This is a genomic window from Psychroserpens sp., assembly GCF_045105015.1.
Taxonomy (GTDB): domain Bacteria; phylum Bacteroidota; class Bacteroidia; order Flavobacteriales; family Flavobacteriaceae; genus Psychroserpens.
In genome coordinates, this window is sequence record NZ_JBGCCX010000033.1 from 1 (window position 1) to 52,345 (window position 52,345).

General features: G+C 31.5%; 52 protein-coding genes. 16 read left to right on the top strand and 36 right to left on the bottom strand.

Annotation, left to right across the window (positions count from 1 at the left end; all coding sequences use genetic code 11):
- On the bottom strand, positions 1-992 hold a 992-nt coding region (locus AB8B90_RS02540; RefSeq protein WP_405333331.1), incomplete at its 3' end, for a DUF5117 domain-containing protein.
- Between the two features lie 103 nt (positions 993-1,095).
- On the opposite strand from AB8B90_RS02540, the gene prfB reads away from it, so the two are divergent.
- The 4 genes from prfB (at position 1,096) to AB8B90_RS02560 (ending at position 5,579) form a co-directional block, all read left to right on the top strand.
- A protein-coding gene (gene prfB, locus AB8B90_RS02545; RefSeq protein WP_405333333.1) for a peptide chain release factor 2 occupies positions 1,096-2,206 on the top strand; the annotation gives its coding sequence in 2 pieces (ribosomal slippage) (positions 1,096-1,158 and positions 1,160-2,206; 1,110 coding nt in all).
- A 2-nt stretch (positions 2,207-2,208) separates the two neighbouring features.
- Positions 2,209-2,550: an arsenate reductase (glutaredoxin) gene (gene arsC, locus AB8B90_RS02550; protein WP_405333335.1), complete on the top strand. Its 342-nt coding sequence runs from the start codon at positions 2,209-2,211 to the stop codon at positions 2,548-2,550.
- Between the two features lie 13 nt (positions 2,551-2,563).
- Positions 2,564-2,989 (top strand): hypothetical protein, encoded by a 426-nt coding sequence (locus AB8B90_RS02555; protein ID WP_405333336.1) that lies wholly within the window; start codon positions 2,564-2,566, stop codon positions 2,987-2,989.
- A 115-nt stretch (positions 2,990-3,104) separates the two neighbouring features.
- On the top strand, positions 3,105-5,579 hold the full coding sequence (locus AB8B90_RS02560; protein ID WP_405333338.1) for an outer membrane beta-barrel protein: 2,475 nt from the start codon (positions 3,105-3,107) through the stop codon (positions 5,577-5,579).
- Positions 5,580-5,658: 79 nt separating this feature from the next.
- On the opposite strand, the gene AB8B90_RS02565 is transcribed toward AB8B90_RS02560, so the two are convergent.
- Together AB8B90_RS02565 and AB8B90_RS02570 are read right to left on the bottom strand one after the other, a co-directional pair.
- Complete coding sequence (locus AB8B90_RS02565) at positions 5,659-5,835, bottom strand: hypothetical protein (protein WP_405333340.1); 177 nt, start codon at positions 5,833-5,835, stop codon at positions 5,659-5,661.
- 90 nt (positions 5,836-5,925) lie between these two features.
- Positions 5,926-6,528, bottom strand: a complete 603-nt coding sequence (locus AB8B90_RS02570; protein WP_405333342.1) for a YrbL family protein — start codon at positions 6,526-6,528, stop codon at positions 5,926-5,928.
- A gap of 154 nt (positions 6,529-6,682) precedes the next feature.
- Here AB8B90_RS02570 and fumC point away from each other — a divergent pair, with 154 nt between their 5' ends.
- The 3 genes from fumC to hutI all read left to right on the top strand — a co-directional run bounded on the left by fumC (position 6,683) and on the right by hutI (position 10,862).
- Positions 6,683-8,080, top strand: a complete 1,398-nt coding sequence (fumC, locus tag AB8B90_RS02575; protein ID WP_405333344.1) for a class II fumarate hydratase — start codon at positions 6,683-6,685, stop codon at positions 8,078-8,080.
- Positions 8,081-8,117: 37 nt separating this feature from the next.
- Positions 8,118-9,545 carry a T9SS type A sorting domain-containing protein gene (locus AB8B90_RS02580; RefSeq protein WP_405333346.1) on the top strand — a complete coding sequence of 476 codons (1,428 nt, stop codon included), beginning with the start codon at positions 8,118-8,120 and terminating at the stop codon, positions 9,543-9,545.
- Positions 9,546-9,626: 81 nt separating this feature from the next.
- Complete coding sequence (hutI, locus tag AB8B90_RS02585) at positions 9,627-10,862, top strand: imidazolonepropionase (RefSeq protein WP_405333348.1); 1,236 nt, start codon at positions 9,627-9,629, stop codon at positions 10,860-10,862.
- 74 nt (positions 10,863-10,936) lie between these two features.
- Here the strand turns inward: hutI and AB8B90_RS02590 are convergent, their stop codons facing one another.
- Positions 10,937-11,818, bottom strand: a complete 882-nt coding sequence (locus AB8B90_RS02590; RefSeq protein ID WP_405333350.1) for a chromosome partitioning protein ParA — start codon at positions 11,816-11,818, stop codon at positions 10,937-10,939.
- A 109-nt stretch (positions 11,819-11,927) separates the two neighbouring features.
- On the opposite strand from AB8B90_RS02590, the gene AB8B90_RS02595 reads away from it, so the two are divergent.
- Both AB8B90_RS02595 and AB8B90_RS02600 read left to right on the top strand, forming a co-directional pair.
- Entirely contained in the window at positions 11,928-12,950 is a 1,023-nt protein-coding gene (locus AB8B90_RS02595; RefSeq protein WP_405333352.1) for a formimidoylglutamase, read from the top strand.
- On the top strand, positions 12,937-13,413 hold the full coding sequence (locus tag AB8B90_RS02600; protein WP_405333354.1) for a GNAT family N-acetyltransferase: 477 nt from the start codon (positions 12,937-12,939) through the stop codon (positions 13,411-13,413). Before AB8B90_RS02595 ends, AB8B90_RS02600 begins: the two co-directional genes overlap by 14 nt.
- Here AB8B90_RS02600 and AB8B90_RS02605 read toward each other — a convergent pair.
- From AB8B90_RS02605 to AB8B90_RS02640, 8 genes are all read right to left on the bottom strand, one after another.
- Positions 13,390-14,640, bottom strand: a complete 1,251-nt coding sequence (locus AB8B90_RS02605; RefSeq protein ID WP_405333356.1) for a T9SS type A sorting domain-containing protein — start codon at positions 14,638-14,640, stop codon at positions 13,390-13,392. The two genes, AB8B90_RS02600 and AB8B90_RS02605, sit on opposite strands and share 24 nt — an antisense overlap.
- 214 nt (positions 14,641-14,854) lie before the next feature.
- Entirely contained in the window at positions 14,855-16,555 is a 1,701-nt protein-coding gene (locus AB8B90_RS02610; RefSeq protein ID WP_405333357.1) for a hypothetical protein, read from the bottom strand.
- Positions 16,556-16,598: 43 nt separating this feature from the next.
- Entirely contained in the window at positions 16,599-17,135 is a 537-nt protein-coding gene (locus AB8B90_RS02615) for a hypothetical protein (RefSeq protein ID WP_405333359.1), read from the bottom strand.
- Between the two features lie 48 nt (positions 17,136-17,183).
- Complete coding sequence (locus AB8B90_RS02620; protein ID WP_405333361.1) at positions 17,184-18,419, bottom strand: DUF6638 family protein; 1,236 nt, start codon at positions 18,417-18,419, stop codon at positions 17,184-17,186.
- An 8-nt stretch (positions 18,420-18,427) separates the two neighbouring features.
- Positions 18,428-20,389, bottom strand: coding sequence for an AAA family ATPase (locus tag AB8B90_RS02625; RefSeq protein WP_405333363.1), 1,962 nt, complete (start codon positions 20,387-20,389; stop codon positions 18,428-18,430).
- 4 nt (positions 20,390-20,393) lie between these two features.
- A complete protein-coding gene (locus AB8B90_RS02630) occupies positions 20,394-21,437 on the bottom strand; it encodes a hypothetical protein (protein ID WP_405333365.1) in 1,044 nt (347 codons plus the stop codon).
- A gap of 21 nt (positions 21,438-21,458) precedes the next feature.
- A complete protein-coding gene (locus AB8B90_RS02635) occupies positions 21,459-21,641 on the bottom strand; it encodes a hypothetical protein (RefSeq protein WP_405333367.1) in 183 nt (60 codons plus the stop codon).
- Between the two features lie 121 nt (positions 21,642-21,762).
- Positions 21,763-23,106, bottom strand: a complete 1,344-nt coding sequence (locus AB8B90_RS02640; protein ID WP_405333369.1) for a microtubule-binding protein — start codon at positions 23,104-23,106, stop codon at positions 21,763-21,765.
- 412 nt (positions 23,107-23,518) lie between these two features.
- Here AB8B90_RS02640 and AB8B90_RS02645 point away from each other — a divergent pair, with 412 nt between their 5' ends.
- Positions 23,519-23,740 (top strand): hypothetical protein, encoded by a 222-nt coding sequence (locus AB8B90_RS02645; protein ID WP_405333371.1) that lies wholly within the window; start codon positions 23,519-23,521, stop codon positions 23,738-23,740.
- 79 nt (positions 23,741-23,819) lie between these two features.
- On the opposite strand, the gene ettA is transcribed toward AB8B90_RS02645, so the two are convergent.
- The 7 genes from ettA to AB8B90_RS02680 all read right to left on the bottom strand — a co-directional run bounded on the left by ettA (position 23,820) and on the right by AB8B90_RS02680 (position 28,835).
- The gene (gene ettA, locus AB8B90_RS02650; protein WP_405333373.1) at positions 23,820-25,511 is read right to left on the bottom strand and encodes an energy-dependent translational throttle protein EttA; all 1,692 of its coding nucleotides are present in this window, start codon (positions 25,509-25,511) and stop codon (positions 23,820-23,822) included.
- Positions 25,511-25,693 carry a CAL67264 family membrane protein gene (locus AB8B90_RS02655; protein WP_148370196.1) on the bottom strand — a complete coding sequence of 61 codons (183 nt, stop codon included), beginning with the start codon at positions 25,691-25,693 and terminating at the stop codon, positions 25,511-25,513. The genes ettA and AB8B90_RS02655 overlap by 1 nt, the downstream gene beginning before the upstream one ends.
- A gap of 106 nt (positions 25,694-25,799) precedes the next feature.
- Positions 25,800-26,516 carry a pirin family protein gene (locus tag AB8B90_RS02660; protein ID WP_405333375.1) on the bottom strand — a complete coding sequence of 239 codons (717 nt, stop codon included), beginning with the start codon at positions 26,514-26,516 and terminating at the stop codon, positions 25,800-25,802.
- Positions 26,517-26,534: 18 nt separating this feature from the next.
- On the bottom strand, positions 26,535-27,434 hold the full coding sequence (locus tag AB8B90_RS02665) for a pirin family protein (protein ID WP_405333377.1): 900 nt from the start codon (positions 27,432-27,434) through the stop codon (positions 26,535-26,537).
- A 61-nt stretch (positions 27,435-27,495) separates the two neighbouring features.
- Positions 27,496-27,933, bottom strand: coding sequence for a MarR family winged helix-turn-helix transcriptional regulator (locus AB8B90_RS02670; RefSeq protein ID WP_405333379.1), 438 nt, complete (start codon positions 27,931-27,933; stop codon positions 27,496-27,498).
- Positions 27,934-27,942: 9 nt separating this feature from the next.
- Positions 27,943-28,473 (bottom strand): NADPH-dependent FMN reductase, encoded by a 531-nt coding sequence (locus tag AB8B90_RS02675; RefSeq protein WP_405333381.1) that lies wholly within the window; start codon positions 28,471-28,473, stop codon positions 27,943-27,945.
- Between the two features lie 2 nt (positions 28,474-28,475).
- Positions 28,476-28,835, bottom strand: a complete 360-nt coding sequence (locus AB8B90_RS02680) for a DoxX family protein (protein WP_405333383.1) — start codon at positions 28,833-28,835, stop codon at positions 28,476-28,478.
- 152 nt (positions 28,836-28,987) lie between these two features.
- Here AB8B90_RS02680 and AB8B90_RS02685 point away from each other — a divergent pair, with 152 nt between their 5' ends.
- Complete coding sequence (locus tag AB8B90_RS02685; RefSeq protein ID WP_405333385.1) at positions 28,988-30,616, top strand: acyl-CoA carboxylase subunit beta; 1,629 nt, start codon at positions 28,988-28,990, stop codon at positions 30,614-30,616.
- A 1-nt stretch (position 30,617) separates the two neighbouring features.
- Here the strand turns inward: AB8B90_RS02685 and AB8B90_RS02690 are convergent, their stop codons facing one another.
- Entirely contained in the window at positions 30,618-31,220 is a 603-nt protein-coding gene (locus AB8B90_RS02690) for a hypothetical protein (protein WP_405333387.1), read from the bottom strand.
- Between the two features lie 78 nt (positions 31,221-31,298).
- Entirely contained in the window at positions 31,299-32,375 is a 1,077-nt protein-coding gene (locus tag AB8B90_RS02695) for an AMP-binding protein (protein WP_405333389.1), read from the bottom strand.
- 92 nt (positions 32,376-32,467) lie between these two features.
- Between AB8B90_RS02695 and AB8B90_RS02700 the strand changes: the two genes are divergently transcribed.
- Positions 32,468-34,351, top strand: coding sequence for a DUF3857 domain-containing protein (locus tag AB8B90_RS02700; RefSeq protein ID WP_405333391.1), 1,884 nt, complete (start codon positions 32,468-32,470; stop codon positions 34,349-34,351).
- Complete coding sequence (locus AB8B90_RS02705) at positions 34,351-36,285, top strand: hypothetical protein (RefSeq protein ID WP_405333393.1); 1,935 nt, start codon at positions 34,351-34,353, stop codon at positions 36,283-36,285. The genes AB8B90_RS02700 and AB8B90_RS02705 overlap by 1 nt, the downstream gene beginning before the upstream one ends.
- 91 nt (positions 36,286-36,376) lie before the next feature.
- On the opposite strand, the gene AB8B90_RS02710 is transcribed toward AB8B90_RS02705, so the two are convergent.
- From AB8B90_RS02710 to AB8B90_RS02720, 3 genes are read right to left on the bottom strand one after another with little or no spacing between them, the layout of a single operon-like run.
- A complete protein-coding gene (locus AB8B90_RS02710) occupies positions 36,377-37,543 on the bottom strand; it encodes a type II CAAX prenyl endopeptidase Rce1 family protein (protein WP_405333395.1) in 1,167 nt (388 codons plus the stop codon).
- A gap of 17 nt (positions 37,544-37,560) precedes the next feature.
- Complete coding sequence (locus tag AB8B90_RS02715) at positions 37,561-38,601, bottom strand: o-succinylbenzoate synthase (RefSeq protein WP_405333397.1); 1,041 nt, start codon at positions 38,599-38,601, stop codon at positions 37,561-37,563.
- 14 nt (positions 38,602-38,615) lie between these two features.
- Complete coding sequence (locus tag AB8B90_RS02720) at positions 38,616-39,305, bottom strand: DUF2490 domain-containing protein (protein ID WP_405333399.1); 690 nt, start codon at positions 39,303-39,305, stop codon at positions 38,616-38,618.
- Between the two features lie 71 nt (positions 39,306-39,376).
- On the opposite strand from AB8B90_RS02720, the gene AB8B90_RS02725 reads away from it, so the two are divergent.
- Positions 39,377-40,267, top strand: coding sequence for a sterol desaturase family protein (locus AB8B90_RS02725; protein ID WP_405333401.1), 891 nt, complete (start codon positions 39,377-39,379; stop codon positions 40,265-40,267).
- A gap of 101 nt (positions 40,268-40,368) precedes the next feature.
- Here the strand turns inward: AB8B90_RS02725 and AB8B90_RS02730 are convergent, their stop codons facing one another.
- From AB8B90_RS02730 to AB8B90_RS02785, 12 genes are all read right to left on the bottom strand, one after another.
- On the bottom strand, positions 40,369-41,823 hold the full coding sequence (locus tag AB8B90_RS02730) for a hypothetical protein (RefSeq protein WP_405333403.1): 1,455 nt from the start codon (positions 41,821-41,823) through the stop codon (positions 40,369-40,371).
- Between the two features lie 18 nt (positions 41,824-41,841).
- Positions 41,842-42,471 (bottom strand): O-methyltransferase, encoded by a 630-nt coding sequence (locus AB8B90_RS02735; RefSeq protein ID WP_405333404.1) that lies wholly within the window; start codon positions 42,469-42,471, stop codon positions 41,842-41,844.
- 11 nt (positions 42,472-42,482) lie between these two features.
- A complete protein-coding gene (locus AB8B90_RS02740; protein ID WP_405333406.1) occupies positions 42,483-43,010 on the bottom strand; it encodes a cytochrome b in 528 nt (175 codons plus the stop codon).
- 96 nt (positions 43,011-43,106) lie between these two features.
- Positions 43,107-43,982 (bottom strand): AraC family transcriptional regulator, encoded by an 876-nt coding sequence (locus AB8B90_RS02745; protein ID WP_405333408.1) that lies wholly within the window; start codon positions 43,980-43,982, stop codon positions 43,107-43,109.
- A 24-nt stretch (positions 43,983-44,006) separates the two neighbouring features.
- The gene (locus tag AB8B90_RS02750; protein ID WP_405333410.1) at positions 44,007-44,684 is read right to left on the bottom strand and encodes a metal-dependent hydrolase; all 678 of its coding nucleotides are present in this window, start codon (positions 44,682-44,684) and stop codon (positions 44,007-44,009) included.
- Between the two features lie 193 nt (positions 44,685-44,877).
- On the bottom strand, positions 44,878-45,783 hold the full coding sequence (gene menA / locus AB8B90_RS02755) for a 1,4-dihydroxy-2-naphthoate octaprenyltransferase (protein WP_405333411.1): 906 nt from the start codon (positions 45,781-45,783) through the stop codon (positions 44,878-44,880).
- 15 nt (positions 45,784-45,798) lie between these two features.
- Positions 45,799-46,638: a 1,4-dihydroxy-2-naphthoyl-CoA synthase gene (locus tag AB8B90_RS02760; protein WP_405333413.1), complete on the bottom strand. Its 840-nt coding sequence runs from the start codon at positions 46,636-46,638 to the stop codon at positions 45,799-45,801.
- A 42-nt stretch (positions 46,639-46,680) separates the two neighbouring features.
- The gene (locus AB8B90_RS02765; RefSeq protein WP_405333415.1) at positions 46,681-47,511 is read right to left on the bottom strand and encodes a S1 RNA-binding domain-containing protein; all 831 of its coding nucleotides are present in this window, start codon (positions 47,509-47,511) and stop codon (positions 46,681-46,683) included.
- Positions 47,512-47,603: 92 nt separating this feature from the next.
- Positions 47,604-47,942 carry a DUF2853 family protein gene (locus tag AB8B90_RS02770; RefSeq protein WP_405333417.1) on the bottom strand — a complete coding sequence of 113 codons (339 nt, stop codon included), beginning with the start codon at positions 47,940-47,942 and terminating at the stop codon, positions 47,604-47,606.
- 90 nt (positions 47,943-48,032) lie between these two features.
- Entirely contained in the window at positions 48,033-49,793 is a 1,761-nt protein-coding gene (gene menD / locus AB8B90_RS02775) for a 2-succinyl-5-enolpyruvyl-6-hydroxy-3-cyclohexene-1-carboxylic-acid synthase (RefSeq protein ID WP_405333419.1), read from the bottom strand.
- A 28-nt stretch (positions 49,794-49,821) separates the two neighbouring features.
- Positions 49,822-50,937: a chorismate-binding protein gene (locus tag AB8B90_RS02780; RefSeq protein WP_405333421.1), complete on the bottom strand. Its 1,116-nt coding sequence runs from the start codon at positions 50,935-50,937 to the stop codon at positions 49,822-49,824.
- A 2-nt stretch (positions 50,938-50,939) separates the two neighbouring features.
- Positions 50,940-51,365 (bottom strand): PaaI family thioesterase, encoded by a 426-nt coding sequence (locus AB8B90_RS02785; RefSeq protein ID WP_405333423.1) that lies wholly within the window; start codon positions 51,363-51,365, stop codon positions 50,940-50,942.
- 40 nt (positions 51,366-51,405) lie between these two features.
- On the opposite strand from AB8B90_RS02785, the gene AB8B90_RS02790 reads away from it, so the two are divergent.
- Both AB8B90_RS02790 and AB8B90_RS02795 read left to right on the top strand, forming a co-directional pair.
- Positions 51,406-52,041, top strand: a complete 636-nt coding sequence (locus AB8B90_RS02790; protein WP_405333425.1) for an alpha/beta hydrolase — start codon at positions 51,406-51,408, stop codon at positions 52,039-52,041.
- A 5-nt stretch (positions 52,042-52,046) separates the two neighbouring features.
- A partial coding sequence (locus AB8B90_RS02795; RefSeq protein ID WP_405333426.1) for a GNAT family N-acetyltransferase occupies positions 52,047-52,345 on the top strand: 299 nt, incomplete at its 3' end.

Sequence of the window (52,345 nt, forward strand, 5' to 3'; positions counted from 1 at the left end):
CAATCCATAGGATCTGCATCAGCTGGAAGCATTTCTACTTGAAACGCATTTTTAAATCCGATAGCCTCATACGCTTCATTCCACCAACGAGCGCCATCGAGTAATGCAGAACGCACAGGCTCTGGAGTCCCTGGATCTAAATAATATATAATAGGCGCTTTAGCTTCACTTATTTTGGCCTTCGGGTTTTTCTTTTCTAAACGATGACGAATTATATAACGTTTTCTAATTGGTTCTTGAATTGGAGTTGCATAATCCATAAACGACATCGAAATTGCGCCACTCCTAACATCAAATTCTCTCATTTTATAACCATCATCTGGTAATTCAATGAAACTATGATGTTGAATCACACTAACAAGAGATGCGGTTGGAGAAACTGTTTTAATTAATTTTCCTGTTGGAGTCCCTTTGAAGGTCAACAGGGCTTCAAACTCTACATTTTTAGGAAATGCTTTGGTTTTCTCTAATGACATTGCACTTTTACTGAGATCCAATTTATAATTTCCTTCTTTCGCTCTTTTAATTGTTGTGGCAACTCCATGAGCATCTTCCATCAAAAATGGAGTAAAATCAACAATGTAAATTCCATTAGCTTTTTCTTCAATTTCAAAACCGAATAAAACTGATTTCGCAAAAGCTTGCTCAATACTCTTTTTTTCGAGTTCATTATCCGTTATTGCACGATAATTTTGATTAGGCTGAACCAGTAATAACTTATTACCAGCCTTTTCAAATTTCACAATACGTTCCCTTCCTAATTGACCTCGATCCAAACCGATATCATTACTACCAACTCCAGTAGCTAGAGAGTTCACGTATAAAAATTCCTTGTTTAAGTCTTTAACTTCTAAGTAGATTTTATCGGTTGCTTCTTCATAAGAAAAATTAAAAAACCCATTGTAGGTTTTCAAATCCTTGTCATTAAAATTTTGAGAAAATGACTGCACAAAACAAAAGCAGAAAAATGAAGCAATTATATGTAATTTCATAAGAACAATTTAGCATATAAAATTACATAAATTAATACTAAAAAAGTAAATTAAATCTTTCGCTAATGAGACTTTCGTTTTACATTTGTTAAAAATTATTTATATGATAACTTCAGATCAAATTAAAGATCTCACTTCTCGCCTTGACAAACTAAGGCACTATCTTTGACATAGATGCTAAACTGATAGAAATATCTAACGAGGAAGAACAAACTTTTGACCCAAATTTCTGGAACGATTCCAAGCAAGCAGAATTGGTGATGAAATCCATTCGTGAGAAAAAAAGTTGGGTTGACGACTACAATTCTGGCAAAACACTCATAGAAGACTTAGAAGTTATTTATGAATTCTACAAAGAAGGAGAAGCTACTACAGACAATGTAGAAATGCGATATCATAAAGCTATTTCCGTTATCGAAAAATTAGAGTTTAAAAACATGCTGTCGGATGAAGGTGATAGTTTGAGTGCTGTACTTCAAATTACTGCTGGTGCTGGAGGAACAGAATCTTGTGATTGGGCAAGTATGCTCATGCGCATGTATTTAATGTATGCCGAAAAAAATGGTTTTAAGGTTAAAGAGCTCAACTTTCAAGAAGGTGATGTTGCAGGAATCAAAACAGTTACTTTAGAAATAGAAGGTGATTATGCGTTTGGCTGGCTTAAAGGGGAAAATGGAGTACATCGTCTCGTGCGAATTTCTCCATTTGACAGCAACGCAAAACGACATACGAGTTTTGCTTCAGTATATGTATACCCTTTAGTTGATGACAGTATAGAAATTGAGATTAATCCATCTGACTTAGAGATTACAACTGCACGTTCTAGTGGTGCTGGTGGCCAAAATGTAAATAAAGTTGAGACGAAGGTTCAACTGCTACATAAACCATCTGGTATCCAAATTCAATGTTCTGAAACACGTTCACAACATGACAATCGCTCGAGAGCTTTACAAATGTTGAAATCGCAATTGTATGAAATTGAGCTCCAAAAACAAATGTCGCAGCGTGATGATATAGAAGCTGGAAAAATGAAAATCGAATGGGGAAGTCAAATTCGAAACTATGTAATGCATCCTTATAAATTGGTCAAGGATGTAAGGTCAGGTCATGAGTCAGGAAATGTTGATGCTGTTATGGATGGCGATTTAGAACCGTTTTTGAAAGCGTACCTAATGATGATGGGGCAGAGAGAAGAAAATCCAAACGAATTATAACTATGATAACAATATATCACAACCCACGTTGCAGAAAATCTAGAGAAGGTTTAGAAATACTTGAAAATTCTGGCAAGGAATTTGAGATAGTAAAATATCTTGATGAACCAATTTCCGAAAATACTCTAAATAAAATTATTGATCTTTTAGAAATTTCGCCAATAGCATTGATAAGGAAAAATGAAGCCATCTGGAAATCGGATTACAAAGGAAAAGAGTTAACAAATGATGCCATTGTTAAAGCAATGCTCAAGCATCCAAAACTTATTGAACGACCAATTGTTATCAACAAAGATAAAGCAGTGATAGGCAGACCTTCTGCCCTAATTTCTAAAATTATTTAAATAGGAGAAATACATGAAAACCAAATTATTCTTTAGCTTCTTTTTATTAGTAACGACTATTCATTTTAGTTTTTCTCAAACTGAAGCTGAAATACGCTATGCTCAAGAAAGCTATAAAGAAAAAGCTGAGGAAGTAAAAACACAGCTAATTAGTGATATTTGTAGTGAATTAAAACTAGATGCCTTCGAAAATCAAATTGTCAGTCAATCCATTCGTTCATATTTTGATGAAGTGCAACGGGTATATATTTCCAATCACACAAATTTGGAAAAACGAGAATTGTTAGAGCTCGTAGACAAAAATCATTTTAATGATTTAAAAACAATTTTAAAACCAGAAGAAATCACCTTTATATTGAATCAAATAAAAGGAGATTGGAAAAAGAATCAAAAAAAGCTAAAGAAAAAAAGAAAGAAAAAAAAGAGAGAAAAAAATTAATTTTAGTGTCATAACCTTAACGAAGCTTTAGCTATCGTTTAACATAAGATTAACCGAGTGTTGGTGCACGTAACTTTACCTTTGCACATTGAATTATTAAAACTAACACCAAACAATGACACCAAAACTACCTTTAACACTAATACTTCTCATTTTTACGTCATTCTTATTCGCTCAAAAAGAAATTACCGTTACAGGAAAAGTCATAGATGCGGAAGAAAATTTCCCTTTAGAATACGCAACCATTTCCTTTATAAATGCTTCGGAAAATACGATTGTAACTGGAGGTGTGACAGATTTGGATGGAAAATTTAAAATTAGAATTCCGGCTGGAACGTATGACGTAAAAATCGAATATCTATCCTACAAAACAAAAATCTATACAAATAAGGTTTTGGACAAAAAAATGGATCTTGGTGTTGTGAGCTTATCTCTTGATGTGGAAGCTTTAGATGCTATAGAAATCATAGCAGAGCGCACGACTGCGCAGATAAAGCTCGATAAAAAAATCTACACTATTGGAAAGGATATGACTGTTAGTGGCGGAACTGTGAGTGATGTTTTGGACAATGTTCCTTCTGTTTCTGTAGATGTTGAAGGTAATGTTGCTTTAAGAGGAAATGATGATGTTCGGATTTTAATTAATGGAAAACCCTCAGGATTAGTAGGATTAAATTCAACGGAAGCTTTGCGCCAATTACCTGCTGAAGCTATAGAACGTGTTGAAGTCATTACATCTCCTTCGGCAAGATATGATGCGGAAGGTACAGCTGGTATATTAAATATAATTCTTAGAAGAAGTAAACTTCAAGGATTAAACGGAGCCATTACAGTAAATACAGGTTTTCCATTACAAGCAGGAATTTCAGGAAATATAAATTACAGAACAGGAGATTTTAATTTTTTTAATACCACAAGTTACAATTACAGAGAAGTGCCTGGTAATGCTAAAACAGATTCAGAATTTCTTCCATCTCTAGACCGACTCGAAGAAACTAGAACCTTTGACCGTGAACGGAAAGGTTTGAATACCAATTTTGGTGTTGAATGGTATATCACAGATAAGGCATCATTGACAACCTCTATTCAGTTTAGAGATAGTAATAATAGTCAAGAGAGTAATAATGATATTTTTGAATTTGATAATGCAATGAATGAAACCACATTCAGAAATCGACTCGATGCAGAAACTGAAGATGATAGAACGATTCAATATACCGTGAACTATGACAAGCAATTTGGGGACGACACAAACCATAGATTGACTTTCAATTTTCAATATGAACAAAGTAATGAAGTAGAAAATTCACTTATTGAACAAAACGATGATCCAAGAGAAGATGTGACTACTGATGAAAGTCAAGATCGTGTTTTTATGCAAAGTGATTATGTCTTACCAATTGGAGAAGTAAGTCAGTTAGAACTTGGTTATCAAGGGAAATTTTTAACCTTAGATACAGATTATACCGTTTTACTAAAGAACTTAGACTCGGGATTTTTTGAATTAAATACAGGTTTAACTAACAATCTCATTTATAGAGAATATGTTAATGCTGTTTATTCTCAATTTGGAAGTAAAATTGGTAAGAAATTCAGTTATCTCTTGGGATTAAGAATGGAAAATTCTCGTATCACAATTGATCAGGAAACGAGTGGTCAGTTCAACAGAAAAACTTACACAAATTTCTTTCCAACGATTAATTTAGCCTTTGAACTTAGTGATGACGAAAACATTACACTTGGCTTCAACAGAAGAATTAGAAGACCACGATCGCGTTTTATAAATCCATTTCCCTCACGAAGTTCTCCTACAAGATTATTTCAAGGAAATCCAGATTTAGATCCTAGTTTCTCAAATACAGTCGATTTAGGATACTACAGACGTTTTAATAAAAAACTAACATTGAATTCTTCAATTTATTACCAAAGAACCACTGATAATTTTAATTTTATTACGTTTGACACTAATGACTTTTTTGATTTTGATGGTAATGTGATTGTTAATGTAAACGATCCAAATTTTGAAGAATTACAAGCATCTGAGGATGTAAATCTAACTCCTATTTTAAGGCTTTCGCCTGTAAATTTAGCCACTAATGATCGTTACGGGTTTGAGTTTACACTTACTTACAGACCAACAAAAAAATGGAATATCAACGGTAACTTTAATATATTCCAAAATATAACTGAGGGAGAATTCCAAGGTACTGATTTTGGTGCAGAAAACTTAAGTTGGTTTGTTAGATTAAATAATAAGTATACCCTTCCTGGCAAAATTGATTGGCAAACAAGAATGAATTACAGAGGTCCACGAGAAGATGCACAAAATAAAACAAATGGAATTTTTTCAATGGATTTAGCCTTCAGTAAAGATCTGTTTAAAGATAAAGCCTCTATAGCAGTTAATGTTAGAGATGTGTTCAACTCGAGAAAGAGAATAACAGAAACTATGGCACCTACATTTAATTCTGATAGTGAATTTCAATGGAGAGTGCGAACAGTTAACTTATCATTTACTTACCGATTTAACCAAAAGAAAAAGCGTGAGCGTTCTGGAAGCGGTGGAGACGATTTTGATTTCGAAGGTTAAAACCTTTTTTAAATAAATTGACACAAAAAAAGGAAACCAAAAATTGGTTTCCTTTTTTTATTTTATGTAGAAGCTACGTCTAACTATTTAGACGCTTCGCCTTTTTCTCTTCTTTAATTTCTTTTAAACGCTCCATTAACGAACCTCCTATCCAATAAGGAACGACAAATGTGATTAAGAAAATCATTAACCAAAACCCTATTGTTAAAATGGTTAAAAATGCTAAAAATCCTAAATATTGGTCAAATTCAAACATGTGGTTTTTTTTTTGTTGCTACAAAGATATAATAATCAGATTTGTTTTACAATAGTTTATTTGGGTTTTATTAACAGGATATTAAAAGAATTATTCTTGTAAACTTTTTAAGAATGCTCTTTGTATATCAATATCATGTAAATCATGCTTTACTAAACGTCGTTCTATTTTCTTTTTTGCAAAATAACTTGACCATTCTACAATAGGAATAAAGTCTCTGTGTCCTACTCCATCGACCATAATCATTTGTATAGTCCCATCTTTAAGTATCTTACAGCAAATATTTTTCGATCTAATGTCATTGGCAATTATCCTGTGCTTTATCATTAATCGTTTTAAGCGATTAAACGCATATCGTAACATATCGTCAGTTACTTTTGGATCTGAATTTAAAAGGTAATATTCCATTGTTTTAGAAATCTTGCCCGTAGTTTCATCAGTTATAAAATCATAAACAAAACCATCTCCTAGATTTGTATTTACTTGTCCGTAATACCTTGTGAAGAAAGGATATTCAAATTTCTTCCAATTTTTTTTACTTATTTTTTTAAAATAATTAATTTCATATAATAATCGAGATGTACTTAATTCTTGCTTGCTAATTTTAATACATAAATTTTCATCTTCAGGATGAAGATAACATTTTTGGTAAACGCCTTCTGCAATAAAATGTTCGTCTTTGATTTCAATCATTAAATTTCAAATTATTTAACTATAGATTATAGATTCCAATTAACATATTGACGAAGTTAGTTTTTTAAATATAAATGAAAAATTAAAGTGATAATTATTAAACAATTACTATCAAAATCCTAACTTTGTATTTCTAAAAATCAGACACAAAATTATGGATTTCAGAATAGAAAAAGACACGATGGGTAATGTTAATGTACCTGCAGATAAACTTTGGGGAGCGCAAACAGAACGTTCTAGAAATAACTTCAAAATTGGTGCAGCTGCATCAATGCCATTAGAAATTGTTTATGGTTTTGCCTATCTAAAAAAAGCTGCTGCATTTACTAACGCTGAATTAGGTGTTTTAGACGACAGTAAACGAGATTTAATCGGACAAGTTTGTGATGAGATTTTAGAAGGCAAACACGATGATCAGTTTCCACTAGTTATTTGGCAAACTGGTTCTGGTACGCAAAGCAATATGAATGTTAATGAAGTTGTTGCTAACAGAGCACATCAAATAGCAGGAAAAGTTATTGGTGAAGGTGAAAAAACAATTCAACCTAATGATGATGTAAATAAATCTCAATCATCAAATGATACGTTTCCAACTGGTATGCACATTGCAATTTACAAGAAAGTCGTTGAGACCACAATTTCTGGAGTTATAAAATTAAGGAATACATTACATGAAAAATCTGTAGCTTTCAAAGATGTTGTGAAAATTGGAAGAACACACCTCATGGATGCTACTCCGTTAACGCTCGGACAAGAATTTTCAGGTTACGTTTCTCAATTAGACCATGGATTAAACGCTTTAGAGAATACACTTCCGCATTTATCAGAATTAGCTCTTGGTGGAACAGCAGTTGGAACTGGACTTAATACACCTAATGGTTATAGCGAACTAGTTGCTGAATACATTGCAAAATTCACTGGATTACCTTTTATCACTGCTGATAATAAATTTGAAGCACTAGCTGCTCACGATGCCCTTGTAGAAACTCATGGTGCGTTAAAGCAAATTGCAGTATCACTTAATAAAATTGCAAACGATATTAGAATGATGGCTTCTGGACCTAGAAGTGGAATTGGAGAAATCATAATTCCTGCTAATGAACCTGGTAGTTCAATCATGCCTGGTAAAGTAAACCCGACACAATGTGAAGCATTAACTATGGTATGTGCACAAGTAATGGGTAATGATGTAGCTGTTACAGTTGGTGGCACTCAAGGTCATTATGAATTGAATGTATTTAAACCAATGATGGCTGCTAATGTGTTGCACTCAGCTCAATTAATTGGTGATGCTTGTGTTAGTTTTGAAGCCCATTGTGCGGCGGGAATTGAACCAAATCATAGTGTTATTAAAGAATTATTAAACAATTCATTGATGCTGGTTACTGCCTTAAATACTAAAATAGGATATTATAAAGCTGCTGAAATAGCAAATACAGCTCATAAAAATGGAACTACACTAAAAGAAGAAGCTATTAATCTTGGTTATGTAACAGCTGAAGATTATGATGCTTGGGTAAAACCTGAGGATATGGTAGGCTCTCTTAAATAAATTTCCTATATTAAACTGATAATCAATAACACTTCATATGAAAACAACTTTACTTAATTTATTTATTTTCTTATTATTCTCTTCTTCAGCAATTGCTCAAACAACTTTTGCTCCACTAGAAGAAATTGACCCGAATACTGGAAATGAACCTTTTGAAATTGAATCTGGTGATCTAGATGGAGATGGAAACATTGATTTAGTTATGGCAACATTTGATTTTGGTGGATCAATTGATTACATCAAATGGTATAAAAATGATGGTTCTGGCAATTTCACTATACAACCAACAATATCTTCATCTGTTACCTATATAGATGGTTTAGACGTTGCAGATATCGATGGACAATTTGGAGATGATATTATTATTTCGTCCCAAAATCAAAACAAAGTAGTTTGTTTTTTAAGTGATGGTGCTGGTGGTTTTGGTCCAGAAATATCAATTGACAATATGCTTTTTGCACCTGGACAAGTTAAATCTGGTGATATAAACTTAGATGGAAACATGGATGTTATTGTTGCATCTTTTTCAGAATTTAAAACAGTCTGGTATGAAGGTGATGGTACTGGTAGTTTTGCTTCTGAACAAGTTATACAAATTGATGGTGGAGGCATTGATACTTCTTATTATGTTGATGTAGCTGATTATGATGGAGATACTGACTTAGATGTATTGGTTGGGATTTATAAATTTCCAGCTCCTCAGAGGCTTGAGATTTACTATAATCAATATATCGAAAGTGGATCTACAGCAGTTAGTTGGATAAAAGATACTCAAACAGTTGATAATACGCTTTCAAGAATAAATGATATTGGATTTGCTGATGTGAATAATGACGGACAATTAGATGTGATTTCTGTTGATCTTAGTTCTGGTGATGTGACCTGGTATAACAAAATAAAAAATGGTACTTCTACTCCTACTGTAATTTCTGATGCATCAATTATTTCAACTCCTGCTGTAGCTAGAGTTATGGATATTGATGGTGACGCTTTAAATGATGTAATTGTAACAGATTTTGGTATTGCAGACGATGCTATCATTTGGTTTAAAGGAAATAGTAATGCTAGTCCTGATGCAACTCCAACTACAATTGTAGATAATAGTAAGCAGATGCATGACATTACTTTTGGAGATTTTGATACTGATACTGATACTGACATTGCTTTTGTTAGTAATAATACTGATACTGTTGATTGGTTAGAAAATAATCTAATAACTCTAGGAGTTGAAAACTTTACTGTAGAAGGCTTAAAAATTTATCCTAATCCTGCAGAAAACATATTAAATATTAAAACAGATAGAAATGAGATTTTAAATCTTACCATTTTAGATGTTGTAGGTAAAGAAGTAATTCAAACATCTTTAGAATCAACAACTAGAATTGATGTTTCGAAACTTGAAGCTGGTATCTATTTAATAAAATTCGATGGCTTTGAAACCACACATAAATTTATCAAGAATTAATAATTATCATTTATAAAACGTAAAGCGTTAGCATTTTGCCAGCGCTTTTTTTTATATTTTTAAGCGTAATTTATACTTCACATGTCAATTTTAATCACCAACATAAAAGAGTTAGTTCAAGTAAGAGACTCTAATGTTACTATTGTAAAAGGTAGTGACATGAAACAATTACCAACACTCAAAAACGCGTATCTTTTTATAGATCATGACACCATTGTTGAATTTGGAAAAATGGAAGATCTATCTGGAATTCATGCCGACGAAACTATTGATGCCACTGGAAAAACAGTGTTGCCAACATGGTGTGATTCACACACACATATAGTTTATGCAGGAGATAGAACACAAGAATTTGTAGATAGAATTAACGGATTATCATACGAAGACATTGCTAATCGTGGAGGTGGAATTTTGAATTCTGCAGAAAAACTACAAAACAGCTCTGAAGATGAATTATATCTGCAAGCTTCAAACAGGCTAAAAAAAGTAATTAAACTGGGTACTGGAGCTATTGAAATTAAATCTGGATATGGTTTAACTGTTGAAGCTGAATTAAAAATGCTTAGAGTTATTAAACGGTTAAAACAAGATTTTCCAATTAAAGTAAAACCTACATTATTAGCTGCTCATGCAATTCCAAAAGTTTATAAAGATAATAAGAAGGGATTTATTGACCTTGTTGTTAACGAAATGATTCCAGCTGTTTCAAAGGAACAGTTAGCCGATTATATCGATGTGTTTTGTGAAAAAGGGTATTTCGATTTAGAGGATACTAAACGTGTACTCGAGGCTGGAATTCAAAATGGATTAACACCAAAAATTCATGTCAACCAATTTAATGCATTTGGTGGAGTTGCTTTGGGTGTTGAACATAAAGCTTTGTCTGTAGATCATCTTGAAGAGTTAGTACCAGAGGACATAAAAGCTCTAAAAAACTCAAAAACGATTCCAGTTGCATTACCTGCTTGTTCCTACTTTCTAAGTATTCCATATACACCTGCGAGACAACTTATAGATGCTGGATTACCTTTAGCACTAGCAACTGACTATAATCCAGGTTCTACACCAAGTGGGAATATGAATTTTGTTGTATCTGCAGCATGTATTAAAATGAAAATGACACCAGAAGAAGCTATTAATGCAGCTACTATAAATGGTGCTTATGCTATGGATATTTCTAATATGTATGGAAGTATATGCAGAGGAAAAAAAGCAAATATTATTATCACAAAAGAGATTCCAAGCTATCATTATTTAGCATATGCTTTCGGTGATAATCACATAGAGACTGTGATTATTAATGGTCAGATATATTAAATTCCATTCACATTAAATAAAAAAATCCGAAAACTTTATAAGTTTTCGGATTTTGATTTAAATAGACATTGAATTTATCTTAAAGAGAACTCAGAGGTGGAAACTAATTCGTTTTGGTTGAAGACATTTACAACGTAACGTCCTTCTACAAAATCATCATTCGGTGAAACAAATTCACAAATATCTAAGTTTTTATTTTCGTAATTAAACTTGCTAATTAAACTATAGTTTAAAATAGTATCATCAAATTGAATCTGTTCATTAGCTCCTAAAACATTGTTTTTAGGATCTAAGACCTGAACATATAATTCCTTATCTCCTGCTCCAACCAATGCGTTTTTGGCTACAGTATAACACACTCTAATTTTGTCACTTCGTCGTGCTCTTTCAGTTGGAATCAATTTTCCTGAGTTTCTTTCAATAACTCCAAAACCTTTTAAGCCAACTGTTTGTAAAACTGCTGCATTCTCTACAACCTCAGATAATTGAGTGTTCTGAACTAATAATGAATCGGTAAATACAGTTCTCTCCTGTAATTGCAAATTAGTACTATCTAAAGATGTCGCTAACATTGCATTTTCAACTTTTAATTTATCATTTTCAGTCAATAAAACATCCATCTCTCTTTGCAATACCATAAATTTCTTCTTGTATCTCCACAAACTATTTACGCTGTTTTGTGAAATCTTTAAAGAATCCATCAGACCTTGAATACGTTCTCTAGCATCAATGAGATTTTGATTTGAGATTTCATTTTCTCCAATTGCAATGTCATATTGTTTTGCCATTGAACTCAAGTCAGTCATTACTTGCTCTTTTTCTCTCGTCAATGTCGCTTCATTTTCTTTTTTCTCATTATACAATTTAGACGTGTAAAATGCTGTTGCTAAAAACAGAGCGAGTAATATGCCCAAAGCAATTTTTAACCCAATACCTTTACTGTTAGAATCTTCCATGTTATGCTTGTATTTTTTGTTATTTAAAAACGTTAATTCTTTTAATTATTTGCTAAGCTGAAAATAAAAATCTGTACTTTTAATACGTCAAAATTAATCAATTTTGTTGATGGAACACTTAAAACCTTTTACAACTTCAGAATTATCTAAGCTTCTGAATAAACGTCCTAAAGAATCCAAATTTGGAGAACATGTCAAGTTGCTTCCAAACTTTGATAATATATACGGACAATTGTTAAAAATGGATGTCACCTATGTTATTTTTGGGATAAAAGAAGATGTAGGTGTGTTTGCAAATTATGGGAAAACAGGTACTTATGAAGCTTGGGATGCTACAATTAAAGTTTTGTTAAACATCCAGAGTAATTCATTTACTCAGGCTAATAAGGCTTCTATTTTAGGATATTTAGACTTTGAAAAATATCAAAATAAACTAGAAAAACTTGATCAGAATAAGAAAAAAGATATCCAAAAAGCGCGAAAAATAGTATCTAAAATTGATGAAAGTGTTTCATTTTTAGTATCACAAATTGTCAGTGCTGGAAAGATTCCTATCATAATTGGTGGTGGACATAACAATGCTTATGGGAATATTAAAGGAACCTCACTGGGATTAAAAAAACCAATTAACGCCATTAACTTTGATGCTCATCACGATTTTAGAGCTGAAGAAGGGCGACATAGCGGAAATGGATTTAGTTATGCATATGCTGAAGGATTTTTGAAAAATTATTTCATTTTTGGATTACATGAAAATTATATTTCTGAAGCTATTTTAAATACTATAGATAAACTTAAAACCATACAATACAATACTTATGAATCAATTGTAGTTCGTAAAGAATTAAAGCTTAAATCTCAAATAGAACGAGCTCTGGGTCATGTTTCAAATTCAAATTTTGGATTAGAGATAGATTGCGATGCGATTTTAAATACGCCAAGTAGTGCAATGTCACCAAGTGGTTTTACACTTAGTCAAGCTAGACAATTTGTTCATCATTTCGGCTCTCACATTAATGTTAGTTATTTGCATATTTGTGAAGCAGCTCCTACTCCAGAATCTTCAACTAATATTGGGAAATTGATTACTTATCTTATTACTGATTTTATTAGAGCTCATGAAAACCATTGAGATTATTCCTTTTGATAACTCATATGCCAATGATTTTTATGAGTTGAATGTAGAATGGTTAAAAACTTATTTTTATGTAGAACCGATTGATGAGGAGATTTTAAGTAAACCTAATCAATATATTATCAATAAAGGTGGTCATATCTTTTTTGCCAAACTTGAAGGGGTAATTGTAGGTACTGTTGCGTTAATGCCCATTGAAGGAAATCTTTTTGAGCTCACAAAAATGGCTGTTACCCCAAAGTATAGAGGTTTAAAAATAGGGCAACAATTAATGCAACATTGCATTGATTTTGCTAAATCAATCGAGCTACCTAAACTGATATTATACTCAAATAGACGACTAGAAAACGCAATCTACATTTACAGAAAATATGGATTTATAGAAATTCCTGTTGAGCCAAATTCAGTCTATGCACGAAGTGATATAAAGATGGAATTAAAATTTCAAAATTTTCTTTAAAACAGTTTTATTATCAAATTCTAAAATTAAAGTATAAACACCAGCAGAATAATTAGATAAATCGATACTATCATTTCTAAAGTCCGTTTGACTTTGCAACACTTGACCTATATTATTAATAAGTCTAATAGATAAACTTCTGTTTAAATTAGTATTAATATTTAATAAGCCAGTAGTTGGATTAGGAAAAATAGTAACCATATTTGATTCATTTTCAAAATCTTCTGTTGATAACAACTCTAAACAATTTGTATCTATAATAAGTAAACCATCATTGGTGGCCGCATACATAATATCAAAATCGTATTGAGATTCTTCAAATAAATTAACTCCTGGCAATTCTTCTGTATTATTATCTATAAATGCCCAATCATTTTCAATTTTATATGCAATCTTTCCAAAGCTCGTATTTTCATAATTTCCAGCACCAACCCAAAACACACCATTCATATCAAATTCAATTGCATTTATCATCAAACCATTGATATTTTCTTGTTCATTTAAAATAGAAGGATTCTCTACAGAATGCTCAAATGCCCAAATATTATTTTCATATTTATGCATATTACCACCACTGTTTGTCACCATCACAGTACTTTCATTAACAGCCAAGCGATTATAATCATAGAACGATTCTATTGGTAAAATTGAATTATTAATATCATATACTTCCCAAATACCATTTCCATAAGTGAGTATGTCAAATTCATAAAACGCGTAATTAGAAAGCCATAGTCTACCAGTACTATCGTATTCTATGTCAGTAGTTTTTCCACAACAAGACGGTGTGACTAGTGTTAATAAATCCTTAGTATATGTGATTTGATTATCTAAATCCAATATATTGAATTCATATGGAGCTGCAACTGCTAAATTCCCATTTGGTGCAACAGCCATAATACCTTGAATTGTAGTACTTATTTCTTGAAAACTATTATTTGAAAAAGCCATCAATGAATTATCAGTACTTATATAAAGCCTATTATTTGATTTTAGAACAGATTGAATTGAATTACTAGAAATCGCACTATTAGATGTATTATAAAATAAAATCTCACTTGTATCTTTATTGTAAGAAATCATACCATCATTATAGGTTCCTACCCAAATAAATTGATGATCATCTGTTACAGAGCTAATATTATAGCCATCAAATAATGTGTCAAAGCAGGCTGTTTGAGAATAACAAAACTGAATGCATAATAAGAATGTGAATACATACCTCATACCTATACTAATTAAATTCTTTTAAAGGTAAGGTTTTTAAAATGAAGTTTTTAGCCCAATAAAGCACCTGCTTTTTTATTACTATTATTAAAAACCAAGAATATGTTTAAATATTATTATTAGTAATAGTAACAATAAAATTATGATTACAATCATAATTTCAAATCTCATGTAAGAATTAATAGTTTCCCAAAACGAATTCTTCTTCATTAGATTAATTTTCTCCAATAGCTTTTAAAGAATCTATTTTACGCTGAAGCGCTTCAATTTCTTTGGTTTTCTCGTCTACTTTAGGCATGGCCATAATAGAATCTACAGTTTGTTGAATTATTAAATCTTCGTCAACCAATTCGTCTTGATAAAAATAACCAATTCCTTCACTGGCTCTCCAAGCCTCTCCTAACTGATCGTAAACCTCTTTATCCCATGTGCTTGGGTGCTTTACATCAATCCAAGTTACATCACGATACTCACTATCAATAAGTACTAAATCTGGAGTAGCTGAACCATCAAATTGTTGAGAATTGGTTTTACTAATTGAAGAAATTGTCCCTAAGAAAAACAAACGTTTTCGACCAGCAATATCTTTAATATAAGGTCTAAACTCTGTTGGAGTATTAGCATCCCAATCATATTCTTTTCTTGATTCTTTTACCTTTAAAGGCATTGCCGAAACTCCAGCATAACCTTGCTTTTTTGCTGCATGATTGTAATAATAAAATTGATCGGTACCATCGGCAGGAATAAAAACACTAAAACTCAAACTTGTACGTTCCGCACCAACTGGCTCTAGACCAAACCAATGATACAATCCGCTATACGCATCTGTATTTGAACCAGCAAAATCAAAATCGGTGACATAAGGTTGCTGATTTTGATCTTTTGGCATATCAGGAATTTTTACAGCAGTTTCCATATTCCAAGGTAATGGATCACTAAATCCTGCTAGAAACTTTAATGATTCTGCTTGGAGTCGAGACACTTTTTCAGCTAAAGTATTTTGCTTATTGAGATAGGGATAATTTTTCATTTCATCTGGTGCAATAAAAGTTCCTTTACCAATGGTAATTCGTTCCATATAGTCATTAAAATCATGTTCTCCATTTTCAATAACCATTACACCTCCAAAACTAGGATAAGGAAAAAAGAAGCCTTTCCATTTAATTAAACTCACTACTTGAACCCATTTACCATTATCATCTTTCATGTAGAACGTATCGCTAGGTTCGTAATTAACTAGCATCCAAGGATTAAATCGTTGCACAACAGCGTTATAAGTATTACGACTAAACTTTAAAGATTCTCCAATAGAAAAGGTTACTGGTATTCTATTTTCAGCTGAAAAGCGTGGAAATGGTGTCGTACTTGATACAGCAAACACTTCTTCGGTATTATCACTTATTTGTTGAAACGTATAATTTTCTGAAGGCTGAATAGCCATTGTCCATTTATTTTCATCATCTACACGAACCAAATGCGGAAGCGATACGTCTTTCGTCTCTCCTACACTTTCATTAGCCATAGAAAATATATTTCTTAAGGGCTGAATACGTTCATTTTGAGTTAATGGCAATTCATTGATTTCGATTTTATTTAAGTCATTAAACACATTGTATGTTTTCATATAGTCATACAATTTCAGATGCCATCCAACTAAATATATCAATCCGAAAAAAGCAATTAGAGCAACAAGAACACCGAGACGTTTTCCAGTACTTGCAGAACTTCTGAACTTTTTTAGTCCGAATAATAACACTACCAAACTTAAAATAATAACGAATATGTATTTTCTAATGAATAGTAATCCAGGTTGATAATCGTCACGCAATACAAAAAGTGCAATAATTAAAACGAGGCTTAATACTACAGTTATTATTTTTTGCTTTTTTCCTTTATTCCAATATGATCTTATCATTAGTCTTATTTAGTTAATCTTAATTTTATTAAGAGCTTTGTTCTTACATTAAACCTTTATCTTTTAAACGCTCTCTAGCAGATTTTTTATTAGAATCTACCTCTATGTTAATGTCTTCTTTTGCATCTTCAATAATAGCTTCTTCTTTGTTTTTAAAGTCATCAATAAAATCTTTACCTTTTTCAACAACACTATCAAATTTATCTTCTAAGGATTCGCTTTGTGCTTCGATAACTTTAGTAGATTTCAAAACAAAATTTGCCAAATAGGTACCAATTAAAGTCCCAGTAGCAAAAGACGCAAAACCTGACAGCACATAATAATTTGTAAAGACTTCGATAGGAGTTAAAAATTGAATAATCAATCCAATTATTAACACAGAAGTTACTATAAAAATAACTCTAGGAATGAAGACTTGTTTATAGACAAATCCCTTTGGATTATCTGCACTCATTTGTAATTCCTTACTATTTACAATTTTATTTAAAAAACGATAAACCTTATTACTGTTTGATTCTCTCCAGTAGAAAAAAATACCAAATAATATTGATGCAATAAAAACGATAATATCTATTCCCATAATTTACTTTGTTTATTTAGAAGCCTTTATAAAGTTAGTCTAAATTTCTTAGATATTGTTACTTATGACTTCAATTACCCAGTCCTGTAAAGATGCATCCCAAGTTTTGTAAAGCTTATAGAACTCTTGTTTATCATACCAATATAGAAACAAAATATCTTTAGCAGAAATATTAATCAAAAGCTTCCAAATCAAATCCTGATGTTTTGGATTTAGACTAGAATGTGGTTCATGCATTGCTTCAAAAAGATCTTTATCTACTATGTCTGAAATTTTATACTGGTTACTGGTTTCTAATTTTTCAAGATAGCGTTCAACACTCATGACTTTTTTACGGACATTAATATCGACTTTGTTTAAATAACTTTTAAACAATAATGGATCATTTAAGATGTTTTTAATAGGATGTTGTGTATCCTTTAAATATTGAGCAAATTCAAATTTTTTGATACGTTCGTAACGCTTGGTTGCTACGATTTCTTCTAAATCATAAGCTATAATGATATGATCACGAAGTTTCTCCAATAATTCTGGTTGAGAAATATGAAAAATAATCACATCGTGAATGGTATCTTTTATAGCCTCTTTGTACCATTTTTTGTCTTCAAACACTAAAATTGGTGAGATAAAATCTCTCAGTACATATATACCTCCAAATGATCTTGTATAAAATGAATTTACTTTAAAATCTATAGCAGGCAATTCTAAATCTCTTTGTCTTAGATCTCCATATGTTTTTGCGGATTCTAAAAGTTCCGCATGAATATCCTCATCTATAAAATTATGGTCTTTTTTAAATTTTTCAATTAATGCAAACTGTTCTTCTTGTTGATGATACAAGTTATTCATTAAATGAAAATTGATATGAATAGTATTGTATTTGAGCACATCTAAGGGCTCATAAAAAGCATCTATTCTTTGGTCAAAATCAATACAAATGGCAGAATCTCTTGTAATATCATTGATCTTATTTCCGTAGGCTTTGAATATATGTTGCATCATTTCCCTATCAAATGTATGATTAGGCAAATAGACAGGTTTGTTGTTCTGTAAAGGTGAAATAATAATTCCATGCGGATTTGATTCACCATTACTCAAATAATACTGTTCTCCTTTTTCTTCAGCGACTTCAGGACTCCATCCTATTCCGTCAATAGAAAACGTTTCAAGTTTTGTTTCTGAAAATCCTAGTTTTTTTAAGCATTGATTATAACGCTCAACTAATTTTCCTGAAATTGGAATGAGTTCACTTCGATATAGATTTGCTGCTTTTAGTTTTTGCATTTTAATGACTAGCTGTTTCTTCCAAATTGTTCTCTAGCTTCCTGATCAATGTTTAATTGATTTACTCTCGCATCTACTTTACGTTTAAAGTCAGTATCAGCTATAGTTGCTACATTATCTAAATATCTTACAACTTCTTGACGACGTATCTCTGAAAAGTCTAAACCTTTCATATTAGCACGCATCAATTCTTGAAGCATATTGAATTTGGTATCATAATCTTTCTTGAAATATAGGTCTGGGTTTTCAAACCAATCTTCTTCCAAATCAAAATCTGTTAAACGTAATGACACTGCACTTTGAATATTCCTTACATCACGAGAAGAGAAAAACGGAAATACCTTTTGAATTTCTTTATACAAATTAGCATAAAACAAATGTTGATTCGTTTTAAAACTTCCTTCAATTTTATCATAAGCATCTAAAACGCGTTCATCAGTTGGTTTGTCTGACACATTTAAGATTTCTCCCATATTTTTAGCTAAGCCTTGATCTTGTAAATAACTATAGTTTTCAGGACCTTGCATATTGACGAAATCTGGCATCGTATCATCAAATTTACGCCACCATAAATGATCTTGATCTAAGAAATCATGTTCAGTACGAGCACCATCAATTTTAAATCGACCTTGAACACGAGAAATAACCGCTTTATCTAACATCTCTGGAAGATTAGTAAAAAGTCCTATAGAACTGTTTCCGTAATTTACAGCATAAGCACCTTCTGTATATCTAAGGAAGACACCAATCACTTCTTTAACACCTGCAGAAACACCTTGGGCAGTTCGTTCTTGTAAATTATTTTCAGCATCGTCAATTGGTGCGAAAATCAACTTTGAAGGATCTTGTAAGGGTTTCATCCATTCCACCATTTTTTCAGCAGAACCACCTTGAAAAGTAGAAATTAAGGTATCTGGCATTGGATGAAATAACAATGGAATATCTAAATTATCGCAATGTTCTTTAAGTCGCGTCGCGATAGCTGCAATTAACATACTTTTTCCAGTACCTGGAATTCCATAACCCATAAAAACAGGCATAAATCCACCTAATTCTTGGAACGGGTTTTTCTTAGCCGTAAAATCATAACTTAGCATACGCTCTGTTAAACGTCGTGCAAAATGCTTGGCATCTCTATTCCCAACAATTTGTTCAAACTGAATTTTATTAAACTCAACACTTTTAGCCGCACCCTGAAATACATTATCCCAACCTGCAACAGCAAAATCTGAGTTTTCTAATTTGTAGGTTCTATCTGTAATCGTTTCAGTGTATTCTAAACTGCTTTTTCGCATTTGAATTTCAGCGATAAGTGCTTCAAAATAAACAACTGTAAAATCAACAACATCTTTATCCGTCTTCACGATTTCAGGATGACCTAAATACTTGTCATAATAAAATAAAGCACAGGATATTCCTTTCAAAGGAGACATTAAAGACACCTCTGGAATTCCTGCAAATTTATTCTTCATGACACTTAAATCATCAGAAGCAATCGTTTGTAAATCATGTAAAATCTTATACGCAGTTGAAAATAACATAAATGCAGTAGCAGTTTGCATTTTGCTTTCATACTCGCGTTTACCAGAATTGTCTAATGCCGATTTGTTTTCGGATAAACTTGATAAACCGGAAGCGTCATAAAAACTATCTTTTATCCATATACCAAGCGTTATTCCTTCCTGAACCGCATAAAGTGTTTGGTTTAAATGAATTGGAATCGCAATAGACTCTGGTAGCAAGCGTTTTTTAAGTTCTAATATGGTTTTAGAGACTGAAGTTGCTTCAGCTCCACCATTTCCTTTAGCACGAGACAAATACAAAAGAATGGACTCATCTTTTGCATCTTTGTCTTTGTTTTTTGCGCGCTGACCTTGCTCCCATTGTACACTTTTAATATAGGAAGTAGCTTCATCTCGAAGCATATCAAGTTCATTTTGTTTTATTGGAAATGTTGAATTGTGTTCCATATTTTTATTTCATTTTTAATTTAGCTACTTCTATTGGTGGTTTAGCCAAGAGGTTCATTACCTCTGGTGCTTTATTATATAATAATTGAATAATACGATGAGGCGCAAACACATATTTTTGCTTTATAACATCACTCCATTTTTGTAGCGTTTGTTTACTAAAATAGCCGCCTTCTTTGAACTCACTTCCTGAAAATACTTCATCTATTCTAAGCGATAAAGCATAAGACTCTAATGGAATTTCTTTTGAAGCGATACTTTTTAAAATGATATGAGTAATTTCATTTTCATCTTTTGCAAATACATTATGAAAGGGACCTAAATCTATGCGTTTAATATGTTTAGGTTTTACATCTGGTAATTTTCTATCAATACCGTAAGCCATGGTATCAAGATTCATATCACGATCTGCTGTGTGTTTTAAAACCTCATAAATATCATTTTTATAACTGTCAATATTTCGACCATCATAATCAAAATACATATAACAAATAAACGGACGATTATGTGCAACATCATAAAAACTCCAGCTTGTCATATATTGAGCTGAGGCACTTTCTGGAGCTTCAATTATTTTTCCTTGTACAAATCGATTAAAGATGTATTTCTGTTCGACTGACGTGTAATACACAATAGAAGACGCTTGAAATAGCTTGTCTTTTCTAACTGGTTGTTTTTTTCGAAGTAATTGGTCTAAAAATTCATCTTGAAGCTGACTAACATCTTTTAATTTTGAAATGTAATTGTCTCTCAATGATAAATCATTAAAGAGGTATCTAAATTCTAGATAATTAGGAAAACCAGAATCTGTCAAATCGACTTTCATATTGTCTTCTTCATCATACATGTATTTAACACGCATGGCTTCAATTGAATACATTAATAAATCGCAATACTGCTTAAAGAATACCAATTCTTTTGACGTACATAAATTCTCTTTTTGAACGCTTACAATGAGTTCTTTAAGCACAAAATCTACTTTCTTGTGATAAAATATATATTGTTCTTTAGAATCTAAAACTGCGGAATCTAATGGAGTTACAATCATTTATTTAGCATTTAAACTACACTATAAATTGTGGTTATCATGACAACTATGCTTAGTTGTTGTTACTTTAGTTAAACCGTCTTCTGAAACCTTTGTTGTTGTAGTTACTGTACAATCTGTATGATCGTTTGAAGAACGAATGTATAGAATTGCGATTAACGATAAGCAAATTATGAATATCGAAAAAACAGTAGTGTTTTTCATTATTGCAATGGTTTAAGAATGCGTTAAGGATTGATTGGCTTGTTTGAGCTCCTCAAAGAGAGCGAGTAAAGAAAGCCTGACCCTCTGAAGCTTAGCAACAGAGGGAAACGCCCTCAATATATTAACTCAATAAGTCATCATTATCGCCTTCAGGTTTTGGAGTATCATTAGCATCTCCGTCATCTCCAGAAGGTTTATTGGGATCTGCTTTATAGTAATCTTCAAAAATCTCTTTCATATCGATACCATAACGCTCAGCGAAATTCTTTTGAATGTCAACATCTTTAGCTCTAATTTCTTGTAAGGCCTCAGCATAACTACTGTAAACACCTTGCATTACTTTTTCATGAACTGGAATATTATCCATCATTTCCTGACGTGCTTTAGCACTTGCTGTGTGCATAGATGCAAGTGTTTCTCCAATGTGCTCATCTGTTTTCACTCCTAAATGTTCAAGAATAGCCGCAAATTCTTGATCTGTTCTTGCCTTTAAAGCCACAACATAACCATCATAATATTTAAGACGTTCTTCGGTGTCACTTTTTAATTTAGCACGATGCGTTTGCAAGTTACTACGTAATGATGTTAATACTTTAATTGTTAAATTATGCTTGTGAACGAAACTATCTTTAGATGCTGCTAAAGTAGTGTAGGCATTTTTAAGACCTTCTAATTCCTCAACTTTTTGCTCTAGAGTCGTAACATCACCAATCGCTTGAGCATACTCAGCTGATTGTTTGTCGACAATTTCTTCAAGGGCTTGTCGCGCTTGTTTTAAGGCTGCGTACTTTTCTTCAAGTTTAGCCTCTACTTCTTTTTTCTTCTCTAATGCTTTTGTATGATTTTTTGTTGCCTCAACAATAGCTGTTTGTAATTTGTCTTCAACTTCTTTAATTTCAACTTCACGATTTTTAAGTCGTGTAACAGCCGCCTGAGATTTAAAACTTAATTCGCTTAACAAGGTTTGAATATCTGCGCTTTCTATACGCTCTTGAAACATCGCCTTAGCTTTGTTATCTGCTGCATCACGAATTTTTTGTGCTTCATTGAGGTTATCTTGGGCTTTTTTGATTTTACTTTTTCTTCCCCAAAGGTTATTCCACCAGGTATCAGGTTTAGCTTCAGCATCTTCTAATTCAACTTTTGCTCGTTCAAGACGTTTGATAGCATCATCAATAACCTTTTGTTCATTTGGATTAAGTGAAGAGAATTTTTCGAAAATAATTCCGACTTCATCTTGATAATCTGTCAAGTCTTTAATAGCATCTAAAAGTGTACTTCTATCTTGCTCAGCCATGTGAACAACATCATCTAGTGTTGCATTTAAAATCTTCTGACGACTTTCTGGATCATCTTCTTGAGCCAATTTAGATTTCATAGTGTCTATGGCTTTTCCCCAATTGACATCTACTTTTTCACTCTTTTCATTAGTATTAGTTTCTAGTAAATCAAAATCATCAGACATATTTTATGTAGTGTTTTAAGTTGAACAAAGTTTTGGATAAGCAATTTCGTTAAAAAATATCATTTTAAAAACTTAATATGCTTAAAATATCAGTAGATATTTTGAATAATTTGTTACATATTTCTACAAATAGGATCTATAATTATGAATTACAAAACACAATAATTTAATAATTATCATCAAAAAAGTAGGACATAATAAAAGATTTGTGAAGATTCTAAATTAATTCTCTAAAAAATAACAATCATCTGAAAAATGAAAGAAATAAGACTATAGTTGTAACACAAGACGAATGGTATTAAAAATCCGATGAAGTGTAAATGTTAAAATGTAACTTTTTTAAAATTAAATAGTTGGCAAATGGATTAAAATTGTATATTTGATTATCCAAATCTAATTAAACTTAAAAATCATGTTAGCGAACTTCATTAAGTCATATTCCCTTGTCAGCACCACTCAGCTCACTATTGTACTGATTGTAACTGCAGTAATATTCGCTATTTTTATAGGCATAGCTGTTATAAAAATGTATAAGCTTAAAGCTGAAAACAGAAAATTAATGGATAAGAATAAATATAAATCCAAAGTTGATAAAGAATACACAGATTTTACCGAAGGACACTTATACGATTAGTATTATAATCTAATTCACACATACAAAAAAGCCAGTAATAAATTTACTGGCTTTTTTTGATTATTATAGATTGTGATTTTTATCTCACTAACTTTTTATATTTAATACGTTTAGGCATTAAATCTCCACCTAAACGCTTCTTTTTATTTTCTTCATAATCAGAAAAACTACCTTCAAAGAAATACACTTGACTGTCACCTTCAAATGCTAATATGTGTGTGCATATACGATCTAAAAACCATCTATCGTGACTAATTACTACTGCGCAACCAGCAAAGTTTTCTAAGCCTTCTTCTAATGCTCTTAATGTATTGACATCAAGGTCATTAGTTGGCTCATCTAAAAGTAATACATTACCTTCCTCTTTGAGCGTCATTGCTAAATGCAAACGGTTTCTTTCACCACCAGATAATAATTTAACTGCTTTATTTTGTTCGCTTCCAGAAAAATTAAAACGACTTAAATATGCTCTAGAATTTACTTGCTTTCCACCCATCATAACTAACTCTTGCTCATCACTAAAGTTTTGCCATATAGATTTTTCAGGATCAATATTTGAGTGCGACTGGTCAACATATGCGATTTTTGCAGTTTCACCAACAACAAATTCTCCTTTGTCTGGAGTCTCTTCTCCCATTATCATTCTAAATATTGTTGTTTTACCTGCTCCATTTGGACCAATAACACCAACTATTCCTGCTTGAGGTAGATTGAAATTTAAATCTTCATAGAGTAGTTTGTCATCATAACCTTTGCTAACACCTATTGACTCAATAACATTTGTACCTAAACGAGGACCATTAGGAATATAAATTTCAAGTTTTTCATCAAGTTGTTTCTGATCTTGACTCATTAACTTATCATAATTCTTTAAACGTGCTTTTTGTTTGGTTTGGCGACCTTTTGCACCTTGACGAACCCATTCTAATTCTCGTTCTAAGGTTTTCTGACGTTTGGAAGCTGTTTTACTCTCCTGTGCCATACGTTTAGACTTTTGATCTAACCATGATGAATAATTACCTTTCCATGGAATCCCTTCTCCTCTATCGAGTTCTAAAATCCAACCAGCCACATTGTCTAAGAAATATCTATCGTGAGTTACTGCAATCACAGTTCCTTTATATTGTGCTAAATGATGCTCTAACCAATGTACAGATTCTGCATCTAAGTGGTTGGTTGGCTCATCTAATAATAACACATCAGGCTCCTGAAGTAATAAGCGACAAAGCGCTACTCTACGTCTTTCTCCTCCAGATAATACACCAATTTTTTTATCGCCATCAGGAGTACGAAGTGCATCCATAGCAATTTCTAACTTGGTATCTAATTCCCATGCATTAGCAGCATCTATTTGGTCTTGAAGTTCAGCCTGACGATTCATTAGCTTTTCCATTTTATCAGGATTGCTATATACTTCTTCTAATCCGAATTGATCATTAATACTATTGTATTCATCTAAAATCGCTACAGTTTCAGCTGCGCCTTCACGAACAATCTCCATGACTGTTTTTTCGTCATCTAATTGAGGTTCTTGTTCTAGATAACCAACAGTATAACCAGGTTTGAATATGACATCTCCTTGGTAATTCTTATCAACTCCAGCAATAATCTTAAGCAAAGTTGATTTACCAGAACCATTGAGACCAAGGATTCCTATTTTTGCACCATAGAAAAAACTGAGGTATATATTTTTTAGAACAGGTGTATTTGCAGATTGAAATGTCTTGGTTAAACCAGACATTGAAAAAATTATTTGTTTATCGTCACTCATTACACTCTACCTTTTAAAGCATTAAACACCCAAGCGATAGCAAAAAAGCCAATACCTACAGAAGCAAATCCCCAACCAGCAACATCATCATATCGAAATGCTCCTAATGCTATTAAACCTAATCCTACTATTATCATGATTGTGGTAGCCCAAGCTAACACTGTATTTTTATTCATTGCCATATTTAGTAATTCTTAATTTTTTCGTTAGTTAAAAACAAATATCGTGATTTTAAACCAAAAAAAAGCATCCCAATAAGATGCTTTTTTATTATGCATTATAAATAAATTATAACATTGGAACTTCAATGATTATCAATTCTGAATTCTGATTTGCTTTAATTTCTATATGATCAATTTCAGAAATACCAATAGCGTCTCTAGTACTTAACATTGTATTTACAACTTCAATTTCTCCACTAATTACAAAGATGTAAAAACCGTTATTTTTAGATTTTACACTTAAATCTATAGCGTTCTCTGAATTTAATTTTGTTCTATAAATATAAGCTTGCTGATTAATTGGTAAGGCATTGCCTTCTAACTTACCTTTAGGAGCTACAATGGTATGCAATTCATTTTTATTTTCTTGTATCTGAAAACTTCGTTGCTCATAATTAGGTTCTACATTCATTTCTTCTGGAGTAATCCAAAGCTGTAAAAAATTAACTTCATCTGTCTTGCTATCGTTAAATTCAGAATGTGTTAAACCTGTACCAGCACTCATTACTTGAACTTCTCCAACTTCAATAGCACGTTTATTTCCCATACTATCTTTATGAGATAAAGCCCCTTTTAATGGTATTGAAATAATCTCCATGTTTTGATGTGGATGTGTTCCAAAGCCCATTTTAGGTTTTACTGTATCGTCATTTAACACACGTAATGCTCCGAAATTTATTCGCTCAGAATTTTGATAACTAGCAAAGCTAAATGTATGATATGATTTTAACCATCCATGATTAGCAAAACCTCTTGTATTTGATTTGTGAATTATTGTTTTCATAATTGTTACTTTTTGTATTTAATTCGTTGGAAGAAATCCCATTTTACCCATTTGGTAATCTCTCATAGCCTCCAACAATTCTGTTTGCGAATTCATTACATAAGGTCCGTAAGTTGCTACTGACTCATCAATTGGTTCACCAGAAAGGAATAATAATTTACTATCAGCTTCAGCCTTAATTTTAAAACCTTCACCATCTTGATTAAACTCCATTAACTGATTTTTATCTAGTTCTAAAGCTTCAACATCATTAATAGTTACTTTCCCATTAAGAAGATATACCAATCCTTGATGAGCATTTGAATACGAAATAAACTGTTCACCTCCTGCCTTAGCATCAACCATAAAAGCATTTACTGAAGTCTGTGTCGCAATTCTACCAAATTGACTTTCTAATTCACCAGCAATAATCCTTGTTTCGATTTTACCATCTTCAGAAGTTATAACATTAAAACTTTCATATTTTGCGTGTTGGTAATTTGCTTCAATCATTTTTTTATCTGATGGCAGATTTAACCATAATTGAATGCCTTCAATAGTTCCTCCTTTTTTAACTAAAGCTTTTGTTGGACCTTCAGCATGAATAATCCCTCTGCCTGCAGTCGTCCATTGCACATCTCCAGCTTTTACGATACTTTCATTACCAAGAGAATCTCTATGAAGCTGTTCTCCTTGTACTAAAAAAGTTATGGGTTCAAAACCTCTGTGTGGATGTGGCCCTAAATCAAAAGGATTATTTGTTTCTGAAATATCATAAGGTCCATAGTGGTGTAATAAGACGAAAGGATCAATCATTTCGATATGTTGTGTTGGGAATGGTTGTCTTAGTCGAATTGGTCCCATATCAACAAAGTGACTTCGTCCTGCTCTTTTTATGGTATTTAGTTTCATGTTATTTGTTATTGTAATATTTTCCATGGAAAATATTTAGTTAAAAAAAAGCAAAGCTCTTTTTTTTTGTTAATATGTACTATAAAATTTAGCGCATTTTATCTAATAAATCACTCAATTGTTCTGCTTCTTTCTCATTTAAGTTTTTTAAAAGGTTTTTATTAAAATCCATCGGTATGGATTCTAATAAATCAAGTCCTTCTTCAGTAATAGCAATCTTCACTACACGTCTATCGTGTTCTGATGGAAAACGATCTATTAAATTTTTGGAGCAAAGCTTATCCATTAATCGCGTAGCATTAGGCGAACGTTCTAGCATTCTATCTTTAATCGTTTGAACTTTTAAAGCCTCTTCCGCTCCTTTTAATATTCTTAATATATTGTATTGCTGAGGAGAAATTCCATAATCTTTAAAAAATTCATTCTGACAGCTTGTTATCCAATTTGCAGTATAAATAATATTAAGCATTGCCTTAACTCTATTATTTTCAAATTTCGAATTGATATCTTTTGCTAAATCCCCCATAATATAGATTTATAAATTGTTTTGCAATTGCTTTACTTGAGCTAACAATTGATTATTTAATTCATTATCTATAATTCTTCCATCTTGAAAATTAGTTCCAAATGATGGTAAAGAATATTCCGCTACAATATTTCCTCCCATATAAGGAAAACGACCTTTAGCAATTTCTAGAGCTGTTGCTCCTCCTCTTCCTCCTGGAGAAGTTGCCATTAATAGCATTGGTTTTTCACTCCACAATTTCCCATCTATTCTTGACATCCAGTCAAAAATATTTTTAAAGACCGTTGCATAAGCACCATTGTGTTCTGCAAGTGATAAAACTATGCCATCTGAAGATTTAATGTGCTCTAGAAATTTATGAGCATTATCAGGAATTCCATGCTCTATTTCATAATCTATTCCATAAAGCGGTAATTCAAAATCATTAAGATCTAGAACTGTCACTTTTGTATTTTCTGTTAATGATGATGCGTAAACAGCTAATTGCAAATTAATTGAATCCTTGCTGTTACTTCCTGCGAATGCTATTATTTTTTTCATTGTTATTGTTTGTTAGTTTTTTTGTTAAATATATATGATGTTATTAAAAGAATTAATGCGATTAAAGCTCCTGTTTGTTCTCCATCTCCAATCATATAATGTGCAAAAAAAGCGAGAATAAAAGCAAAAAAGAAGCCAGCGTAAGCCCACTCTTTAATCGTTTTAAAATTTGGATTCCAAATCGCTATTAACCCAAGCAATTTAGCAACGGCATAAGGATAAATAATATATGTAGGATAGCCAAAATTGCTAAACATGACAGATACCTCTTGGTGATTAAAGAAATACATACTCACAGAAAATAACATTAATAATGTTAGTAATCCTGTAGATACATAAAATATAATTTTATTACGTTTCATTGTTTTGATGTTTTAAATATATTAAAGTACAAATATACAATAAAAAATTAATATATTCCTAGGAAATTAATTCCGTGTTAATTAATTAACAAAATATTCACTTTCTAATCCGTTAATGGTTTTGTAAATTCGTAGAGAATTAAATTACTACTATGGATATCAACTTCAACAAAAACGAAGATCACAATAAATTACTTCTTTCAGATTTAAAAAAGCGCTTAGCTAAAGTCAAACTTGGTGGAGGCGAAAAACGTATTGAAAAGCATCATTCTAAGGGAAAGATGACAGCTAGAGAACGTGTAGATTACCTTTTAGATAGCAAAAAACCGTCAATAGAGATTGGCGCTTTTGCAGGAGAAGACATGTATCAAGAGCACGGTGGATGTCCTTCTGGTGGTGTTGTTATTAAAATGGGCTATGTAAAAGGAAAGCAGTGTATTGTTGTTGCTAATGATGCGACTGTTAAAGCTGGAGCTTGGTTTCCTATTACTGGAAAGAAAAATTTGCGTGCTCAGGAAATTGCTATTGAAAACAAATTGCCAATTATTTATTTAGTAGATTCTGCTGGTGTATATCTTCCAATGCAAGATGAGATTTTTCCTGATAAAGAACATTTCGGACGCATTTTTAGAAATAATGCCATAATGAGTAGTATGGGAATTACTCAAATTGCTGCTGTCATGGGAAGTTGTGTTGCTGGAGGTGCTTATCTACCCATTATGAGTGATGAGGCATTAATTGTTGATAAAACAGGGAGTATATTCCTTGCTGGAAGCTATTTAGTTAAAGCAGCTATTGGTGAAACCATCGATAATGAAACTTTAGGAGGAGCAACAACACACTGTGAAATTTCTGGAGTTACCGATTATAAAGCAAAAGATGATAAAGACGCGTTAGAAACGATTCAACGTTTGATGGATAAGATTGGTGATTATGATAAAGCTGGATTTAATAAAGTTACAGCTAAGAAACCAAAAGAGAATCCTGATGATATATTCGGAATTCTTCCGAAGTCTAGAGCCGATCAGTATGATATGAAGGAAATTATCAAACGCTTGGTTGATAATAGTGAGTTTGATGAATATAAGGAAGGCTTCGGACAAACAATTATTACAGCTTATGCCAGAATTGATGGTTGGGCTGTTGGAATTGTTGCAAACCAGCGTAAATTAGTGAAGACTAAAAAAGGAGAAATGCAATTTGGTGGTGTAATCTATAATGACAGTGCAGATAAAGCTACTCGTTTTATAGCAAATTGTAATCAGAAGAAAATTCCATTGGTGTTTTTACAAGATGTTACTGGTTTTATGGTTGGAAGTAAATCTGAACATGGTGGAATTATTAAAGATGGTGCGAAAATGGTAAATGCTGTAAGTAATTCTGTTGTACCAAAATTTACGATTGTTATTGGTAATAGTTATGGTGCAGGAAACTATGCCATGTGTGGAAAAGCTTATGATCCTAGATTAATTGCTGCTTGGCCAAGTGCTGAACTTGCTGTGATGAGCGGGAATTCTGCAGCTAAAGTATTATTACAAATCGAAAAAGCTTCGCTTCTTAAAAAAGGTGAGAAAATCACTGAGGAAAAAGAAAAAGAGTTATTTGATAAAATCAAAAACAGATACGACAACCAAGTATCTCCATATTATGCTGCTGCTCGTATTTGGACTGATGGTGTTATTAATCCTTTAGACACCAGAACGTGGATTAGCATGGGAATTGAAGCTGCTAACCACGCTCCTATTGAAAAACCATTTAACATGGGAATTTTACAGGTCTAAACTAGTCCTTTATCACAGAAATCAACTCAGGTAATAGTGCTATAGCAGTTATTAAGGCTACGTTATTTTTCTTTTTTAGTGTGTCATGACTTGTTACTGAAACTTCAGTTCTATGAATTGCTTTTGGATTTCGAACCATTATAATTGTATTGTTTGCATCTTCTTCATAATGCGTTTCTGCAAAAGTATATGCATGTTCAATACCGTTTTTTTGAAATTCTTTTACAGAAGATTTTATGTGTTCTAATGTATAAGCAATAGATTTTTGATCCTTTGGTGATGTTTTCGATAATGCTGTTCCGTTAAATCCTGAATACGTTAAAATAGAAATATCATCTTCATTAGTAAGTCTGTTTGATAATAATTTAAAAGCTTGTTTTAAAATTACTTTGTCCTCAGTACTTATACCTGATTTTGAAGTTTGGATGAGAAATGTTAAGTGCGAAGTGTCAACTTCAGAATCTTCTTCTTTAGATCCAATGTTATCAACAATAAAAGAAATCAGGTTATCAATGGTTACAGATTCAGTTTCGATTTTAATATCTTGAGACACAACAACGTTTGTGAACAAGACAATTAATAATGTAATAGCTAAATGTTTCATTTGTATTGGTTTTAAATTCATAATAAACCTACAACCAAACATTTATGATAAAAACAAGTAATGAGTGAAATCTGACTTTCAATGAGTAATTGAGCTCAAAATACTATCTAATATTTTTTTTCTTTGAAGTTTTCCTGTTTCCGTTATAAAGAATTTTGGAATATTATAAATCGCTTTTGGAATTTCATGCTTGTCTAATTGTGAAAAGATATCCTTATTTAAATTGGTGTCTTCACTTTCAACGACTAGAATTATTTTTTCTCCAAAATCATTATCACTTTCCGATGCCACAAAAAAGCGAGATTCCATTAATCCTTGAAGTTTTAATTCTATCAACTCTGGAAATACTTTGACGCCTCCAGTATTAATCATATTATCATAACGACCAATAATTTCGAATTGGTTTTCAGCAATTAAATCAATAACATCTTTAGTAATGATGGTATCACTGCACAATTTGGGAGCTTTAATAACTAAACAATTGTTGTCATTAACAGAAATACTGATGTTTGGAAGCGTTTCAAAACCACTAATATTGGAATGACAATGATTTAGTTTTTTAACCGCAATATGACTTATGGTTTCAGTCATTCCGAAGGTTTCATATACATTCACCTTCAAATCGTGTAGTTTATTAATCAATGGTTGTGACACTTTTGCACCACCAACAATTAATGTTTTAATATTTTCTAATCTATGTATAGAGTTTTTAAGCTGTAACGGAATCATTGCTGCAAAATCATATGGTTTTCTATCATCGTATCCTGGATGCAACCTTGGAGCTATCATGTCTAGTTCTAAACCTAGAATCATTGCTCTTACTAACATCATTTTACCAGAAATATATCGGCTTGGCAAACAATGTAATGCTTTATCACCAGGCTTTATTCCAAAATAATCACCTGTCATAATTGCAGAATTTACCATGGCTTTTTTTTCAAGTTTAATCGTTTTAGGTAAACCTGTAGTCCCAGAAGTTTTTACTAGAACATAATCTTTATTATCTAACCAATCTAATAGAAAATTTCCTGCTGTTTTTTCGAATGGCTCACCTTCTTTCACCAGGCTATAAGCAACTTCTTTTAGTTCATTATGATTAAAAGAAGTCCCATTTAACTTAAATTTTAAGTGAATTTTATCAAATGTCGGAGTCATTTTGGTATGATATTAGATAAGTAATTATATACTAAGTTTAACACAACTAAGTTAACTATAAATAGTCTATATTTGAACTAAAAGCCTAAACAATGCCTAAATATTTTTTCTTTTTCTTACTTGTACCTTTTTTAGCTTGGTCACAAGATTTTTCAGATGAAGATTACATTTATCTTAAACGACACGAACACATAAAAATTGACCTTGATAATGACAAATTTAATATTGTCCAAAACATAACGGAACAAGGAAAATTTATAAGTTCGAAAAATCTTTACTACGCAAACGAATCTATTCATTACAGTGGTTTTTCAGAAATTATGGATATAGAAGCATATACTTATATACCATCTACTGATAAAAAAATAGATGTGGATTATATAGAAACCAAACGAGAGTTTGATAATATGGTTTTTTATAGTGATGATGAGTTTAAAAGCTTCATTTTCCCTGCTGTTGCAAAAGATGCTGAAACTAATTTAAGTTACAAGAGAATTATTAAGGAACCACGCTTTTTAGGTGGTTTTAACTTTGCTATTCATGTGCCAACAAAAAGCGCTCAATTATCAGTAGAATTTCCCAAAAATGTAGAAATAGGTTATGTAGAATTCAATACAGATGCTATTGAGCTTCAATTTAAAAAAGAAGAAACTAAAACTAGTAATATTTATACATGGAATGCATACAATACCGAAGGATTTGAAGGTGAAGACGATAGTGAGTCTGCAATGTATTACCTACCACATATGCTTTTGTATATCAAAAGCTACGAAACACCAGACAAAAAAGTGAATGTCTTAAATGGTTTATCTGATCTATATTCTTGGTATGTGAGTTTAATTGAGCAAGTAGACACTAAAGATTTAGAAAGAGTACAGCAAATAACAGATGAGATTACAAGTGGATTAAATTCAAAAAAAGATAAAGCAAGAGCTATTTTTGAATGGGTTCAAAACAATATAAATTATATCGCTTTTGGTGACGGTTATGGTGGTTTTATTCCTACAGGAGCAGCATCTACATGTGAAACTCGTTATGGTGATTGTAAAGCCATGTCGAACTTATTGTATGAAATGCTAAATCATGTCGACATTGAAGCTTACAGAACTTGGATTGGTTCTAGAAACAAACCTTACTCCTACTACAAAGTACCAACAACTTCTGTAGATGACCATATGATTACAACTGCCATTATTGAAAATGATACTATTTTCTTAGATGCTACCGATAGTTATGTCCCTTTTGGGATGCCTAGTGCTTTCATTCAAACTAAAGAAGCATTAATGGGAATTGATAATAAGAATTTTAAAATCATCAAAGTACCTATTCAAAAAGCCAATCAAAGTGTTTCAAACATTTCAACTAACATGAGAATAGAAAATGGTACTGTAAAAGTATCTGAAAAGCGTGAATTAAAAGGGTACGATAAAGTAGAGTTTATTTCAGATTATATATATAAAAAAGACAGCAAGACTGACGAAGAATATCTCAATACGACCTTAGCGCTTGGGAACAATAAAACCAATTACACGAATATCACTAAAACCAATTTTGATAATAAGAGTACTCCCTTAATATTAGAATACGACTTAGATATTGATAGCTATATCAGAAATATTGGTAATAAAATTTATATCAATTTAAACATAGATCGTACGCTATCAAAAAGTGATATTGAGACTGAAGGTAGAAAATATAGTAAAAAAATAGATTATCAATTTGAAAAACACTTTACCACTAATTTTCAAATTCCTGAAGGTTACAAAGCGAGTTATATTCCTGATGAATTGTCTTATGAACTCGATGAATACGGATTCAAAATTAGTTATGAGACAAAAGGTGATGTCATCACACAAACAAAATCTATATATGTTAAAACTTTAAGTGTGAAAAAAAATGATTTCGAGAACTGGAATCTTTTTATAAAACGTTTATTAAAAGCCTACAAAAAAAGTATAATATTAGAACAAAAATAATGATAAAGAAGATTGCATTTATAGCCTTATTACTTACAACTACAACTGGATTCGCCCAGTATTACACAACATACGATTGGAAAAAGAAGCCTAAACTTCACAAACTAACTAATGAAGAAAAGAAAGAATCTTCAGTTGCTATTTTAGAAAAAGTTATCGTTGAATTTGATGCAGAAGAAAACTCACAAGAGCCAAGACTTTACGAGACAAAACATACTATTGTTCGTGTAAATGATGATCAAGGTATAGCTCAACATAATACGGTTTACATACCAATGTATGATGTAAAACAACTTGTTAATGTAAAAGCAAGAACTATTAGTCCGAAGGGAAAAGTGGTACTGCTAAACGAAGAGAATATTAAAGACGTTAGTAATGTTGAAGAATATGGTGATTTTAAGATTTTTGCGATTGAAGGTGCTGAGATGAACTCAGAAATTGAAGTGCTTTATACAGTAGAACGTGCTTATGACATCTATGGTTCGGAAACCATACAGACTGATTACAAGATAAAAGAAGCCCAATTTTTATTTATCACTGGAGATCTTCAATCTAATGTAAAGGCTTACAGAACGGATGAAACTTTTGAAGCTATAAAAATTAATGATAATAACGCACAACTATTAACCATAAAGGACATTCCTGCAATGGTTGAAGAAGAATATGCAACACCTAAAGCAAATAATATTTCCGTTGTTTATCAGTGTTTTCCTGAAGGACAAAATATTACTCAAAATATGTTTTGGACTAATGTATCTAATAATGTTGGTCGACAGTTTTTCCCTGAAACTATTGTTAGTCAAGCAAAAGAAGACGTCAATAGTATCGTTGAAGGCAAAACAGATTTAACCACATTTAAAAAAGCAGCTCTTATTGATATCTTTATCAAATCGAATTATACCATCGTAAAGAATAACAACCAAGAATTATCAGATTTAAATTATATTCTAACGAATCGATCAGCTAGTGATTATGGAATCTTAAAAGTATATGGTCAATATTTAAAAGCTTTAGATATCGAATTTGAAATCGTTATTTCTGCAAATCGATTTTTAGCAAAATTTGATCCTGAATTTTTTGTTCCAGGAATGCTTCGTGACTTCTTAATCTATATTCCTTCTGAAAGAAAATACATTGCTCCAGATCGTTTTGAAGCTAGAATTGGTGAAGCTCCTTTTAATATTTTAGGAAATTATGGCCTGTTTATCGATTCTGATTTCAAACATTATTTTTCAAAAATAATACAAGAAGATCCCGATTATAGTCGAATTAGAAGAGATATGAATATCACTTTTAATAATGATTTTGAAAGTGTAAAAATTGAGCAAGATCAGGATTATTATGGCCATTGGGGCGAAACTAGTAGAGCTGTTTTAAATCTTTCAACAGAACAAGGACTTATTGAATATAAAGATTATTTAACAGGATCTGGTATTGAAGATAAAGAGATTTTAAGCTACGAAACTTCTAATGATGATATGAATTTATTAGAATATAACCTTCCATTCAAGGTTAAAACAACAATCTCTTCTGAAATGTTATTAGAAGATGCAGGTGATAGTTATATTTTTCAAATAGGATTAGTTATCGGAACTCAAAGTGAACTGTATCAAGAAACTGAACGTATCAATCCTATTGAGATGATTTATCCTAATCGTTATAATTATGAAATCATTGTAAATATTCCTGAAGGATATTCAGTAGAAGGCCTAGAATCATTAATAATTGATAAACGCTATGTAGCGAGCAACGGAAAAGTAACAGCAAAGTTTGAATCTAATTACAAGCGTGAAAACAATAAAATCATCATCACAATAGAAGAGTTCTATAAAACTCATGAATTTGACTTAAACAAGTACGAAGAGTTTAGAGAAGTGATTAATGCAGCTTCCGATTTTAATAAAGCTGCCATGTTATTTAAAACGACAGAATAATTCAAATTTTAATGTAGCAGAGATTTCTCGGCTACGCTCGAAATGACAGTAAAGTAATAACAAAAAAGCGACTAATTTAAGTCGCTTTTTGTTATTCAACAATCTTATAATCTTCTTTAGGAGACTCTTCAATAGCTCCAAAGAGTTTATCTTTCCAGTTGGTCCATTTGTATTTTTTAGATAAAATAAATAGTAATATAGGGTACATAATAAAAACTGGAACAATCAAATCACTCATACCCAATTCAGGCTCTGATATATCCTTTAAAATAGAATGTGTTTGAAAAACCGTCCAATCGGTTGTGACTAATAAAGCTGTGAATAAATTGTTTGCAGCATGAAAACCTAAAGCCAATTCCATTCCTTCATCCATAATTGTCATAATTCCCCAAAACAATCCTGTTCCTATATAAAAAATCATTATTGAATAACCTAGTTTACCTACTTCAGGATTTGCAATATGAAGACCTCCAAATATTATAGATGTAATAAGAATAGGTGTCCAATTTCTTTTACAAACAGACCTTAAGCTATCATTTGTTTTAGATTCAAAAAAGCTAAATTTCTTCAACAATTGAAAAACTAAAACTCCAAAAAGTATAGCAGCTGTGCCTAAAAATAAATTTGATAAAAGATTTAAATCATTAATAATATTTAATACTACAAAAAATGGAATGAATAGTATTGAATATATAAACGCAAATGGGAAATACTTATCCTTTGTTACTGTTCCAAAACCTTGCATTAAGTAACCTCTAAATAAATATTCTTCTAAGCTAGTTTGAATTGGGATTAATGAAACTGCAATAACAGCTAGTATAGCGAAACGTTTCCATTCAAAATTGAATTCATAGTTTTCTGGAGATAAATAAAAATAGTCTAATAAAACCATACCTGATGAAAGCACTCCCCAAAAAACAAATGCAAACCAAATACGTTTCCAATCAAGTCTTGGCCTCGACGTTGCAATTGAAGTCATCGTTTGCTTATGGATAAATTTTGCTACAAAAAACAACCCTACAAATGCCACTAAAAATGAGACTAACATGAGGAATAGAAATAAATTTGAATCCAACATAGTATACATCGATTCCTCAGTTATACTGTCAAGTCCAGAGCCACCATTTTGCATTCCTTTAACTATTATAGCTAATAAAAGAGGCATTTGTCCAATTAAAGCAGCTATAAGAATTACTACAGATCCAATTAGATATCTCCAAAAATCATGTTCTACTTTAAATGCTTGTTTAATAAACATATTTCTATTTTATAATATTATTTAAGATTGGTTAAATTCCAATCTGTATGTGTTCGGTAGCGCAATGTACCATTTTTAACTTGTAACGGACTTTCAAAGTTATTTGTAAATAAACTTCCTGTTCCTAATCCTTGTGGTAGCTTACTTTTAAGCGTATAAGTCCATTGCGCTATGGCATTTAAACCGACATTGCTTTCAAGTGCACTCGTAATCCACCATCCAATTTCATTATCCTCAGCAATATCAATCCAATGTTGACTTCCGCTCCATCCTCCTACTAAGCTAGGCTTTAAAATAATGTATTGCGGATTAATCATTTGTAGTAATTCCTGCTGCTTTGTTACATGATGCACTCCTATTAATTCTTCATCTAAAGCAATAGCCAAAGGTGTATGTTCACAAAGCTCAGCCATAGCTTCAAATTGACCTTGTTTTATAGGTTGTTCTATGGAATGCAATTCGAAATCAGATAAGCGCTTTAATTTTTCTAATGCCTCGGAAGGAGAAAATGCACCATTTGCATCGACTCTCAATTCAATATCGCTTGAAGAAAATTCTTGTCTAATCGATTTTATAAGTGCTAATTCTGTTTTGAAATCTATCGCACCTATTTTCATTTTGATACAATTAAAACCTAAATTGAGCTTCTCTATAATTTGAGCTTTCATAAAAGCTTCAGTACCCATCCATATCAATCCATTTATCGGAATTGGACTTTGTTCTCTAGTAAATTCTGAAGGAAATAATTCAAAACGAGATGTACTTTCAAATGATTTAAACGCTTGCTCTAAACCAAATTGAATACTGGGATATTCCACTAATCTATCTAAAAGTTCATCTAAACCTAGCTGAATATTGTTGCAGGCCCATTGTAATTTTTCTTCATAATCAGGTCTATCATCACTACTTAAACCTCTAAACAAACCACATTCACCAATACCAGTTTTATCATCATCTTTTATAATAATAAACCAAGTCTCTTTTGTTTTTAGAATTCCACGTGAAGTGCCACTAGCTTGCTTAAAGTTAAGAATGTATTGTTTGAATGTAGCTGTCATTAAATGAATTTAACTTAGAATTTATGATGAAAACTAAGTTGTAATTGCGCTTTTCCAATTGCATCGGTTTTCTGATTCAACCAACCTAACTGAAAACGCATTCCTTTCCTTAAAACATAGCCAATTCCTATATAGGTTCTGTTACGATCAAAGAATTCAACTTCTCTTCCATCTCCAATATTTTTTTGTCCGTTAACAAATAACTCATTATACAAAGCTGCATAAAAAGCATCTTTTTCTAAAGCAGATTTATTAAATGGTATGTTTAAAAATAAATTATAGCGATATCGAGTTCTAAAATCTTGATTTTCAACAAAGCGCTGTTCATACCTAAAGCGATGCGTAAAATAAAGTCTATTACCTAATTTTTGAGGAATCAAAGCTTCTTGATAAACTCTACTCTCACCCGAAGTTGCATTACCATGACCAAATTCTCCAGACGTAATATTTCCATAACCAAATGTCAATAATACTTTTGAATTTTTGGGTGTATAGGTAACACCAGCTCGAAGTAAAAGCTGCTCTAAATCTCCGCCTAAATTCCAATTTCGATACTGTATATCACCTTGGATTCCGAATTGACTCTCTTTAAATTGATGGTTAAAGAAATACATATACCATGCTCCTGTTTTACCAGATTCAACTTGAGCAAATGAATTTGAAATGAATAATATAGAAATAATCAATAAGAATTTAAATTTCATATTATGATTTTTTATTTGCAAAAATAGAGATTTTTGGGGATTTTGTACTTTCGTATAAATTGAAGTCATAAATGCAAGATCCTAATTTTCCAAATATCATTTTATTTGCCATTCCTTTTTTTATACTAGCAATGCTTCTAGAATTCTTTGTTACTGTTAGACAAGGTATCAAGACATACGAATCTAAAGATGCATTGTCTTCGATAGCAATGGGCTTAGGAAATGTATTCTTGGGCTTTTTTAGTAAAGCTTTAGTATTAATAGTATTCGCTTATATATATGAAAACTTCAGATTATTAACAATTCCTATTACATGGTGGAGTTTTGTTCTGATTTTCTTTGCTGATGATTTTGCCTATTATTGGTTTCATCGCATATCTCATGAATGTCGCATATTTTGGGCTTCACATGTTGTGCATCATTCGTCTCAGCATTATAATTTAAGTACAGCATTACGTCAGACCTGGTCTGGTGGATTTTATACGTTTATCTTTTGGCTATGGTTGCCATTGTTAGGATTTCATCCAGCAATGATTATGCTCCAAATGTCAATTAGTTTATTATATCAGTTTTGGATTCATACCGAAGCTATTGAAAAATTACCACGCTGGTTTGAAGCTGTTTTTAACACACCATCACATCATCGCGTACATCATGGAAGTAATCCTTTATACTTAGACAGAAATCATGCTGGTATATTAATTATTTGGGATAAATTCTTCGGAACCTTTCAACCAGAATTAAAAGAAGAAAAGGTGGTCTATGGATTAGTTAAGAACATCCACACTTACAATCCAATTAAAATTGCATTTATTGAATGGTTTTATATGTTCAAAGATGCTTTTTCTGGACGCAAATCTTTAAAGAATCGATTCCTTTATCTAATAAAACCTCCAGGCTGGACACATGATGGTACTGGTAAAATTAGTGATGATTTGCGGAATGAATGGTTGGAAAACTAATAAAAACAGACTGCCCAAATGAGCAGTCTGTTTAAGATAGATAAATTGCTATTTTCAATTTTTTAAACTATTACCTAACATTAAATCTATCTTTTTTTGAATTAGAACTTACCATTCGTGTTTTTCCAATCTTCTTTTGCAGGAATAGTAGAAATAACATCCCAATGTTCAACTATAAGGCCATTTTCTAATCTAAATAAATCATAGAACGCTGTATGGTCTCCTTTTCCAAATTTGCCTTCACTCATTGCCAGTACAAAGTTTCCTTGTCCAAGTACTTTATGAAGTTTAGTATATTCCATTACCAATCCATTATCTGCAAAATATTTCATGGCTGCTCCAAAACCTTCTAATCCGTCAGCTACTGCAGGATTATGCTGGATATATTTTTCAGGATTGATATAGCTAGTTAATTTGTCCATTTCATGACCTAGTAGTACTTTTTCAATGAAATCTGTAACTGCGGTTTTGTTAGCTTCAGTTTTGTCTAAATCATTGATTTCTGTAGCACCATCAAATTGAGTTCTTCCACTAGGGTTTAGCTTCTGAACTTCTAATAAGTTATCCCAATGTTCAACGATTAGTCCGTCTTCAAACCTAAACACATCAAATCCTGCTTTTGGTCCAAAGAAATCATACTCAGTGTGTGTAAACACATAATCTCCATCTTCAAATGCCCTTATTACATTTGCTTTAAATCCACCTTCTGGAGCATGATGCATTACTTCTCCAAAACCTGCCAAACCATCTGCAACATCTAAATTATGTTGGATATACTTTTTAGGGTTGATATAAGAAATTGGTGTCTGATCTCCTGTGTTAAAACTATTTAATAATGCGACTACTTTGTCTTTGTTTGATAATTCCATTTTATTACTGTTTTTTATTGAGTTAAGTGTTTGGTAACGTCCCATTTTTATTGAAGATTGATCCATCATTCCCATAAATTTCTTAGAAATTTCTGCATCCATAAACGGTTGTAAGGCTGCATTTGAATTGGTTTTAGTATCCCAATATACAGCGACGATTTGTTCTCCATTTTCATTAACTCCAGTGATTCGTTGTTCAAATCCTAGTTGTTTTGCTGTAAATCCTTTTTCAACACGTTTATTAGTTTTATTAAATGTATTTATGTCAATATCAGATTTAGTTTTAAATACCATGACTTCTATAAATTCGCTATTATTAGCATTAAAATCATCAGTGATAGAATAACGAGACATACTCATTGTTGAGCCGTCAATCATTGTTGCATAATCTGCTACAGAGGTATCAGACATAAATTTCTTCATTGAAGCTTTTGCGTTTTCATGACTATCCCAATACACTAAAACCACATAGTCGCCTTCCTCATTCACACCACTCTGTCGCTTAATAAAACCAGGTTGATTTTGCGTAAAATTGTCTTCTACTTCAGCATCTAATTTGTTAAAAACTGATGCGCTAACAGTAGGTTTCGTTTTGAAAGTTGTGACTTCAAAAACTGTTTTTTCTTTGGAACAGCTCACTAAAGCGATTAACATAGTTAGCATTCCGATTACATTTTTGGTTTTCATTTTGTATAGTTTTAATGGTTATAAATATTTACTTAAATAAGCTTTTCCATTATGAATGGATTTTGTTTCATATGTATTTTCTTTTCCTAGGACGTACTCTGCATAATTTTGAGTTCCAGACATATCCATATTATCAGCGTATATTAATGTTCCTGTATGAAAATGAGGCTCTAATAGCTTAAAAAGTGGTAGATACAGATCTTTCCAGCCATCTAGAAATAGAAAATCGATTGATTCAGAAAGTTTACTCAAAGTTTCCATGGCGTCACCTATTCTTAAATCTACATAATTAGTCAATCCAGCATCTTCAATATTTTGCATCGCTGTCTTAGCTTTATTTTCTAACAATTCTGTAGTTATTACTTTTCCATTAGTTTGACGTGCAGCATCAGTTAGATAGATCGTTGAAATCCCGAAAGAAGTTCCAAACTCAACTATTGATTTACAATCGTTATCGACAATTATTTGTCTTAAATCTTTTCCTTGTTCTTTAGAAATAGGAAGATATGCATGTTCAAAATCTTTAGGTTCCATTGGCCGAAAGACAGATTTGATGATCCCTCTTCCAATACGCATAAAGTCTTTTTTTGCGTCATTGTGCAATACGTCTAATGTAGACTCAACATTATTTATTTCTGTTATTTTCATAATTTTAATTTTTAATTAAACCAAATCCGTTTTAATGTGTTTTCTTGTTTTCTAACTAAATGGATTAAAAATCCGAGAACATGAAAAATTAAAAGAAGAAAAACGAACTTTGCTACAATGTGATGTGAAAGCATAATTGGGTGAAAACCATCTTTGCTAATCTCAGGTAGTTCTGAAAAATCACTACTGATTAAAGCTGGATATATGCCTTCTAAAAACAGTGACAAAATACCCGAAATACACATCCAAATTATTACTACATAAAAGCCATAATGAACAAAAGCTATAAATCTTTGATGCAGGGATTTTTTAGGGTATAAAGTTATTGGACGCTTATCTGTTATTAATGCAATTACTCTTAATTGAGTTAATAGAAATACAAGTATTCCCAAAGTAAAATGTAGCTTATAAAGTTTAAATTTTTCAGTTGTATGAGTAGAATGCTCCATATTAATACCTGTATATATTAATCCGAAGATTAATAAAGCAGATACCCAATGAATCCAAACTGTTCGTTTACTATATTTTTGTTGTTCCATTTAATTGCCAAGAATTAATAATGGTACAAAAGTATAGTCGCAACTAAGTTATAAAACTATAATAAAGAGAATAAAGACTGTAAAAATGAGAAAATATTAATTTTCTAATCTAAATTGTTCAGGAGTTACATTAGCTTGTCGCTTAAAATACTTGTAGAAATTTGTAGTTTCTTCAAAACCAGATTTATAAGCAATTTCTTTCACAGATAATTTAGTGTTAAGTAGTAACCGCTTAATTTGCTTAGTACATATTTCATCTATAAAAGCTTTTGCAGATTTATTAACAATACTTTTAGTGATGGTATTTAATGTCTTAGTACTTACACCAATTTTATTAGCATAATCTTGAACTTTAGTAGTTTTAGTTACAAGATTTTCTACTAAATTCTGAAATTCTAAAAATTCTTTTAAATATTTTTTTTCAAAATTAATTTGTTTGCTATTTGCTTTTATTCTTAAAAGTTGAGTTGTTAAAATGTGTAATTCATTTCTAATAACACTTAAAGAATGATTATCATTTATGGAAAAATATTCATTTTCAATTCGGTTTATGATTTGACTTACATTTTTATAATGTGAATCATTCAACTGTAATTTTGGAACACTTAATAATTCATTAAATAAAAGCATCGTTTTTTGAGCTTCCATTTTTTCAAGATAACTAACTAAAAAATCATTTGTAAATACAAGCAAAAAACCTTTAATAGTATTGCTTTTAAAAAACTTATGGATTTGATCTTTTCGAATAGTTAGCACAGTCCCTTTTGAACAATCATAATCTGTAAAATCTATAGCATGTTTACCTTTTCCCTTTTCAATAAAAATGAGAATATAAAACTCAATTTTATGATGTATCTCAATCGAATGATTTAAACCTGTTCGTTGGTATAACTCTTCAATTTTAAGTATATCAAACTGCGATTTTTGATTTTGCTGATTTTGAAATTTAATGTTTTTGAGTTTATCTTTCATTTATACTATAAGTAATAGTAAGATTTATAACTCAATACTTTCTCCAATTTCTAACAACATCAAGTCTTTATCTTTATCAAAGAATTTTCGCTTTGCGGTTTCATGATCAATTTCTATGTAACCGAATGTATCAAAGTGATATCCTAATACTTTATCACATTCTACAAAATCACTTGCGATAAGTGCATCATCTATTCCCATAGTGAAATTATCTCCTATTGGTAAAATTGCTAAATCAAGTTTGGTATGTAATGGAATTAATTTCATATCCATAGTTAATGCAGTATCTCCAGCAATGTAAATGTTTTTATGCTCACCTTCAATCACAAATCCACCTGGTTGTCCACCATAACTGCCATCAGGAAAAGAAGATGTATGAATAGCATTAACATATTTTACAGTTCCAAATTCAAACTCCCATTGTCCACCATGATTCATTGGATGGTTCTCTAAGCCAAGCTTATCATAATGTGTTGCAATTTCAAAATTTGAAACGATAACAGCTCCTGTTCGTTTTGCAATCGCTTCAACATCTAAAATATGATCTTGATGTGCATGTGTTATTAGAATAAAATCTGCTTCAAGTTCTTCTATATTAATATCTGATGCTTTCGGGTTTCCAGATATAAATGGATCGACTAAAATATTTATGTCTCCTATTTTAATACCTAAACTTGCGTGACCGTAAAATGTAATTTGCATACAAAGAGAATTTTTTAATGAATTAATAGCAATCTAAAATACAAAAAAACTCAGACAGATTAAATATAATTTGTCTGAGTTTCAAAGCCCCAAATTTTATTGTCAACATAATAGCAAACAATGCCGACCTACAAAATTTCATACTAAATATAATAATTAATTATTTGAAAACCAAACAATTATGTTAATAATTTTATAAAATATAACCAATACCTAAAAGTACTGAAAACATAAAAGTAGTTAACGCCAAAACCTTTAATTGAGAGTCATAATCGTTTGGCTCTTTTGCTTTAGCAATTTTAGACATGTGAATAACTAGAGGAATGTAGGCGATAAAAAATATTAAATTACTAAGTGAAGAAAAGTAAAGTAAACCGAAAATCGCTGAAACAATAATCGCTGAACCTATTAGAAACAAATGATATTTCTTAGCATTAGACTTACCCAATTTAACAGCTAGAGTCATTTTATCAGCAATTTTATCTGAATCTATATCTCTCATGTTATTAAGGTTCAATACACCAACACTTAACAAGCCAAGTGCTATTGCAGGCAAAAATATGTGGTGATCAATTTCCTTGACAAATAATAAATAGCTACCTCCAACACTAACCAATCCAAAAAATACAAACACAAACAGATCGCCTAAACCTCTGTAACCATAAGCAGATTCACCAACAGTATAAGTAATTGCTGCATATATTGATAATCCTGCAAGTAAGAAAAATAAAAGCGATAACAATAAATGACTTACACCAAAAGAAGTATAAATTAAAGCGACAGCTAACCCAACCACAATTAAAATATTGTTTTTGATACCGAGCATCATTTCCTGTTCACTTATCGCACCACTTTGAATAGCTCGTTCTGGACCTACTCTATTTTCGTTGTCAGTTCCTTTTACACCATCTCCATAATCATTAGCAAGATTAGAAAGAATCTGTAAACTAATGGTCAGTAAAATTGCAATCACAAAGATATAAGCATTAAAAGCACCATTATGTTCAGCTAAACAGGCGCCAATAATAATTCCTGAAACTGATAAAGGCAAGGTTCGCAATCTAAATGCAGAAATCCAAGGTTTAATTTTTTTAAACATACAATAGCCAGCTATTTATGGAATCCATTTTTTATCAAAATTAGGCTTACGTTTTTCTAAAAATGCATCACGACCTTCTTTGGCTTCATCTGTCATATAAGCTAAACGTGTCGCTTCGCCTGCAAAAACTTGCTGCCCAACCATACCATCATCTGTTAAATTCATAGCGAATTTAAGCATCTTAATAGATGTTGGCGATTTGGCAAGTATTTCTTGTGCCCATTCATAGGCAGTATCCTCTAGGTCATCATGTGAAATCACTGCATTAACCATACCCATTTCATAAGCCTCTTGAGCTGAATAATTTCTTCCGAGGAAAAAGATTTCACGTGCTTTTTTCTGTCCGACCATTTTAGCCAAATAAGCTGAGCCATAACCACCATCAAAACTAGTCACGTCAGCATCAGTTTGTTTAAAAATAGCATGTTCTTTACTTGCTAATGTTAGGTCACAAACCACATGAAGACTATGTCCACCACCTACTGCCCAACCTGGAACTACAGCAATAACTGCTTTAGGCATAAATCGAATTAATCGCTGAACCTCTAGAATGTTTAAACGATGATATCCGTCTTCACCTACATAGCCTTGATGACCTCTGGCTTTTTGATCTCCACCAGAGCAAAAGCTCCAAATACCATCTTTAGTTGAAGGTCCTTCAGCAGATAACAATACCACTCCAATATCTACATCTTCATTTGCATCGTAAAAAGCATCATATAATTCACTTGTGGTTTTCGGTCTGAACGCATTTCTTATATCTGGACGATTAAATGCTATTCTGGCAACACCGTTACATTTTTTATAAGTAATATCTTCATAGGTTTTTGCAGTCAACCATTTTGCTGTATTCATATTCAAATCAATTTATTACAAAAATACTGTTTTTAAATATCTCTAAACTAATCGAATACCATCTGTTTCAATGGTGATTAATCGTTGTTTATATAACGAGCCAATTGCTTTTTTAAAGCTCTTTTTACTCATTTCTAATTCATCTTTGATTTCTTCAGGACTAGATTTATCAGTGAGAGGTAAAAATCCTTCAGTATCTTCAAGCGTGTGAAGAATTTTCTCTGCATTAGGTTCTATATTTCTATAGCCAATTTGACCTAAAGTAATGTCGAGTTTGTTATCAGGACGGACTTTCTTCACAATACCCTTTAATCTATCACCAATACTTAATTCTTTATAAATATCATCTTTAAAAATCAATCCTTGATGCAAATCATTTACAATCACATTCATTCCTAATTCTGATGGATGAGAGACAATTAAATCTACTTCATCAAATTGCTGAACCGTTAAGTTTTTATTATCTAAGAAACTATTGGTTTTACTCGAAGCTACTAACCTACCAGATTCTTTATCTAAATAACAAAATATTAAATACCAGCCACCAGCTTTCATTTTAAAAGCTTGTTCTTTAAATGGGCAAAATAGTTCTTTCACCATTCCCCAATCTAGAAAAGCACCATGCTGAGTCACTTGATTACATCGCAAAACAGCAAAATTATCAACAGTGACGAATGGCTCGTCAGTAACTGCTACTGGTCTTTCTTCATTATCTAAATAGACAAAAACCTCTATTGATTCCCAAATTTTAAAAGATTCAGGGATATATCTATTTGGCAGTAACACTTCATTTCCGTCAGCATCTGCAAGATATAAACCTTGTTCACTTTCTCTAATAATATCTAAGGTGTTGTATTCTCCTATTTTTATCATGGCGCAAAGATACAGATATTACGTGTTAGAATTAAAAAAAGCGTTATAATTCTATAAGAATCATAACGCTTTTTAAGCTTTAAAAGTTTGTATTAATATACAGACTCTTTTTTAAAGTGTTTGGTCAATAAATAATAAACTACAGCTCTGTATTTATTTCTGTTTGACTTTCCGTAAGTTTCCATTACAGAATCAATGCCTTTATCTAAATCTGAACTGTCTTTTAATCCTAATTTTTTGATTAAAAAGTTATTTTTTACTGTTTCTAATTCTGAATCATCAGATCCTGAAACTGTTGCTGCATCTGCATTATAAATTGATGGTCCACAACCTATAGTAACTTTAGTTAATAAATCCATATCAGGATTCACGCCACATTTATCTTTTAAATCTGCAGCATACTTTACAATTAATTCGTCTCTTTTACTCATCTGAAATATGATTTTTTAATGTTATAGTAATACTATCTAAATATAGTCAATTATAAGACACAAAATAAATGAAGAGGTCACAAATAACATTTATTTAATAAAGTCGAAATAATCTAGAAGAACACTGTCGTTTTCAGTTCTTGGCGTAAATACCTCTAGAAGTTTTGGAGAATTTGAGATCGTAAAGAAGTCTGTTAGAGTTTCTATTACATCAGCTTCATTTGAAGCTTTGAAATATTCAAAATTATACATATCACAAAGTTGAAACGCCGTTAATTGATGTGTGGTTTCAAAAAAATAATCAAAATTATCAGTGTTTTTATGACCTGGTAAAATTCTGAAAATTCCACCACCTTGATTATTAATGACAATAATTCTAAAATCATTCGGAATATAATTATTCCATAATGCATTACTATCATAAAAGAAACTCAAATCGCCAGTAATAAAAGTCGTTTGCTTATTAGCAGCCACAGCACATCCGATTGCAGTTGAAGTACTCCCATCAATACCACTTGTGCCTCTATTGCAAAACACATTCAGAGTTGAATTTAAATTAAATAATTGGGCATACCTCACAGTAGAACTATTACCAAGTTGAAGTATAGTCTTATTAGGTATTGCTTTTAAAATATGATGAAATGATTTAAAATCTGAAAAAGAAATCGCATCTAAGTACTGCGAATGCTTTCTTTCTCTGTGTTTTTTTACAGAAGTCCAATCTTCAAGATAAGAGCTTTTTGTAATGTGAGTGATTTTAGGTAAAAATGCAGCAAAAAAATTATTTGGAGATGTTTCAATATGCTTTGTCAAACTAAAGAAGGTGTCATAAGCTTTTTTCTCATCTATGTGCCAATGATGCATTGGCTTGTGTTGTCTTAAGAATGCTTTAATTTTTTTAGAAACAATCATACCTCCAAAAGTAATTACGATCTCAGGTTTAAGACTTTTAAAAACTTCTTCAGATAAAGGAGCAATCATTTTATCGATACTTGGAAAAAAATTTGGATGATGTAAATTTGAAGTTGTCTCAGTGAACACTAGTACACTATCATCATCTGCTAATATTTCTAACCATTGTTTTTCAATTGCATTTGGTTCTAAAACACCAACAAGAATTAGTTTACGTTTAGCAACATACCATTGGTCTATACAATCATTTAATTCGGCATCATTAATTTTAAACGATTTGCTTTCTATTGATTCAACCTTAGGTGTTACAGTCAATACATCAGTGGTATCATAAAGTGGTTCATCAAAAGGTATATTTATATGCGTTGGACCTTTTTTTAATTTTGCAAAATTTAAGGCTTTATTAATTTCTGTTTCATTAAATGTTTGAATGCCTTTTTGCAAACCTAACATTCGTTCTAATTTATTCTCAAGGTTTTTAAAAATTGGTAATTCTTCTTTTTGAGAAACATTACTTTCATCTTTAATATCCAATTTCAGATTAGCAGAATATAAAATGTGATTTTGAAATACATTTTTCTGATTAATGGTTTGTCCGTCACCAATATTTATTAAGTGTTTTGGACGATCAGCAGATAGGACAACTAAAGGAATATCACTATAAAATGCTTCAGAAATTGCTGGATAATAATTTAGTAAAGCACTACCAGAAGTACAAACAACAGCAACTATATTTTTTGTTTGTTGTGCAATTCCTAACGCAAAAAAAGCAGCACAACGTTCATCTACAATACTATAGCAATTGAAATAATCATCATTTGTAAAACCGATAGTAAGTGGTGCATTTCTACTTCCCGGAGAAATAACAATATGCTTTATCTGTTTGAGTTTACACAACTGAATAACAGTTTGTGCTAAAGGAATTTTAGAATGAATCATGAACGCAAATTTAAGAAAAATACCTGATTTATGATATTAAAACACGCTTCATAGTTTCAGCTTTATAAACTGTTTCTTGCCATTCGTGTTCGGGATTAGAATCTTTTGTAATACCTCCTCCAACATAAATGAATGCTCGTTCATTTTTGATTTGCATGCAACGCAGATTGACAAATAAATGGCTTAACTTTTTAACAGAGCCATATGCATTATTTTCAACATTTCGTCTGTTGGTATTTCTTGATTTAGTTTCCTTTAAATTTAATTCTCCTAAAAATCCTGTATAATATTCACGATTGTATGATTCATTTTTTTTTATAAATGTTTTAGCGTCATCAACTGGTAATCCACATACAGCCGGAGTTGGATGTAATTTTTCTAAAACAGTTCTTAATGCTGAATTAAGAACACCTTTAATATTAGATTGCAAGTGCAAAAGATTGCCAGCTCTTACTGTTTTTACATCAGAAATACTCATATTACTCGCAGAAGAGCTTAAATTATCTTTGATAAATTCGGTCACCAATTGTTGTTCTTCCTGTTCTTTATTTCCCCAAGTTACATCTAAAGTATTCATAAAAGTTTGTGTACCAGCAAGTGCCATAGTTTTAAAGCGATTTCCTTCAATATTAATTAATGTTTCAGGAGTTGCACCAAGCCACAATCCTATTTTAGGATGATACCAACAATACACAAAAGCACTAGGATAATTTCGAATTAATTTCTGAAAGATTTTAATTGGTTTTGCATCTGAAATCGGAACAGTTTCGCATCTTGATAATACAACTTTTTGCAGTAATTGGTTTTGAATAGCATCAATTCCTTGTTGTACTAATTTTAAATGAACCTCCTTACCTTCTCTATTTGATTTAATCTTGTTATAAGTAAACTCTTTATCTACAGAAATTTCAATATTACAACTTAATAATTCTGAATGTTCTATTGGTAATAAAATCGTTTGTAATTTATCTTCAAAAGGTGAGAAAACAAATCCGCTAGCACTGAAATCTTCAGTAGAATATATTTTTGTAGAATCTTGAAGCAAAGTCTTAACTTCAATAGAATTGGGCTTATTGTAGACTACAAAAGGTAACTCCTTTGCATAATGGTTTTCAATATGAGAAAAGAATTCTTTTGTAAGCATTATTATTTCTGTTTAGGAAGCGAAATCGTAGATAGTTTGCAAATAGATACTAAATTATTATGTTCATCTGTAATTCTAATATCTAATAACTGTGTAGTTCTTCCTTTATGTAAAAATTTTGCTTCGGCATAAACAAAACCATCAGATACACTTTTTAAATGATTTGCTGTGATTTCTAAGCCTCTAACAAAAAACTGTTCAGTATCAATAAACATATGAGCAGCAAAACTCCCAACACTTTCAGCAAGTGCTGCAGTTGCACCTCCATGTAAAACACCATCTGGTTGATGAACTTTTGAAGTTACTGGCATTCTTGCTACTAAAAAATCATCACCATAATCTACCATTTCAATAGATAAGGTTTCCATCAAAGTTCCTTTACTTACTTTATTAGCTTGCGCTAGTATGTCTTCTTTAGATAATTGCATAGAATTACTGTATTTTTAAAGTCGATAACAAAAATACGAAATGAAATCTACTGAAACCGAAATTTCTTATACCATTAACAATAGTTATTCGACACTAAATACGCTTACTAATAAAACAAAACATGTATGGTTTGTATGTCATGGTATGGGCTATTTGAGTCGTTATTTTATCAATTATTTTAAAGAATTAAATCCAGCAGATAATTATATAATCGCTCCTCAAGCACAAAGTAAATATTATCAAGGTACTAAGTTTAAACATGTGGGAGCTAGTTGGCTAACTAAAGAAAATACATTAGTAGAAACTGAAAATATCATGACCTATTTTGATGCTATATTTGAAAATGAAAAGATTTCAAAAGATAAAAAATTAATAATTTTTGGTTATTCACAAGGAGTTAGCGTAGCCATGCGATATCTGGCTAAACGGAAATTGAAGTGTCATCATCTTGTATTGCATTCTGGAGGAATTCCAAAAGAATTAATATCTAAAGAATTTGATTATTTATCTAGTAAAGTGACATTAATTTATGGAACTCAAGATGAGTATTTAAATGAAAAACGCATTGCTTATGAAACTGAGCGAGCAAAATTACTATTTGGAAATAATTTGACTATTCTTCCGTTTGAAGGTAAACATGTAGTTAATGTAGACTTAATTAATAGCCTAGTATAATTAAAATGACAATACCAACTTTAGAAAACGAACGTGTTAAACTCTCACCTTTAACTTTAGATAATTATCATGTTCTAAATAACATTGCTCAAGAAGAGAATTTAATTTATTACTCTCCAAGTGATATCTCAACTCCCAGCAAGTTAAAGCATTATGTAGAAATTGCCTTAAATGGCTTACAAAATAAAACCATCATACCTTTTATCATTTATGACAAGAAACACCTACAGTATGCTGGAAGTACTCGATTTGGATTAATCAATTGGAAGAACAAAGTTCTTCATATTGGTTGGACATGGATTGG

Coding starts and splice junctions, on each gene's coding strand:
- arsC (WP_405333335.1), top strand. CDS start 2,209: ATGATAACAATATATCACAACCCACGTTGCAGAAAATCTAGAGAAGGT.
- AB8B90_RS02555 (WP_405333336.1), top strand. CDS start 2,564: ATGAAAACCAAATTATTCTTTAGCTTCTTTTTATTAGTAACGACTATT.
- AB8B90_RS02560 (WP_405333338.1), top strand. CDS start 3,105: ATGACACCAAAACTACCTTTAACACTAATACTTCTCATTTTTACGTCA.
- AB8B90_RS02565 (WP_405333340.1), bottom strand. CDS start 5,835: ATGTTTGAATTTGACCAATATTTAGGATTTTTAGCATTTTTAACCATT.
- AB8B90_RS02570 (WP_405333342.1), bottom strand. CDS start 6,528: ATGATTGAAATCAAAGACGAACATTTTATTGCAGAAGGCGTTTACCAA.
- fumC (WP_405333344.1), top strand. CDS start 6,683: ATGGATTTCAGAATAGAAAAAGACACGATGGGTAATGTTAATGTACCT.
- AB8B90_RS02580 (WP_405333346.1), top strand. CDS start 8,118: ATGAAAACAACTTTACTTAATTTATTTATTTTCTTATTATTCTCTTCT.
- hutI (WP_405333348.1), top strand. CDS start 9,627: ATGTCAATTTTAATCACCAACATAAAAGAGTTAGTTCAAGTAAGAGAC.
- AB8B90_RS02590 (WP_405333350.1), bottom strand. CDS start 11,818: ATGGAAGATTCTAACAGTAAAGGTATTGGGTTAAAAATTGCTTTGGGC.
- AB8B90_RS02595 (WP_405333352.1), top strand. CDS start 11,928: ATGGAACACTTAAAACCTTTTACAACTTCAGAATTATCTAAGCTTCTG.
- AB8B90_RS02600 (WP_405333354.1), top strand. CDS start 12,937: ATGAAAACCATTGAGATTATTCCTTTTGATAACTCATATGCCAATGAT.
- AB8B90_RS02605 (WP_405333356.1), bottom strand. CDS start 14,640: ATGAGGTATGTATTCACATTCTTATTATGCATTCAGTTTTGTTATTCT.
- AB8B90_RS02610 (WP_405333357.1), bottom strand. CDS start 16,555: ATGATAAGATCATATTGGAATAAAGGAAAAAAGCAAAAAATAATAACT.
- AB8B90_RS02615 (WP_405333359.1), bottom strand. CDS start 17,135: ATGGGAATAGATATTATCGTTTTTATTGCATCAATATTATTTGGTATT.
- AB8B90_RS02620 (WP_405333361.1), bottom strand. CDS start 18,419: ATGCAAAAACTAAAAGCAGCAAATCTATATCGAAGTGAACTCATTCCA.
- AB8B90_RS02625 (WP_405333363.1), bottom strand. CDS start 20,389: ATGGAACACAATTCAACATTTCCAATAAAACAAAATGAACTTGATATG.
- AB8B90_RS02630 (WP_405333365.1), bottom strand. CDS start 21,437: ATGATTGTAACTCCATTAGATTCCGCAGTTTTAGATTCTAAAGAACAA.
- AB8B90_RS02635 (WP_405333367.1), bottom strand. CDS start 21,641: ATGAAAAACACTACTGTTTTTTCGATATTCATAATTTGCTTATCGTTA.
- AB8B90_RS02640 (WP_405333369.1), bottom strand. CDS start 23,106: ATGTCTGATGATTTTGATTTACTAGAAACTAATACTAATGAAAAGAGT.
- AB8B90_RS02645 (WP_405333371.1), top strand. CDS start 23,519: ATGTTAGCGAACTTCATTAAGTCATATTCCCTTGTCAGCACCACTCAG.
- ettA (WP_405333373.1), bottom strand. CDS start 25,511: ATGAGTGACGATAAACAAATAATTTTTTCAATGTCTGGTTTAACCAAG.
- AB8B90_RS02655 (WP_148370196.1), bottom strand. CDS start 25,693: ATGGCAATGAATAAAAATACAGTGTTAGCTTGGGCTACCACAATCATG.
- AB8B90_RS02660 (WP_405333375.1), bottom strand. CDS start 26,516: ATGAAAACAATAATTCACAAATCAAATACAAGAGGTTTTGCTAATCAT.
- AB8B90_RS02665 (WP_405333377.1), bottom strand. CDS start 27,434: ATGGAAAATATTACAATAACAAATAACATGAAACTAAATACCATAAAA.
- AB8B90_RS02670 (WP_405333379.1), bottom strand. CDS start 27,933: ATGGGGGATTTAGCAAAAGATATCAATTCGAAATTTGAAAATAATAGA.
- AB8B90_RS02675 (WP_405333381.1), bottom strand. CDS start 28,473: ATGAAAAAAATAATAGCATTCGCAGGAAGTAACAGCAAGGATTCAATT.
- AB8B90_RS02680 (WP_405333383.1), bottom strand. CDS start 28,835: ATGAAACGTAATAAAATTATATTTTATGTATCTACAGGATTACTAACA.
- AB8B90_RS02685 (WP_405333385.1), top strand. CDS start 28,988: ATGGATATCAACTTCAACAAAAACGAAGATCACAATAAATTACTTCTT.
- AB8B90_RS02690 (WP_405333387.1), bottom strand. CDS start 31,220: ATGAAACATTTAGCTATTACATTATTAATTGTCTTGTTCACAAACGTT.
- AB8B90_RS02695 (WP_405333389.1), bottom strand. CDS start 32,375: ATGACTCCGACATTTGATAAAATTCACTTAAAATTTAAGTTAAATGGG.
- AB8B90_RS02700 (WP_405333391.1), top strand. CDS start 32,468: ATGCCTAAATATTTTTTCTTTTTCTTACTTGTACCTTTTTTAGCTTGG.
- AB8B90_RS02705 (WP_405333393.1), top strand. CDS start 34,351: ATGATAAAGAAGATTGCATTTATAGCCTTATTACTTACAACTACAACT.
- AB8B90_RS02710 (WP_405333395.1), bottom strand. CDS start 37,543: ATGTTTATTAAACAAGCATTTAAAGTAGAACATGATTTTTGGAGATAT.
- AB8B90_RS02715 (WP_405333397.1), bottom strand. CDS start 38,601: ATGACAGCTACATTCAAACAATACATTCTTAACTTTAAGCAAGCTAGT.
- AB8B90_RS02720 (WP_405333399.1), bottom strand. CDS start 39,305: ATGAAATTTAAATTCTTATTGATTATTTCTATATTATTCATTTCAAAT.
- AB8B90_RS02725 (WP_405333401.1), top strand. CDS start 39,377: ATGCAAGATCCTAATTTTCCAAATATCATTTTATTTGCCATTCCTTTT.
- AB8B90_RS02730 (WP_405333403.1), bottom strand. CDS start 41,823: ATGAAAACCAAAAATGTAATCGGAATGCTAACTATGTTAATCGCTTTA.
- AB8B90_RS02735 (WP_405333404.1), bottom strand. CDS start 42,471: ATGAAAATAACAGAAATAAATAATGTTGAGTCTACATTAGACGTATTG.
- AB8B90_RS02740 (WP_405333406.1), bottom strand. CDS start 43,010: ATGGAACAACAAAAATATAGTAAACGAACAGTTTGGATTCATTGGGTA.
- AB8B90_RS02745 (WP_405333408.1), bottom strand. CDS start 43,982: ATGAAAGATAAACTCAAAAACATTAAATTTCAAAATCAGCAAAATCAA.
- AB8B90_RS02750 (WP_405333410.1), bottom strand. CDS start 44,684: ATGCAAATTACATTTTACGGTCACGCAAGTTTAGGTATTAAAATAGGA.
- menA (WP_405333411.1), bottom strand. CDS start 45,783: ATGTTTAAAAAAATTAAACCTTGGATTTCTGCATTTAGATTGCGAACC.
- AB8B90_RS02760 (WP_405333413.1), bottom strand. CDS start 46,638: ATGAATACAGCAAAATGGTTGACTGCAAAAACCTATGAAGATATTACT.
- AB8B90_RS02765 (WP_405333415.1), bottom strand. CDS start 47,511: ATGATAAAAATAGGAGAATACAACACCTTAGATATTATTAGAGAAAGT.
- AB8B90_RS02770 (WP_405333417.1), bottom strand. CDS start 47,942: ATGAGTAAAAGAGACGAATTAATTGTAAAGTATGCTGCAGATTTAAAA.
- menD (WP_405333419.1), bottom strand. CDS start 49,793: ATGATTCATTCTAAAATTCCTTTAGCACAAACTGTTATTCAGTTGTGT.
- AB8B90_RS02780 (WP_405333421.1), bottom strand. CDS start 50,937: ATGCTTACAAAAGAATTCTTTTCTCATATTGAAAACCATTATGCAAAG.
- AB8B90_RS02785 (WP_405333423.1), bottom strand. CDS start 51,365: ATGCAATTATCTAAAGAAGACATACTAGCGCAAGCTAATAAAGTAAGT.
- AB8B90_RS02790 (WP_405333425.1), top strand. CDS start 51,406: ATGAAATCTACTGAAACCGAAATTTCTTATACCATTAACAATAGTTAT.